Source organism: Rhodococcus erythropolis NBRC 15567 (assembly GCF_001552595.1).
GTDB classification, from domain to species: Bacteria; Actinomycetota; Actinomycetes; order Mycobacteriales; family Mycobacteriaceae; genus Rhodococcus_F; species Rhodococcus_F erythropolis.
In genome coordinates this window covers 171,470-228,453 of record NZ_BCRM01000002.1, presented here as the reverse complement: position 1 = coordinate 228,453, position 56,984 = coordinate 171,470, and the positions used below count along the sequence as shown (strand labels likewise).

General features: G+C 63.0%; 54 protein-coding genes (1 of these 54 cut by a window edge). 26 read left to right on the top strand and 28 right to left on the bottom strand.

What is annotated here, in order from left to right; genetic code table 11:
* Positions 1-31 precede the first annotated feature (31 nt).
* A complete protein-coding gene (locus tag RE4_RS07655) occupies positions 32-1,252 on the bottom strand; it encodes a pyridoxal phosphate-dependent aminotransferase (protein WP_060938352.1) in 1,221 nt (406 codons plus the stop codon).
* A gap of 138 nt (positions 1,253-1,390) precedes the next feature.
* Between RE4_RS07655 and RE4_RS07650 the strand changes: the two genes are divergently transcribed.
* Both RE4_RS07650 and RE4_RS07645 read left to right on the top strand, forming a co-directional pair.
* Entirely contained in the window at positions 1,391-2,797 is a 1,407-nt protein-coding gene (locus tag RE4_RS07650; protein WP_019747079.1) for an aminotransferase-like domain-containing protein, read from the top strand.
* 57 nt (positions 2,798-2,854) lie between these two features.
* Positions 2,855-3,301, top strand: coding sequence for a winged helix DNA-binding protein (locus RE4_RS07645; RefSeq protein WP_024487534.1), 447 nt, complete (start codon positions 2,855-2,857; stop codon positions 3,299-3,301).
* Positions 3,302-3,307: 6 nt separating this feature from the next.
* Here the strand turns inward: RE4_RS07645 and RE4_RS07640 are convergent, their stop codons facing one another.
* Positions 3,308-4,516 (bottom strand): macrolide family glycosyltransferase, encoded by a 1,209-nt coding sequence (locus tag RE4_RS07640; RefSeq protein WP_060938351.1) that lies wholly within the window; start codon positions 4,514-4,516, stop codon positions 3,308-3,310.
* 180 nt (positions 4,517-4,696) lie between these two features.
* On the opposite strand from RE4_RS07640, the gene RE4_RS07635 reads away from it, so the two are divergent.
* Positions 4,697-4,987 carry a YiaA/YiaB family inner membrane protein gene (locus RE4_RS07635; RefSeq protein ID WP_003945505.1) on the top strand — a complete coding sequence of 97 codons (291 nt, stop codon included), beginning with the start codon at positions 4,697-4,699 and terminating at the stop codon, positions 4,985-4,987.
* On the opposite strand, the gene RE4_RS07630 is transcribed toward RE4_RS07635, so the two are convergent.
* Together RE4_RS07630 and RE4_RS07625 are read right to left on the bottom strand one after the other, a co-directional pair.
* Positions 4,971-6,077: a sensor histidine kinase gene (locus RE4_RS07630; RefSeq protein WP_021343032.1), complete on the bottom strand. Its 1,107-nt coding sequence runs from the start codon at positions 6,075-6,077 to the stop codon at positions 4,971-4,973. The two genes, RE4_RS07635 and RE4_RS07630, sit on opposite strands and share 17 nt — an antisense overlap.
* The gene (locus tag RE4_RS07625) at positions 6,074-6,787 is read right to left on the bottom strand and encodes a response regulator (protein WP_030534660.1); all 714 of its coding nucleotides are present in this window, start codon (positions 6,785-6,787) and stop codon (positions 6,074-6,076) included. The genes RE4_RS07630 and RE4_RS07625 overlap by 4 nt, the downstream gene beginning before the upstream one ends.
* A gap of 215 nt (positions 6,788-7,002) precedes the next feature.
* On the opposite strand from RE4_RS07625, the gene RE4_RS07620 reads away from it, so the two are divergent.
* Together RE4_RS07620 and RE4_RS07615 are read left to right on the top strand one after the other, a co-directional pair.
* Complete coding sequence (locus RE4_RS07620; RefSeq protein WP_019747083.1) at positions 7,003-7,653, top strand: DUF305 domain-containing protein; 651 nt, start codon at positions 7,003-7,005, stop codon at positions 7,651-7,653.
* 127 nt (positions 7,654-7,780) lie between these two features.
* The gene (locus tag RE4_RS07615) at positions 7,781-9,859 is read left to right on the top strand and encodes a heavy metal translocating P-type ATPase (RefSeq protein WP_060938372.1); all 2,079 of its coding nucleotides are present in this window, start codon (positions 7,781-7,783) and stop codon (positions 9,857-9,859) included.
* A gap of 18 nt (positions 9,860-9,877) precedes the next feature.
* Here the strand turns inward: RE4_RS07615 and RE4_RS07610 are convergent, their stop codons facing one another.
* The 3 genes from RE4_RS07610 to RE4_RS07600 all read right to left on the bottom strand — a co-directional run bounded on the left by RE4_RS07610 (position 9,878) and on the right by RE4_RS07600 (position 12,984).
* Positions 9,878-10,648, bottom strand: coding sequence for an alpha/beta fold hydrolase (locus tag RE4_RS07610; protein WP_024487536.1), 771 nt, complete (start codon positions 10,646-10,648; stop codon positions 9,878-9,880).
* Between the two features lie 143 nt (positions 10,649-10,791).
* The gene (locus tag RE4_RS07605) at positions 10,792-11,331 is read right to left on the bottom strand and encodes a hypothetical protein (RefSeq protein ID WP_060938350.1); all 540 of its coding nucleotides are present in this window, start codon (positions 11,329-11,331) and stop codon (positions 10,792-10,794) included.
* A 51-nt stretch (positions 11,332-11,382) separates the two neighbouring features.
* Positions 11,383-12,984, bottom strand: coding sequence for an ABC-F family ATP-binding cassette domain-containing protein (locus RE4_RS07600; RefSeq protein WP_060938349.1), 1,602 nt, complete (start codon positions 12,982-12,984; stop codon positions 11,383-11,385).
* 281 nt (positions 12,985-13,265) lie between these two features.
* Here RE4_RS07600 and RE4_RS07595 point away from each other — a divergent pair, with 281 nt between their 5' ends.
* Entirely contained in the window at positions 13,266-13,721 is a 456-nt protein-coding gene (locus RE4_RS07595) for a VOC family protein (protein WP_019747088.1), read from the top strand.
* Entirely contained in the window at positions 13,718-14,353 is a 636-nt protein-coding gene (locus RE4_RS07590; protein WP_020906389.1) for a flavin reductase family protein, read from the top strand. Before RE4_RS07595 ends, RE4_RS07590 begins: the two co-directional genes overlap by 4 nt.
* Here RE4_RS07590 and RE4_RS07585 read toward each other — a convergent pair.
* A complete protein-coding gene (locus tag RE4_RS07585) occupies positions 14,320-14,916 on the bottom strand; it encodes a MarR family winged helix-turn-helix transcriptional regulator (RefSeq protein ID WP_021333122.1) in 597 nt (198 codons plus the stop codon). The two genes, RE4_RS07590 and RE4_RS07585, sit on opposite strands and share 34 nt — an antisense overlap.
* Positions 14,917-15,023: 107 nt before the next feature.
* Here RE4_RS07585 and hpaH point away from each other — a divergent pair, with 107 nt between their 5' ends.
* Positions 15,024-15,848: a 2-oxo-hept-4-ene-1,7-dioate hydratase gene (gene hpaH, locus RE4_RS07580; RefSeq protein WP_060938348.1), complete on the top strand. Its 825-nt coding sequence runs from the start codon at positions 15,024-15,026 to the stop codon at positions 15,846-15,848.
* On the top strand, positions 15,845-16,645 hold the full coding sequence (locus RE4_RS07575) for an HpcH/HpaI aldolase family protein (protein ID WP_020906392.1): 801 nt from the start codon (positions 15,845-15,847) through the stop codon (positions 16,643-16,645). Before hpaH ends, RE4_RS07575 begins: the two co-directional genes overlap by 4 nt.
* A gap of 14 nt (positions 16,646-16,659) precedes the next feature.
* Here the strand turns inward: RE4_RS07575 and abmR are convergent, their stop codons facing one another.
* On the bottom strand, positions 16,660-17,214 hold the full coding sequence (gene abmR, locus RE4_RS07570) for an ATP-binding transcription factor AbmR (RefSeq protein WP_029254565.1): 555 nt from the start codon (positions 17,212-17,214) through the stop codon (positions 16,660-16,662).
* Between the two features lie 96 nt (positions 17,215-17,310).
* On the opposite strand from abmR, the gene RE4_RS07565 reads away from it, so the two are divergent.
* From RE4_RS07565 to RE4_RS07555, 3 genes are all read left to right on the top strand, one after another.
* A complete protein-coding gene (locus RE4_RS07565) occupies positions 17,311-19,128 on the top strand; it encodes a penicillin-binding transpeptidase domain-containing protein (protein ID WP_060938347.1) in 1,818 nt (605 codons plus the stop codon).
* Between the two features lie 107 nt (positions 19,129-19,235).
* Entirely contained in the window at positions 19,236-20,915 is a 1,680-nt protein-coding gene (locus RE4_RS07560) for an NTF2-like N-terminal transpeptidase domain-containing protein (RefSeq protein WP_019747094.1), read from the top strand.
* A gap of 30 nt (positions 20,916-20,945) precedes the next feature.
* The gene (locus tag RE4_RS07555) at positions 20,946-21,683 is read left to right on the top strand and encodes a sulfite exporter TauE/SafE family protein (RefSeq protein ID WP_003945554.1); all 738 of its coding nucleotides are present in this window, start codon (positions 20,946-20,948) and stop codon (positions 21,681-21,683) included.
* A 6-nt stretch (positions 21,684-21,689) separates the two neighbouring features.
* Here RE4_RS07555 and RE4_RS07550 read toward each other — a convergent pair whose 3' ends face one another.
* The 4 genes from RE4_RS07550 to RE4_RS07535 form a co-directional block, all read right to left on the bottom strand.
* The gene (locus RE4_RS07550; RefSeq protein ID WP_020906397.1) at positions 21,690-23,162 is read right to left on the bottom strand and encodes a peptide MFS transporter; all 1,473 of its coding nucleotides are present in this window, start codon (positions 23,160-23,162) and stop codon (positions 21,690-21,692) included.
* A gap of 57 nt (positions 23,163-23,219) precedes the next feature.
* Entirely contained in the window at positions 23,220-23,597 is a 378-nt protein-coding gene (locus tag RE4_RS07545) for a DUF3054 domain-containing protein (protein WP_060938371.1), read from the bottom strand.
* A 64-nt stretch (positions 23,598-23,661) separates the two neighbouring features.
* On the bottom strand, positions 23,662-24,210 hold the full coding sequence (locus RE4_RS07540; protein WP_019747097.1) for a YceI family protein: 549 nt from the start codon (positions 24,208-24,210) through the stop codon (positions 23,662-23,664).
* Positions 24,211-24,288: 78 nt separating this feature from the next.
* Positions 24,289-26,025, bottom strand: a complete 1,737-nt coding sequence (locus RE4_RS07535; protein ID WP_060938346.1) for a 2-isopropylmalate synthase — start codon at positions 26,023-26,025, stop codon at positions 24,289-24,291.
* Positions 26,026-26,188: 163 nt separating this feature from the next.
* Here RE4_RS07535 and RE4_RS07530 point away from each other — a divergent pair, with 163 nt between their 5' ends.
* Positions 26,189-26,869 carry a FadR/GntR family transcriptional regulator gene (locus RE4_RS07530; RefSeq protein ID WP_060938345.1) on the top strand — a complete coding sequence of 227 codons (681 nt, stop codon included), beginning with the start codon at positions 26,189-26,191 and terminating at the stop codon, positions 26,867-26,869.
* On the opposite strand, the gene RE4_RS07525 is transcribed toward RE4_RS07530, so the two are convergent.
* Both RE4_RS07525 and RE4_RS07520 read right to left on the bottom strand, forming a co-directional pair.
* A complete protein-coding gene (locus tag RE4_RS07525; protein WP_029254570.1) occupies positions 26,866-27,972 on the bottom strand; it encodes a lysylphosphatidylglycerol synthase transmembrane domain-containing protein in 1,107 nt (368 codons plus the stop codon). The two genes, RE4_RS07530 and RE4_RS07525, sit on opposite strands and share 4 nt — an antisense overlap.
* A gap of 9 nt (positions 27,973-27,981) precedes the next feature.
* Complete coding sequence (locus tag RE4_RS07520) at positions 27,982-29,460, bottom strand: adenylate/guanylate cyclase domain-containing protein (protein WP_003945952.1); 1,479 nt, start codon at positions 29,458-29,460, stop codon at positions 27,982-27,984.
* Positions 29,461-29,652: 192 nt separating this feature from the next.
* Between RE4_RS07520 and RE4_RS07515 the strand changes: the two genes are divergently transcribed.
* From RE4_RS07515 to RE4_RS07500, 4 genes are read left to right on the top strand one after another with little or no spacing between them, the layout of a single operon-like run.
* Positions 29,653-30,831 carry an AI-2E family transporter gene (locus tag RE4_RS07515; RefSeq protein WP_019747101.1) on the top strand — a complete coding sequence of 393 codons (1,179 nt, stop codon included), beginning with the start codon at positions 29,653-29,655 and terminating at the stop codon, positions 30,829-30,831.
* Positions 30,824-32,047, top strand: a complete 1,224-nt coding sequence (gene macS, locus RE4_RS07510) for a MacS family sensor histidine kinase (protein WP_003945490.1) — start codon at positions 30,824-30,826, stop codon at positions 32,045-32,047. The genes RE4_RS07515 and macS overlap by 8 nt, the downstream gene beginning before the upstream one ends.
* Positions 32,048-32,075: 28 nt before the next feature.
* Entirely contained in the window at positions 32,076-32,708 is a 633-nt protein-coding gene (locus tag RE4_RS07505; RefSeq protein WP_047269712.1) for a response regulator, read from the top strand.
* Positions 32,709-32,725: 17 nt separating this feature from the next.
* On the top strand, positions 32,726-33,445 hold the full coding sequence (locus RE4_RS07500) for a DUF1707 SHOCT-like domain-containing protein (protein ID WP_019747103.1): 720 nt from the start codon (positions 32,726-32,728) through the stop codon (positions 33,443-33,445).
* A 4-nt stretch (positions 33,446-33,449) separates the two neighbouring features.
* Here the strand turns inward: RE4_RS07500 and RE4_RS07495 are convergent, their stop codons facing one another.
* Both RE4_RS07495 and RE4_RS07490 read right to left on the bottom strand, forming a co-directional pair.
* Complete coding sequence (locus RE4_RS07495; RefSeq protein WP_019747104.1) at positions 33,450-33,902, bottom strand: MaoC family dehydratase; 453 nt, start codon at positions 33,900-33,902, stop codon at positions 33,450-33,452.
* 35 nt (positions 33,903-33,937) lie between these two features.
* Complete coding sequence (locus tag RE4_RS07490) at positions 33,938-34,465, bottom strand: cupin domain-containing protein (RefSeq protein WP_020968577.1); 528 nt, start codon at positions 34,463-34,465, stop codon at positions 33,938-33,940.
* A 150-nt stretch (positions 34,466-34,615) separates the two neighbouring features.
* On the opposite strand from RE4_RS07490, the gene RE4_RS07485 reads away from it, so the two are divergent.
* Together RE4_RS07485 and RE4_RS07480 are read left to right on the top strand one after the other, a co-directional pair.
* Positions 34,616-35,188: a TetR/AcrR family transcriptional regulator gene (locus tag RE4_RS07485; RefSeq protein ID WP_019747106.1), complete on the top strand. Its 573-nt coding sequence runs from the start codon at positions 34,616-34,618 to the stop codon at positions 35,186-35,188.
* Positions 35,189-35,325: 137 nt separating this feature from the next.
* Complete coding sequence (locus RE4_RS07480; RefSeq protein WP_019747107.1) at positions 35,326-37,170, top strand: DUF2339 domain-containing protein; 1,845 nt, start codon at positions 35,326-35,328, stop codon at positions 37,168-37,170.
* Position 37,171: 1 nt separating this feature from the next.
* Here RE4_RS07480 and RE4_RS07475 read toward each other — a convergent pair whose 3' ends face one another.
* The 3 genes from RE4_RS07475 to trmB are packed head-to-tail and all read right to left on the bottom strand — an operon-like array spanning position 37,172 to position 41,551.
* Positions 37,172-40,078, bottom strand: coding sequence for an MMPL family transporter (locus RE4_RS07475; protein WP_060938344.1), 2,907 nt, complete (start codon positions 40,076-40,078; stop codon positions 37,172-37,174).
* A gap of 10 nt (positions 40,079-40,088) precedes the next feature.
* Complete coding sequence (locus tag RE4_RS07470; RefSeq protein ID WP_003945733.1) at positions 40,089-40,796, bottom strand: NYN domain-containing protein; 708 nt, start codon at positions 40,794-40,796, stop codon at positions 40,089-40,091.
* Positions 40,793-41,551, bottom strand: a complete 759-nt coding sequence (trmB, locus tag RE4_RS07465) for a tRNA (guanosine(46)-N7)-methyltransferase TrmB (RefSeq protein WP_019747110.1) — start codon at positions 41,549-41,551, stop codon at positions 40,793-40,795. Before trmB ends, RE4_RS07470 begins: the two co-directional genes overlap by 4 nt.
* Positions 41,552-41,750: 199 nt before the next feature.
* Here trmB and RE4_RS07460 point away from each other — a divergent pair, with 199 nt between their 5' ends.
* From RE4_RS07460 to epsC, 6 genes are all read left to right on the top strand, one after another.
* Positions 41,751-42,647 carry a GTPase domain-containing protein gene (locus tag RE4_RS07460; protein ID WP_060938343.1) on the top strand — a complete coding sequence of 299 codons (897 nt, stop codon included), beginning with the start codon at positions 41,751-41,753 and terminating at the stop codon, positions 42,645-42,647.
* Positions 42,640-43,980 carry a hypothetical protein gene (locus tag RE4_RS07455; RefSeq protein WP_238077073.1) on the top strand — a complete coding sequence of 447 codons (1,341 nt, stop codon included), beginning with the start codon at positions 42,640-42,642 and terminating at the stop codon, positions 43,978-43,980. Before RE4_RS07460 ends, RE4_RS07455 begins: the two co-directional genes overlap by 8 nt.
* 133 nt (positions 43,981-44,113) lie before the next feature.
* Positions 44,114-44,452 (top strand): DUF6802 family protein, encoded by a 339-nt coding sequence (locus RE4_RS07450; RefSeq protein WP_042950922.1) that lies wholly within the window; start codon positions 44,114-44,116, stop codon positions 44,450-44,452.
* Between the two features lie 277 nt (positions 44,453-44,729).
* Positions 44,730-46,559 (top strand): phosphoenolpyruvate carboxykinase (GTP), encoded by a 1,830-nt coding sequence (locus RE4_RS07445; protein WP_029254577.1) that lies wholly within the window; start codon positions 44,730-44,732, stop codon positions 46,557-46,559.
* Between the two features lie 181 nt (positions 46,560-46,740).
* On the top strand, positions 46,741-47,676 hold the full coding sequence (cysK, locus tag RE4_RS07440) for a cysteine synthase A (RefSeq protein ID WP_019747115.1): 936 nt from the start codon (positions 46,741-46,743) through the stop codon (positions 47,674-47,676).
* Positions 47,677-47,681: 5 nt separating this feature from the next.
* The gene (gene epsC / locus RE4_RS07435; protein ID WP_019747116.1) at positions 47,682-48,260 is read left to right on the top strand and encodes a serine O-acetyltransferase EpsC; all 579 of its coding nucleotides are present in this window, start codon (positions 47,682-47,684) and stop codon (positions 48,258-48,260) included.
* A 58-nt stretch (positions 48,261-48,318) separates the two neighbouring features.
* On the opposite strand, the gene RE4_RS07430 is transcribed toward epsC, so the two are convergent.
* The 3 genes from RE4_RS07430 to RE4_RS07420 are packed head-to-tail and all read right to left on the bottom strand — an operon-like array spanning position 48,319 to position 50,561.
* Positions 48,319-48,624, bottom strand: a complete 306-nt coding sequence (locus tag RE4_RS07430; protein WP_020968582.1) for a hypothetical protein — start codon at positions 48,622-48,624, stop codon at positions 48,319-48,321.
* 28 nt (positions 48,625-48,652) lie between these two features.
* Entirely contained in the window at positions 48,653-49,612 is a 960-nt protein-coding gene (locus RE4_RS07425; protein ID WP_019747118.1) for a cation diffusion facilitator family transporter, read from the bottom strand.
* Positions 49,613-49,622: 10 nt separating this feature from the next.
* Positions 49,623-50,561: an alpha/beta hydrolase gene (locus RE4_RS07420; RefSeq protein WP_081098321.1), complete on the bottom strand. Its 939-nt coding sequence runs from the start codon at positions 50,559-50,561 to the stop codon at positions 49,623-49,625.
* Between the two features lie 148 nt (positions 50,562-50,709).
* On the opposite strand from RE4_RS07420, the gene RE4_RS07415 reads away from it, so the two are divergent.
* On the top strand, positions 50,710-51,231 hold the full coding sequence (locus RE4_RS07415; protein WP_060938341.1) for a TetR/AcrR family transcriptional regulator: 522 nt from the start codon (positions 50,710-50,712) through the stop codon (positions 51,229-51,231).
* 316 nt (positions 51,232-51,547) lie between these two features.
* Here the strand turns inward: RE4_RS07415 and RE4_RS07410 are convergent, their stop codons facing one another.
* The 5 genes from RE4_RS07410 to RE4_RS07390 form a co-directional block, all read right to left on the bottom strand.
* Positions 51,548-52,993: an aldehyde dehydrogenase gene (locus RE4_RS07410; RefSeq protein WP_003945530.1), complete on the bottom strand. Its 1,446-nt coding sequence runs from the start codon at positions 52,991-52,993 to the stop codon at positions 51,548-51,550.
* A gap of 4 nt (positions 52,994-52,997) precedes the next feature.
* The gene (locus RE4_RS07405) at positions 52,998-54,167 is read right to left on the bottom strand and encodes an Rv3169 family protein (protein WP_047889136.1); all 1,170 of its coding nucleotides are present in this window, start codon (positions 54,165-54,167) and stop codon (positions 52,998-53,000) included.
* Between the two features lies 1 nt (position 54,168).
* A complete protein-coding gene (locus RE4_RS07400) occupies positions 54,169-55,356 on the bottom strand; it encodes a phosphotransferase family protein (protein WP_060938369.1) in 1,188 nt (395 codons plus the stop codon).
* Between the two features lie 139 nt (positions 55,357-55,495).
* Positions 55,496-56,383 (bottom strand): ROK family protein, encoded by an 888-nt coding sequence (locus RE4_RS07395; protein ID WP_060938340.1) that lies wholly within the window; start codon positions 56,381-56,383, stop codon positions 55,496-55,498.
* 4 nt (positions 56,384-56,387) lie between these two features.
* Positions 56,388-56,984, bottom strand: partial view of a class I SAM-dependent methyltransferase gene (locus RE4_RS07390; protein WP_003945692.1) — the 3' portion only. Its footprint extends 174 nt past the window's final position; 597 of the gene's 771 nt are visible here — the last part of the coding sequence; its start codon lies off the right edge, out of view — the gene reads right to left on this strand; it ends in the stop codon at positions 56,388-56,390.

Genomic DNA, 56,984 nt, shown 5'->3' with positions numbered 1-56,984 from the left:
AGTCGTTTGTGGGGGCGTCCCGGTTCTCGGGTTACTGGCTGTAGGAACTGAGGAAGTTGCCGAGACGCTCGAGGGCGGTCGCGAGGTCGTCGGTGTTCGGCAGGGTCACCAACCGAAAGTGGTCGGGTTCGATCCAATTGAACGCGCGGCCGTGACTGACCAGAATCTTTTCCGATTCCAGTAGATCGAGAACGAACCTCTCGTCGTCGACGATGCCGAACTTGTCGACATCGAGCTTCGGGAACAGATACAGCGCGCCGTCGGCCTGCTGACAGCTGATCCCGTCGATGCTGTTGAGCGTGCTGTGCGCGAGATCGCGCTGTGCTGTCAGTCGACCTTGCGGGAGCAGGAGGTCCTTGATGGACTGGCGTCCGCCGAGTGCGGTCTGGATCGCGTGCTGCGCCGGCACATTGGCACACATTCGCATGTTGGCCAGCAGTTTGATGCCTTCGATGAAACTCGACGCCCGCTCGAGTGGTCCGGTGATGGCCAGCCATCCGGCTCGGAACCCGCAGACGCGGTAGGCCTTGGACAGGCCCGAGTACGTCAGACACAAAACGTCTCGCCCGGTCATCGACGCAAGGTTTGTCATGGATCGGCCGTCGTAGACGATCTTCTCGTAGATCTCGTCGGCGAAGAGCATCAGGTCATGCTTGCGGGCAATGTCGACGAAGCGTTGCAGCACCTCCGTCGAGTAGACGGCGCCCGTCGGATTGTTGGGATTGATGACGACAATCCCTCGGGTGCGCGGAGAGATCCGGGCTTCCAGATCGTCGAAGTCCGGTGCCCAGCCCTGGCTTTCATCGGTGAGGTAGTGAACCGGCGTGCCGCCGGCAAGTGAAACCGAAGCCGTCCACAAGGGGTAGTCGGGAGCGGGAATCAGGATCTCGTCCTCGGGATTGCAGAGCGCCTGCATCGTCAGCGTGATCAGTTCGGAGACGCCGTTTCCGAGATAGATCTCGTCGACGGTGACGTCGGTGATACCCCGCGTCTGGTAGTACTGGACCACCGCGGTGCGCGCCGAATACAGTCCGCGAGAATCGCAATATCCCTGGGCGGTAGGGAGATTGCGGATCATGGCCATCATGATTTCGTCCGGTGCTTCGAATCCGAAGGGGGCTGGATTACCGACGTTGAGTCGCAGGATCGTGTGTCCCTGATCCTCGAGTTCTTCGGTCTTGTCGAGAATTCGCCCTCTGATGTCGTACCTGACATTCTCGAGCTTGCGGGCCTGATCGATGGGTGTGTTCACGCGGTTACGTACCTCTCCGGTTCGGGTGGGCGAGTTGTGTTTCAGATGAGAAGGGCGCCTCAGGGTTCGGTCTGGAAACGGACATTGATTCGCGATAGCGCTAGCGGCGAGAGGAGAGTAGCGCTACTATGATTCGACATGTCCAATGATAGCAGTTCGAGGATTGTCGCAGCCTTGCGCGAATGGATCGCGACGGCACCTCCAGGCGCGAAGCTTCCGTCCACTCGGTCGCTCGTGAGCCTGCACGGGGCGAGCCCGGTCACCGTGCAGAAGGCGCTGCGAACGCTGGTATCTCAGGGGGTTGTGGAGGCTCGTCCCGGTGTGGGGACCTTCGTACGCGCCGCACGCGTCGTGCGACCCAACGACTACGGGTGGCAGACAGCGGCGCTCGGATCGCCGAACTATCGTCTGCAGCTGCCTATTGCGCTGCAGTCCACCTCCAACGACGTGATCGCGCTGCATTCCGGCTATCCGGCCCGAGAGCTGTTGCCCGAAGGGCTGGTTCGTGCAGCATTCACCAGGGCGACGCGAACCGACGCCGTGTTCAATCGGCCCCTCGCTGCCGGGCTTCCGGAACTGCAGTCCTGGTTTGCCTCCGAATTGGGTTCCGCAACTCCTGCCGGCATCACTCCGCCGGGGCCGAACGACGTGGTTGTACTTCCCGGCAGTCAGGGTGGGCTTGCGACGTCCTTCCGCGCGTTGGTGGGGGAGGGGCGTCCGTTGCTCATGGAATCGCCGACCTACTGGGGTGCGATCCTGGCTGCCGCCCAGGCCGGAGTCACGGTCATTCCGATCTCCAGTGGTGCCAACGGTCCTGATCCCGAAGAGCTTTCGCGTGCATTCGAACAGACCGGTGCCCGTGCGTTCTACGCACAACCGAGCTTCGCGAGCCCGACGGGAGCGCTGTGGTCGCCGTCGTTGGCTGACAAGGTTCTCGACACCGTCCGTCGGCACGGCGCCTTCCTCATCGAGGACAGTTCGGCGCTCGACTTCGGAATCACCGCAGATCCCAGCCCCATCGCTGCACGCGACGACAGCGGACACGTCGTCTACCTTCGTGCACTGACCAAGAGCGTGTCGCCATCGGTGCGAGTTGCCGGATTGATCGCCCGAGGCCCGGCCTACGAGCGGATTCTTGCTGATACACAGGCAGATTCGATGTATGTCAGTGGGATGCTGCAAGCGGTAGCGCTCGACGTCGTGACCCAGCCGGCCTGGCGCACGCACTTGCGCCGGCTTCGTCACCAACTCGAGGCCAGACGCGACCTCCTCGTGTCGAGTCTGCGCGAGCATGCGCCGGACGCTCACCTCGACGCTGTACCGCAAGGCGGACTCAACCTCTGGCTTCGGCTCCCGGACACCACGAATCTCGAACGTGTCGTGCAGGACTGCCGGTCGGCCGGCGTCATCGTCGGGGCCGGTGACGATTGGTTCCCGGCAGAACCGACCGGAAAGTTCCTGCGGCTCAACTACGCCGGACCGAACCCGGGTGAGTTCCCCGACGCCGCCCGCATCATCGGCCGAGCAATCACACAACATATGTAGAACTTCACCTCGCTGGTGGTTGACCTGAACTTCCGTTGAGGTTTTATCGTCGTGTCCATGAACAAACAAGCGATGCAGCCACCGGCCAATCAGCCGATCGGATTCTGGACAGCGCGCGCCGGTGAAGCGATTCGCGCGCGCACGCGCGGAGCGCTCGAAGCAATCGGCGTGACCCAGCCGGGGTGGTGGGTCCTGCACCAACTTTCGCTGCACCCTGAAGGGGTGGAGCGAGCTGTCCTCCTGCGAACGATCGGTCCGAACGAATCAACCGACGTGATCGACGCGGCCGTCGACTCTGCTCTCGACCTGGGCTGGGCGCGTGAAGACGAGTCTGTCCTTCTCCCTACTGATGCGGGCACCCAGCAGTTCGATCGCGCCGCGCGGGTACAGCAGATGCTGCAGGAAGAGCGGATGCAGGGAATCAGCGAAGAAGAATTCGTCACCACCATCACGGTTCTGCAGCGAACCATCAAGAACGTGGGCGGCGACGCCTGGCACTGGTAGCCACCACTACCGCCGCCCGCTGTCTGGCAGGGCGGACTCGATCAACTCGACGGCACGAGATACACCGCCCGCCGCTGCGAGTTCTTTTGCCAACTCTGCACTGCGTCGGCGGAACTCGTCCGAGCTCACCCGAGTCAGCGCCTCACGAAGCTCTACTGCCGTGACGGTGGCGCCGTCGACGCGTACTGCGACACCGGCGTCGACGAGCGAGTCGGCGTTGCCGAACTGATCGACGGCTTGCGGCACCGCGATCATGGGTGTGCCGGTCACGAGCCCCTCGCTGGATCCGCCCATACCCGCGTGGGTCACGAATGCGTCGGCCTGCTGCAGAATCGCGAACTGCGATACCCAGCGGTGTATTTCGACGTTGGCGGGTAGTGGTCCGAGATCCGAGATCTGCACCTGCTTTCCGATCTGGAGGACGACGTGCCAGCCGTCCATCGGGCCGAAAGCCTCGACGCAGGTGCGATAGAAATCCGGATGATCGGTGAAGGCTGAACCCAGCGAAATCAACACAAGCTTGCGTTCGGGATCCGGGTTCACCCAGGGTTGATTGCTCGGTTCGAGTGCGGGGCCGACAAACGTGTAGACGTCGCGGTTCACTCGATTGGCGTTGGGCTGCATCGATTCTGCGATCAGCACGATTGCACGGGGTGGGCGTCCGGTGAACTCACGCGGATCGACCTCGACGCCTTCGGCGCGGAAGAACCGGGCCTCGCGATCGAGTAGGTCGACGCCTCTCGGATCGGAACGAATCTCGTCGTACATCGGTGCGGCGTCGTCTTCGTAGCCGTCCCAGGCAACATACGTCGGCGACAACTGGATGATGGGAACGTTCCACTGCTGAGCCAGTATTCGCGCGGGGATCCCGGCGATGTCGTAGAGAAAGAGGTCGGGACGGTCGTCGTCGTAGATTTGGCGCAGCTGCGGCAGCATCGCCTCGTAGTCGTCCTGGAAAATCGTCAACTGATCGATCAGATCCCCATCCCAACTCTTCTCCGGTTCGGCGCCGTCAGGGGAAGGAACGAGGCTGGGCAGCGTGGAGACGTACGGTGCGAATTCGGCCCCGGTCGCCTCGATGACCTCGCGCATCGACTCGTCGTTGGCGTAGGTGACGCGGTGACCGGCCGCGACGAGACGCGCGATGATCGCCAGGCTCGGATTGACGTGGCCAGGTGCCGGAATGCTCACCATGGCGATATGTCTGCGGGTCATCGATCACTCCTGCCGTCTGACTGTTGTCGAACAACAACTGTTCTGGAACAACTCCGGATACCGGACCGAGACTATCCACCAGGATGGGTAACGGCATCTGATTTTTGCCGGGGAAGTACCGTGCGCACTCGAGTAGGACTACGCATCCGAGTGCCGGGATGGGCGAGCAGACTTCGAAGCATGAGCACACCGACAACACCTTCGAAGACCACTGCAGCCTTCTATCTGCAGGCCGGAATAGCCTTTGCCGTCAGTTTTGTCGGCACCCTCCTCGGAATTGCGTATCTTCCGATCGATGCGTGGCAACGCGGATTTCTCGGAATGTCCTTGCTGTTCTTGGTCACCAGTACGTTCACGTTGGCCAAGGTGATTCGTGATCAGCAGGAGGCGTCTACCGTCAGGGTTCGAGTGGACGAGGCTCGACTCGAGAAGTTGATCGCCGAGCACGATCCGTTCAAGGCAGCTGCCTGAGTCCCATCGGCACAGTGAGGACGAGCGTGCTGCCGAGCGGCTGCTCGTTGCGGCGGGCCGTCAGGTTGCCGCCATGCGCCAGCGCGAGGCTCCTCGCAATGGTCAGTCCCAAACCAGAGCCGTCGGATCGATCACCGCGATGGAAACGGTCGAAGACGGATTCGAGTTGGTCTGCGGGAATTCCGTCACCGGTATCGGTGACGGACACCGTGAGGTGATCACCTTCCCGTGCGAGTGTCACCTTCACCGAACCTCCGGTTGGAGTGTGCCGCAACGCGTTTTCGAGCAGGTTGGCGAGGATCTGTTCGATTCGTTGGCGATCGACCTCGGCCGTGACCGGTTGCGGAGGCAGGGCGGTTGTCAATTCGACTCCACGATCGGCAAAACGTGGCCCCGCTGCTGCCGTTGCGCTGCAGACGATGTCGTCGAGATTCTCGGTCCGGCGATCGAGTTCGAGAGCGTGTTCGTCGGCAGCGGAGACGTCCGCCAGATCGCACGACAGCCGACGCAGACGTTCGAGTTGATCGCGCATCACCGACCACGACGAAGGATCTGTCGGCACAACTCCGTCCTCGATACCGTCCACGTACGCAGCCAAAGTCGATACCGGAGTGCGCAATTCGTGGGCAAGGTCGGCAAGCAGTCGTTTGCGGACCCGATCCGAATGATCAAGGCGTGCAGCCATGTCGGCGAATGCCGTTTCGAGACGCGTGAAATCGGCATCTACGTCGGACCTGCCGATAGTCACGTCGAAGTTCCCGTCGGCGACGCTTTGCGCCGCCTCTGCCAGCATGGTGATCGGTGCCGTGACGCGTCGGACGATGTAGACCGCGGCGATGCCTGCGCCCACCAGCGCGACCGCGATCCCGCACAACAGAGCAATGGTCATGGTCTGAGCGAATGCTTCTTCGGTGTGGGTACGGACATTCGAGTCTTCGATGCCGGCCATCATGAGGTGGTTGTGAAAGAGCGGGGCAGCGACGGCGATGGCAACGGCGGCGATGACGAGGCAGGCGACGAACAGGACGGCGAGCTGCGCGAGCAGTAGTTTTCCGCGTAGCCCGAGTCTTTTCATGACGACCGCGTTCATGACGACCTCAGTGAGTATCCGACGCCCCTGACGGTTCTGATGAACCGCGGATCGGTCGCGTCGTCGCCGAGTTTGCGGCGTAATGCACGGACATGGACGTCGACGATGTGCTGGTCCCCGAACCAGGGCGACCCCCACACCGAGGCGATGATCTCGGCCCGACTCCAGGCTGCGTCGGGTCGGGATGCGAGCGCGGACAACAGGGTGAACTCGGTGGGGGTCAGATCGACCAGGTTGTCGTCGACACGGACCGTGCGGGCCAGGACGTCGATGTCGAGTCCGGGAGGCGTTGGCAGCACTTTCGGCAGCAAACTCGACGCGCGTGGCCGTCTGAGCAGAGCTTTCACTCGCGCAACCAACTCGCGGGGGCCGAAGGGTTTGACCACGTAGTCATCCGCGCCGGCCGCCAGACCCGTCACCTTGTCCGACTCTTCACCACGGGCGGAGAGCATCAGGATGTACGCGTCCGAGAAGGTGCGGATTCGTCGGCAGACTTCCATGCCGTCGAAGCCCGGGAGCATCAGATCGAGCACGATCAGCGCGGGCTCGAATTCGCGCACCGAACGTACTGCGCTCGGCCCGTCGTGGGCGAGGCGCACGGTGAATCCTTCGCGTGTCAGATAGTTGGCGACAACCTTCGCGAGGGCAGTCTCGTCGTCGACGACAAGAACACGCCCCGGTTCCTCACCAGGTCGTAGTTCGGCGCTCATCAAACCGAGGTTAGTCGACTGCGTGTCTGCATTGCTGTCGTGTGGTGGTTTCCGCTCGACTGTGAAGATTCGATGAAGGAAGCCTGTTTGGGCCGGTTATCGGGCTTCGAGGCGGATTTTCGCCGGTAACGTGGCAACTGTGCATGTGCAGCATTGTTGTCAAATCAATTGTGGTGCAGTGCATATCGAACAGAATCAATTTTCGGGAGTGAAACATGTCTTTGACGGTCAGGAAGAGCGCCGCACGGTTCGTACCGGTTGTGGCAGCGGCAGCACTGTTGATTGCCGGATGCTCGGACAACTCCGGGGAGAGCGTCAACCATTCTTCCGAAACAACCAGCGTCGCAGCACAGTCGGAGATTCCTGCGGGTGTCAATGCTGCCGACATCGAGTTTCTCGAAGGGATGTACCCGCATCACGCGCAGGCATTGGACATGGCCAGAATGGTCGACGGTCGAACCGACAATGCCGAACTTCTCTCTCTTGCAGCGCAGATAGAGGCAGCGCAAGGCCCGGAAATGGCTCAGATGACGGAATTGCTGACGAAGTGGGGACGCCCCGATCCTTCGTCGAGTTCGATGGAGGGCATGGATGATTCGGCGCATGCGGGACACGGCGTCGGGATGGCCGAGATGCCGGGCATGATGTCGGCCGACGACATGACCGCCCTCACCGACGCCAGTGGCGCGGAGTTCGACAAGTTGTGGCTGACGATGATGATCGAGCACCACAAGGGTGCCATCACCATGTCCCAGACCGAACTCGACAACGGGCTCGATCCATCGGCGGAAAAGATGGCAGAAGCGATCATTGCCGGTCAGCAGGCGGAAATCACTCAGATGGAAGCGATGTTGAAGGAGAAATGAACGGTTGACCTCGGCCGCGTGACCTTGCTCGGTGGCCGAGTCGGGCATACGTTCGAGGCTGATGGTTTGACCGCTGCAGTGCCGAAATCACACGCGAGGGGATGACCGCCACATGGATCACAGTCAGATGGACCATAGCGAGACGGACCATAGCGAGACGGACCATAGCGCGATGGACCATAGCCAGATGGAGCACGGTGCACACGGTGGTCACGCGGATCATGTCGCACAGTTCCGGACGTTGTTCGCAGTCATGCTGGTAATCGCAGTTCCGGTTGTTGCGGCAGATGCGATGTTCGCTGATCTGGTCGGGTACACATTGCCGGAAAACTCTCTGGTGGAATGGATCTCACCGGTGCTCGGCACCGTGATGTACCTCTGGGGAGGCAAGCCGTTCCTCACCGGCGCTGTCGCCGAAATACGTTCTCGGCAACCCGGAATGATGCTTCTGATCGCACTTGCCATCACCGTTGCCTTCTTCGCTTCTTGGGCTGCAAGTCTGCACTGGGTGGATCACACTCTTGATTTCTGGTGGGAGCTCGCGCTTCTGATCGTGATCATGTTGTTGGGTCACTGGATCGAGATGCGTTCGCTCAGTCAGACATCGAGCGCCTTGGATTCGCTTGCCGCTTTGCTGCCCGACGAGGCCGAACGGGTGGTGGGGGAGTCGGTGGAAACCGTGCCCACCGCAGCTCTGGCCACCGGCGACCTGGTGATAGTTCGTCCCGGCGCCCGCGTTCCCTCGGACGGAACGGTCGTCGAGGGAAGCGCCGACATGGACGAATCCATGATCACGGGCGAGTCGAAGACCGTCCGGCGGACTGTCGGAGATCAGGTGGTGGCCGGCACCGTAGCCACCGACTCGGCACTTCGGCTTCGAGTCACCGCTGTGGGAGAAGACACCGCGCTCGCCGGTATTCGGCGCCTGGTCGAACAGGCCCAGAACTCGTCGAGTCGTGCTCAGGTGTTGGCGGACAAGGCCGCTGCTCTGCTGTTCTGGTACGCACTGGGCGCGGCAGTGCTGACCGCGATCGCCTGGAGTATCTGGGGCACACCGGAGAGCGCAGTCACCCGGACGATCACCGTTCTGGTGATCGCCTGCCCGCACGCGCTCGGGTTGGCGATTCCGCTGGTCGTCTCCATCGCGACGGAACGAGCAGCTCGGGCTGGGATTCTGATCACCGACCGCATGGCCCTCGAGGCGATGCGCAACGTAGACACCGTTCTCTTCGACAAGACCGGCACTCTCACCAAGGGGGAGCCCGCAGTGGTCGGTGTGCGCGGCGTCGACGGGTACTCCGACGACGAAGTTCTCAGCGCAGCAGCTGCCGTCGAATTCGACAGCGAACATCCACTCGGGCGCGCCGTCGTCGCAGCAGCGCGGGAGTTGTCGCTCGAATTCACTTCGGGTTCCGACTTTCAGGCGCACAACGGAATCGGGGTTGCTGCGGACGTCGGCGGCGCACGCGTCGGTGTCGGCGGACCGGGGATGTTGAGATCGGTCGGGGCCACAGCGATCCCGGGGACCGAAGAGTGGCTCAGTGACGGGTCGACGGTCCTGCATGTAGTGCGTGACGAGAAGGTAATCGGCGCATTGGCATTGGCCGACGAGATTCGCCCGGAATCAGCATTGGCCGTCGACGCCCTCCACGCTCGCGGTGTTCGAGTGGCCATGGTCACCGGAGACGCGGAGGCCGTGGCTTATTCGGTCGCCCGCAGACTCGGAATTGACGAGGTCTTCGCCGAGGTGCTTCCTCAGGACAAGGGCGCGCAGGTATCTCGGCTTCAGGCTGCGGGCCACCGCGTGGCGATGGTCGGTGACGGGGTCAACGATGCGCCGGCACTCGCCCAGGCGGATGTGGGTATCGCGATCGGTGCCGGAACCGACGTGGCGATCGCATCGGCGGGAGTTGTTCTGGCCAGCGATGATCCGCGTTCGGTGAGCTCGGTCATCGAGCTGTCCCGCGCCACCTACCGCAAGATGGTTCAGAACCTCTGGTGGGCAGCGGGATACAACGCGATCTCGGTTCCCCTCGCTGCGGGAGTACTGGCGCCCGTCGGGTTTGTGCTGCCGATGGAGGTCGGAGCAATCCTGATGTCGGTATCCACTGTGGTCGTTGCCGCGAATGCCCAGTTGCTGCGACGCTTGGACTTGCGGCAACCACCGGTGACCGCGTTCGAGTCGAGAGTGCTCACACCGCAGTAGTGAGCGGATGAAGCTGGACTACTGTCGGCTCAGGAACGGAACGAGCGCACGCAGCACAGCTTCGGAGTCCGCGACTGCGCTCGCGTGATCAGCCCCCTCGATCACAGTCAAGGCACTGTCCGGGATCAGCGACGCGAGATGCTCGGTATCCGGCAGGCGCTCGCGATCTCTCGATCCGACGAACAACAACGCCGGTGTGGTGATCCGTTGAAGCACGGCGTCGTCGATGCCCTGCTCCTTCTCGGCCCGGCGCATGTAGGCCGCGAGTGCGAGGGCATCGTTGATTCGAAAGGCAGTCGCAGTCTGAGGATCCACCGGTTTGCCGCGCCTCGCGCCCCAACCGCTCAGAAACCCCTCGATACCGCCGCTTTCGAGTGCGTCGATGCAGCCTGGGAAGAACAATGCGTCGAACGCCCCCGTCATCGGCCGGCTACTACCGCCCCCGACGGTCAGCGATCGCACCCGTTCGGAGTGCTCGACAGTCAGCGACATCACCGAGCGCCCGCCGAACGAGTATCCGAGGACGTGAGCCGGTTCGAACGGAGACTCCGTGTCGAGGATCTCCAGGAGGTCGCCGACCACCAGATCCATTGCATACGAATCGGAGTCGTGTGGTTTGTCACTGCGTCCGTGACCCCGCATGTCGACGAGGATCAGACGATACTGTTCCTGGAGCGCCTTGACGTACCCGAAGCCACGCCAGATGGAGCGCGACAACGCTGTGCCGTGCACCATCAACAGGGGTGGGCCATCGCCCACGATCTGATAGGCGATCCGCGCACCGTCCACCGGATTTCTCACGTCGTGCAACACCCGTCCAGTATGGGTGCCAGCTACTGCGCACACGAACTCGAGTAGTCGTCCGGAGCCATTCCGACGGATGCCGTGAACTTTCACGACCAGTCGAGCAATCAACTCGGCCTCCCTCAGAGCTACCGGTCACTGCCCGGCCGGGCAGTACCCACTGTTCCAAGCAATGCATCGGTGAAGGGGTCTGCCGTGCTGACGCCTGCGGCTATGCCCCGAAGCAGAGCCTCGAAATCAGTGGCAACGACGGTGACCTCCTCGAACTCAGGCTCTCCTCCACGGACAACCTGACCGTCCGGTGTGAGCGCCAGGTACTCGTACCCATTGCGTACCGACAGCAGAATCGGGAGGTGAGTGGACCAGAAGGCGTTGATCGCCGCGCGCTCAGCCGGCCCGGAAGCGACCGCCAGGCTCTCGTGCCGGAACGCATTCCAAGGAAACGCCTCATCACTGACGCCGACTCCACCGGCATAGTTCTCCGCCGAGAGAAACCACACCTGGTCGTCGGAACTGGCAAGTACGGAGAACGAACTCGCCCACACGATGAGTTGATCACAAACGCCGACCAGCGGTTGCGGAACTGGGGCAGAGGCCGATCGAGTAGGTTCTCCGCGAACCCAACCTGCGATCGACAGCGCGGCGGTTGCGTCGAGGTGAAGGCACATCGCCCCACAGTAAGGCCAGACCGTCTCGCACCGATAGCGTCAACCGTCGGCCTACTCGGGATCGATGTCCTGAATACCATTCTCGTCCATGCTGATCCACCGCGTTATGCCGATGTCGCGCAGGAACGGCAGATCGTGACTCACCACCACGATGGCACCGCGGAAATCGGAAAGTGCCTGCGTGAGGTGGGTGAGACTCGGTAGGTCCAGGTTGTTGGTCGGCTCGTCGAGAAGAAGCAGCTGGGGCGCGGGTTCGGCCAGAAGGATCGTCGCTAACGCCGCGCGCAATCGTTCACCGCCGGAGAGCGCAGAAGCCAACACGTCGGAATCCGCTCCCCGGAAAAGGAACCGTGCCAACTGCCCACGAATTTCCTCGGCTGTTGCATGTGGCGCGGCCAAAGCGACGTTGTCCGCCACCGAGAGATCCTCGTCGAACACGTCGAGACGTTGGGGGAGCGCACGAGAGGCTACGAACGGAGTCGACGCAGCGAGTGCATCGAGCAACGTTGTCTTGCCGATTCCGTTGCGCCCCAGTAGCGCAATCCGCTCCGGCCCGGTGATCTGGAGCGACACCACTTGGCCGCTCCGCAACGTCACCTCGGCGAGCCGCGCAACCTGCTGCCCCGGATGAACCTCTGTAGCAGGAAGGTCCAGGCGAATCTCGCGATCGTCTCGAAGGAGTTCCTCTGCCTCCGACAGGGCGGACTTGGCCTCGTCCACCTTCCCGATATGGTTGAGGGCCAGCTTTCCGGCCGAAACTTGGGCTTGGCGTTTTCGTTCCTGCGCGATAATCAGTGGCACCCGCTTGTTCTCGAACATCTTCTGCCCATAGCGCTTACGTCGGTCCAGTTTTGTTCGAGCGTCGATCAGCTCGCGGCTCTGCTTCGCCAGATCGGCCTTGGCGTCGCGAACAGTGGCGAGTGCGTTTTCCTGCTCAGCGGTCACGACCTCCTGGTAGTGCGAGTAGTTGCCGCCGAACACGCGTAGATCCCCCCGACGTAGTTCGACCGTGTACTCCGCGGTGTCGAGCAGTTCCCGGTCGTGGCTGACGATCAGTACGGTTCCCGGAAACTGTTGGACTGCAGCATGAACTCGTGATCGAGCGTCGCGGTCCAGGTTGTTGGTCGGCTCGTCGAGGAGTAGCACCTGCGGATTCTTCAGCAGTGTTGCGGTCAAGCCGAGTAGGACGGTCTCCCCGCCGGAGAGGGTGCCGACGGTTCGGCTCAATGCTGCGGTATCCGGAACTACCTTCTCGAGGCCGAGTCGATGCAAGGTGGAGAGAGCGCTCTCCTCGATATCCCAGTTGTTGTCGACGAGTGCAAAATCGGACTCGGATCCGTCGCCGGTTTCGATGCGGTGCAATGCGTTTCGTAGTTCGTGGATACCGAGGATGCCGTCCACCCGAACACTCGGATCGAGTGTGATGTCTTGGCGGAGGCAGCCGACCTCGCCGGAAGCGGTCACGGATCCGGATTCCGGTGAGAGCTCTCCCGCGATCAATCGCAGCAGAGTCGACTTTCCCGATCCGTTAAGTCCCACGAGACCGACACGGCCACTGGGGAATACAAAATTGGTGCGGGAAAAGACTGATTCGCCGTCCGGCCAGATGAAGGTGAGATCCGAGAGCGACAGAGAAGGATGGGATTGGGTCATGAGTACTCCAGAGGGTGCTTGGACTGTGCGCCCGGCTCAGCAATTGCTGATGGGTGCGAGTGCCTTCGCGTGATGAACCTCTAGAGGAGCAACGGCCCGTTTCCTGTTCTGTCGGGAATGATTCGTGTTCCAGGCTAACGCGGTCGACCTGGCGGTGCAATGGGTTATTCGAGTCCGGCTCCTTGTGATCTTGACAATAGGCAAACGCATCGGCATTGTTACGCCTGCCAGATGATATGGCTGCCATACTAAATATGCGAGCAAGTATCAGGGAGGAAATCATGGCCGTAGAGGTACTCGAGTTGCATCACATCGGGTTGGGGATGGGGAATGACATCGCCGACCGAACCCGCGACTACTACCGGGACGTTCTCAATCTGACCCAGGATGCGGGACGCTGGCACATTCCCGGCATTCATGGTTACTTCCTCGATATTCCGAGTGACGTGCAGATTCATCTTCTCGGTAGCGACGGACCTTCGCCCTACAGCAAGGGGCCGGGCAAGGATCCGGTGGAAAATCACATAGCGCTCGCGGTCGCTGACATCGGGGCCGCCGAACGTGAACTGGACAAGCTCGGTGTTGAGTACTTTGCTCTGGACAACGTCGCCTCGCCCGACCTCAAGCAGTTGTTCGTGCGTGACCCGGCCGGCAACCTCGTCGAACTCCACCAGGTCGGATTGTGCAGATGCCGTAAGAGCCTGCGCGCCCAGCCCGCGGCCGGTGCGAACGAATGATTTTCGACGTGGGGGAGATGGCACCGAAGTCTCGCTACAACCTCCTCGCCTCCCTCATCGTTCCGAGACCGATAGCCTGGATCACGACGGTGGACGTCAGGGGCTCGGTGAACGCCGCCCCGTTCTCGTTCTTCAATCTGATGTCGGGAACGCCACCGCTCGTGTGCATCGGGATCGGCGCTCGTGAGGGAATTCCGAAGGATACTGCTCGAAATATCGGCTACACAGGTGAGTTCGTGATCAATCTTGTAGATCTCGAGTCTGTCGAGAGTATGAATATCACCGCCGGAGACTATCCAGCCGCAGTCGACGAAACGGCTGTCGCGGGTCTGGAACTGGTTGCTTCACAGAGCATTGCGCCCCCTCGGTTGGCAAGAGCACCAGTTTCGTTGGAATGCGTGGAACAACAGACGTTGTCGATCGGCTACGGGCGATCGATCGTGGTCGGCGAGATCACGACCGCACATGTCGACGACGAGCACGTGTTGGATCCGAGCCGAGGCCACATCGACGGTGCTTCGCTCGATCTCGTGGGGCGAATGCACGGTGGCGGTTGGTACACAACCACTTCCGACCCGTTCAGACTCGCTCGGGTCGATCAGCCTTCAGTCGAGTCCGGATCTTTGAAATGAGTCCACCACTTGCCGAGGATTCGGCCGAGGTCTTTTCGGTCTCGATCGGACAGAGGGGCGAGGAGGTCACGGCAAGCCTCTTCGAAGGCAGGAACCGTCTCCGCGACAGTGCCTTTCCCGATTTCCGTGATCTGGATGGGAGTGGACCGGCGGTCGGTCCCGGTCCGAGTGCGCTCGACGAATTCGCGCTTCTCGAGCCAGTCGAGGACGCCGGTTGCACTGGCACGGGAGATCCCGAAGTAATCCGAGATGCCGCTCGGTGTCTGCCGCATGTATGGCTCGTCTGTGTCGCTGATCGCCTGAGCGGCAAAGATGAGCAGAACGTCGAGCTTTCGTTCGGAAATCTCGAACGGTTCGAGGCTTCGGTTCACCGAACCGATGATGTCGTCGGCCAGCCACAGCGCGAGCAGCCCCAGTCGAGCAGCGGCAGGGTCGTCGGCAGATCCGTACTGGTCGAACATTGCCAGGACGGGTTCCATAGCTTCATCAGCGGTCCGTTTGCTGCGCTCGGCATTTGTTCCCGCCGCGCCGCGCCGATCGGCATTTGTTCCCGTCGCTTCCACGAATCGAGCTTACAAGTCTGCAGGCCGACCGCGGCAATGCGGCGGAAGCGTCTCGCGCGCGGATCGCTGCACTCACCTCCCCCAGAAATCTCGACAGCAGGAGCGTCATGCTGACTGAACGTCAAATACGGACCGCCGCCGAAGAACTCGACCAAGCAGAGCTGTCCGGTGTGCAGGTCGGACAGCTCTCCCTCGGATATCCGAAGATGGACCTCGACGACGCCTATGCAATTCAGACCGCATGGGTCGCGAGAAAGCTTGCCAGGGGCAGGACGATCATCGGTCACAAGATCGGGTTGACTTCGAAGGTGATGCAGCGTGCGTCGAACATCACCGAACCTGACCACGGGGTACTGCTCGACGACATGCTCTTTGCCGACGGTTCCGAGATACCCAATGGGCGCTTCATTGTTCCGCGGGTGGAGGTGGAGCTGGCGTTTGTCCTCGATCGGGACCTCAGTGGCCCCGGCGTCACACTGTACGACGTACTCGACGCGACGCGGTATGTCGTTCCGGCGGTGGAGATCATCGACGCGCGGATCGTGCAGGTCGACCCGGGATCAGGTCGAACACGAACAGTGTTCGACACCATCTCGGACAATGCAGCGAACGCCGGAATCATTCTCGGTGGGCGTCCGGTGGTACCGAACGAGACCGATCTGCGCTGGGTGTCAGCGCTCTGCTATCGAAACGCAGTTGTCGTGGAAAGCGGAGTAGCTGCCGCGGTCCTGAATCATCCGGCAATCGGTGTTGCGTGGCTCGCGAACAAACTCGGACGTCTCGGTGTCGGACTGAAAGCCGGCCACGTGATTCTTGCCGGCTCGTTCACCCGTCCGATCCAGGCGCAGCCGGGGGACACCTTTCACATCGACTACGGCTCGCTCGGCACCGTCTCGTGTCGGTTCGCCGAGACCGGACAAGGGGAACAATGACAACCAAGCCGTTCAAGGTCGCGCTTCGGTCCGATACTGCTCCCGCCCTCGGTTTGTGGCTCGGGCTCGGTGAAGCGGTCACTGCCGAGATATGCGCCGGGGCCGGGTTCGACTGGGTGTTGATCGACTCCGAGCACGGTCCGAACGACCTCCGGTCGGTGGCGGATCAGTTGCGAGCTGTTGCAGCTGATGCGGTCGAACCGATCGTGCGCCCGCCGAGCACCGACGCCGTTGATATCAAGAGACTTCTGGACATCGGCGTGAGAACGCTACTGCTGCCGATGGTCGAATCCGGTTCAGCGGCGAGGGATGCCGTTGCCGCAACACGATATCCGCCGTTCGGGAACCGCGGCGTCGGTAGCGCCCTCGCTCGCGCCTCACGATGGAACAGAGATGTCGACTACCTCGAAAATTCCGCGGACGGAATAACTCTCATCGCGCAGATCGAAACCCCCGGCGCTGTGGCGAACATCGGCGATATTGCGGGCACAGCCGGTATCGACGCTGTCTTTGTGGGCTTGTCGGACCTCGCTGCGACGTCGGGTCATCTCGGACAGCCGCTGCATCCGCAGGTGCAGGAGGCATTTCGATTCGTGGTGGACGAGTGCACACGAATCGGAGTTCCGGTGGGAACTTTGGCGGGGTCGGACGCCGTGGCCGACTTTGCGATCGGTCTCGGTTGTCGATTCGTGGCAATCGGGACCGACGTCGCGGTGCTGGTTCGAGGCTGTGAGACCTTGTTGGAAAGGTATCGTGCTCCGAAAGCTACTCGTGGAGTTGAAGTCTCGGTCTACTGAAAATCGCACGGTCCTCAGATTTTCGGGCCTTCGGACCGAAGATCGTCGACCTTCGACATTGCTTCGCGGAGTTCCGTGAGCCATTGTTCGCTGTGCTTGCCCGCCAACCGGACTGTCCACATGAGAGCGTCCGCTCGCGAGCGAGCAACTCCCGCGTCCACCAAGGTGTCGAGAACCTTGCGTTCGGGCTGACGTAGTCGTGTCATCACCGGAACTGCGAGATGTGTGAACAGGACGGTCTTTTCGTCCAGGCGTACACCCCAGGCGACCTTGCGTCCGTAGCGAGCCTCGGCCTCGTCGGCGATGCGCATCCGGTCGGCGCGCGTGGTTTCGCGAAAGCGCGAGATCCTTCCGTCCGCGGCGGCCTCGCCACCGTCGACTGCCGGGAGTTCACCGATCACGACGATTTCTTCGCGGTCGACCTGGACGTCGGCGGTCCCGGTGAACCAGTCATCTGGAAGTCGACCGGCAAACCAGTCGGACGCATCACTCGCGTCGGGAACCGATGCCTGTTGCCAACCTCCGGGACGGCCGAACCTGCGGTCGCCGGAGCTTTGTGAGTTCTTCATGGCGTTCTCCTCGGAAAGCTGGTGGAGCATGACGTGCGTTTATTGCACTGATTACATGATTACACTGATAGTCGAACCGGCGCCACAAATTCGGGCATGATCGGAGTCGTGCGCCTTTCACACGCTCGTCAGAGCTTCCGAACTTTCCGTCGTCCCGTGGCTGCCGTGGCTCTGGGGGTATTGGCCGCAGGATCGGTAGTTGCCTGCAGTTCTGGCCCTGACCAGCCGAAATCAGTGGCAGAAGAGTTCGCCTCCGCGCTCACGTCGGATGACGTGCAAGCGGCGGCAGCCCTGACCACCGATCCGGCGGCGGCCTCGACTGCGATTTCGGCTCTGATCGACGGGCTGGGCAAGGACGAGGGAACATTCACCGTCTCCGACGCCACCGAGTCCGGTGATTCTGCGGGGACGTTCACACTCGATGCGGCGTGGAAGTTCGGTGAAGGTCAGGACTGGAACTACTCGACGCAGGGAAACGCGTCGAAAAGCGGGGACAACTGGCTGATCCAGTGGGACCCGGCGCTGCTGGCCCCGGACCTGACCTCCTCGACCACTCTGCGCTACACGCCCACGACCGGTGCGCCGCCGTCCGTGCTGGACGCGGCGGGTCAGCCGATCATGGAGCAGCAGGTGGTGACGCTGGTCAATCTGGATTCCGCTGCGGTTCCTCCGGTGGACACCGCAGCTGTGGCCGCCCTGCTCTCGCCCGTCGCGCCGACGATCACGGCGACATCGCTCAGCGGCGACCTTGCGTCGGCGAACGGGAAGCCGGTCACCGCAATCACTTTGCGTGCCGAGGATCTTGCACCGATCGAAGAGCGGTTGGCGGCGATTCCCGGAGTGAGCTTGGCGCCGCAAGCGCGGTTGCTCTCGGTGGACAAAACTTTGGCGTCGCCGACGTTCAGTGGGCTGTCCGATCTGTGGCAGGAGGGGCAGGACAAATCCGCGGGCTGGGCGGTGCAGCAGGTGAAGCAGAACGGAACCGTCACCACCGTCGCCGGCCAAGACGGGCCGGTCGCTCCGAACATCGCGACCACCATCGACCGACCACTGCAACTCGCCGCCGAGAACGCGCTCGCCGGGGTGACGCAACAGGCGGCGATCGTAGCGCTACAGCCGTCGACCGGAGCGGTGTTGGCGGTGGCCCAGAATGCCCCCGCCGACGCACAGGGCCCCATTGCGTTGACCGGCCTGTACCCACCGGGGTCCACGTTCAAGACCGTGACGACCTCCGCGGCGCTGCAAGCCGGCGTCGCTACACCGGACACCGTTCTGGCGTGCCCGGGTACCGAGAACATCGAGGGCCGTCAGATCCCCAACGACGACGAGTTCGACCTCGGATCGGTTCCGCTGCACACCGCGTTCGCGAAGTCGTGCAACACCACCATGGCCAGGATGGCCGTGGGTCTGCCTGCCGATGCTCTGCACAACGCGGCTCTGCAGTTCGGGCTGGGCGTCGACTACGTCACCCCGGGCCTCACGACGGTGACGGGCAACGTCCCTGACGCGAACACGCCCGCCGAACGCGTCGAGTCCGCGATCGGACAGGGCACGGTGACCGCCACGCCTTTCGGGATGGCTCTCGTGGCGGCCTCGATCGCCAACGGGACGACACCCGCGCCGATGTTGGTCAAGGGACAGCCCGGCGTGGCAGATCAGACCGTTGCACCGGCTCCCACCGAGGTGACCGAACAGTTGCGGGTGATGATGCGCGAGACCGTCACAGGCGGTACGGCAACGTCGCTGCAGGACATTCCGGGGCTTCTGGGCAAGACCGGTACGGCCGAAACCGAAGGTGGTCCAGCACACGGGTGGTTTGTCGGAATCAAGGGAGATCTCGCATTTGCGGTGTTCATTGCCGGCGCCGACAGCTCTTCGCCTGCGGTGCAGGTAGCGGGTACTTTTCTGCGCTGAAACCTGTTTTCCGTTGCAGTTGGATCACGCCGTCGTAGCTCAACCGTGACACGTTCGTAGGCATCCCGTGCTTGTTACTCGTGTGACAGAAGTAAAGAGTTACATGCATGGGGCCCGGAGGACAGCACAACCGTCGTGGAAAATATGTCGTTGCTTCGATAACTGCTGTCGTTCTGACAGTGGCGCTCGCGTCATGTGTCATCGGTGGGGAGAAGAAAACCGACGCCGCTTCGGTGGTGGAAGACTTCGTCACCGCCCTGAACAACCACGACGCCGAAGCTGCAGCGGCGCTCACGTCGTACCCCAACGCGGCCCGGCCCTCGATCCAGCAGATGTTCGACGGACTGGCTGCCAAGTCCACCGACTTCGACGTCGCTCAGGTCATGGATCTGGGTAGCGACTCCGGACTCTTCACCCTCGACGCGTCCTGGAACTTCGGCGAAGGCAAGGACTGGAGCTACCAGTCGCAGGGCGAGGTTCGCGATCTTTCCGTCGGCTGGCGGGTGTCCTGGGACCCGTCAGTCCTGGTTCCCGACCTCGGAAACGGGCGCACCGTCTCGTACACCCGCACCGACGCAGCGCCCCCGAAGGTGGTCGACAGCACGGGCACCCTGCTCATGAACGAGCAGACCATCAACGCGATCACTCTCGACCCGACGACCATGCCGGACCCCGTCGACACCACTCGTCGCCTCGCCGCAGTTCTCGAGCCCGTCGCACCATTGGTGACCTCGGAGTCGATGCTGGCCGACCTCGCGGCCAACCCGGGCAAGCCCGTCACCGCCGTACTGCTCCGCGATCCCGACTACGCGTACCTGGAAAGCGATTTTGCGATCCCCGGCGTCGTCGTGGTCAAGACACCCAAGCTGATCGCCTCCGATCGTCGTATCAACTCGCCGCTCCTGGACCCGCTGCGGACCGTGTGGCAGGCCAATCGCGACGCCACCGCCGGCTGGGCGGTCAACCTGGTGGAGTCCAACGGATTCCCGATCAAACAAGCCGGCTTCCAAGGACCTCCCGGCCCCGACGTCGCCGCAACCCTCGATTCGCACGCTCAACTCGCTGCGATCGAAGCCGTCGTCAGTGCAGGTACTCCCGCCGCCATCGTCGCGATCCGCCCGTCGGACGGCGCCATTCTGGCTGCAGCACAGAACAATCAGGCCATCGAACAGGGCCCGATCGCATTCACCGGGTTGCGTCCGGCCGGCGGCGCCCTCGATCTGGTCCGCCTCGCATCGTCGATGCAGAACGGCGTCGACCCCGGATCTGTGTCCCCCGAACAGTTGGCCGACACCGGGCAGCAACTCGGACTCGGCAACGGCTTCCACATTCAGGGACTCGATCAGCAGACGGCAGTACTTGCCGCGAACCGCCCCGGCGTGGACCAGGCAATGAACAACGTCATGGCCAACAAGACGTCCAACGACGCGGACGCGCCGACAGTGACTCCGTTCGGAATGGCGATGCTCGCGGCATCGATCGCCCGCGGCAGTGCCCCGCTGCCGATGATGGTATTCGGACAACCGGCTACCGCCGACGTCACGCCGACGGCATTGCCCGGCGACGTCAACAATCGTCTGCGCGACGCCATGCGAGGGGCCGGCGGACTGGCCGGGTACCCGGACATGATGGCGGCCGGTGCAGCGAGCGGTGACGATCGCTGGTTCTACGGATCGCGCGGAGACTTCGCGTTTGCAGTGTTCGTCGCAGACGCCGACGGCGGCGATCGAGCAATGCAGATGACGGACAAGCTCTTCCAGGAACTCGGCAAGCCTGCCGACAAGTAGTACCAGGCACCGCGGGTAGATTCCTGGTTCGTGAACCTGCTCGATTTCCTTTTCCTCGTCGTAGCGGGATTCTTCAGCGGTCTAGTCGGTTTTGTCACCGGTCTCGCATCGATCGTTTCGTATCCGGCGCTGCTGAGCGTCGGGCTCTCGCCGGTCAGCGCGAACATGACCAATACCGTCGCGTTGGTGGCCGTGGGCGTCGGCGCATTGGCGAACTCGTCCCGTGAAGTTGCCGACACGGGTCCGAAACTTGTTCGCTGGTCTCTCTATTCGGCTGCCGGTGGCATCATCGGTGCCCTGATTCTGTGGCTGGCACCGGAAGGTTCGTTCGAATCCGTTGTGCCGGCGATGGTTGTGTTCGCCTCGCTCGCGTTGCTACTGCAACCGAAGATTCGTGAGTTGTCCGGCGGCGGTGACCGTCCCGGAATCTACTCGGCCGCACTGTTTGCCGTCGCGGTCTACGGCGGCTATTTCGGTGCCGGTGCCGGCGTCATCTTCCTGGCCGCGACGCTCATCCTCACGTCCGAAACGGTGTGGCGTGCAACGATCCTGAAGAGCTTCTTTCTCGGCATTGCCAATCTTGTGGCTGCACTCATCTTCGCCTTCTCCGGACAGGTGCATTGGGTGGCCGCGTTGGCGATGGCGCTCGGAGCGTTGGCCGGAGGTTGGTGTGGCCCGCCCGTAGTCAAGAAAATCCCGCCATCGGTACTGCGAGTGGCAGTAGCGATAGCGGGATTCGTGCTGGCTCTGTGGTTGTGGGTGAAGTGAGACCGCCTACTTCACGCCCTGCATCAGCTTCTTGATCCAGGGTGAGGCAAGAGCAAGAAGTACTCCGATTCCGATTGACGAGAAACCGATGATCAGGAAGAACGGACGACTGTCGTCGATGTCGAAGTAACCGGCCAAGGTTCCCGCCATCGAAGAACCCAACGCAACGGACAAGAAGAACAACGCCACCATCTGGGTGTGGAAATGCTCGGGCGCGAGTTTGGTTGCAAGGGAAAGGCCGACGGGGGACAGGAAGAGTTCCGCGAAGGTGAAGAGCAGAAGCACTCCGGCAAGGCCGAGGAGCGGTGCACTGTTCGGTCCCCCGCCGGTGATCGGGATGAACGCCAGGAACGCCAGACCCATCGTGCCGGTACCGAGCGCGAACTTGATCGGCGACGACGGCTGACGGTCACCGAGTTTTGTCCACATCGCTGCAAACACACCGGCAAAGATGATGATGAACACCGGATTGATCGACTGCACCCACGTCGGCGGGAAGTCCCAACCGAAGAGATTGCGGTCCAGGAGTTTGTCGGAGATCACCGGCACGGTGGTGAACTGCTGCTGAAACAGCGACCAGAAGGCCGCGCTCGCAATGAACATCGGGATGAACGCAAAGACTCGACTGCGTTCGACCTTGGTCACCTTCTTGCTGGTGAGCATGAGGAGGAAGTAACCGACCGACGCGACGATCGTGAGTCCGACAACGACGTCGGACATGTTGTCCGCGGTGATCAAACCGGTGATCGAGGCGACCGCGACGACGACGATCGCAGCAATGGCGATCCCGATGTAGAGCGCGCGCTTGTCCGCGGGCAACGGGTTGCCGGGCTCGGCTCCGATTCCATGAAGATGCTTCCGACCCAGCGTGTACTGGATCAGGCCGAGAGCCATGCCGACGGCGGCGAGAGCAAAACCGGCATGGAATCCCCAGGCGTCCTGGACGGCTCCGGTGAGCAGTGGACCGACAAGACCGCCGATGTTGATGCCCATGTAGAAGATGGAGAATCCGGCGTCGCGGCGATTGTCCTGTTCGGAATATAGGTCTCCGACCAGAGAGGTCGCATTGGCCTTCAAGCCGCCGCTGCCGAAGGCGACCATGACCAGGCCGACACCCACACCCCACATGCCAGGAAGAACCGACAAGGCGATGTGGCCGGCCATCACCAGCGAAGCGCTGTAGAAGAGCGTGCGCTCGGAGCCGAGAAGTCGGTCGGCCACCCACGCGCCGAGAATCGTCGACAGATAGACGGTGCCGCCGTATGCGCCGACGATGCTGGTCGCTGCCGCCTGACTGATTCCGAGGCCGCCGTCGCTGACGCTGTAGTACAGGTAGTAGATGAGGATGCCTTGCATCCCGTAGAAGGAGAATCTCTCCCACATCTCGACGCCGAACAGGTTCGCCAGCGCAAAGGGTTGGCCGAAGAACCCCCGGTCTTCTTTCTCGCTACGTTCGACGGGCTCCGTAGTGTTGCTCATTCGAAAAGTGTCCTACGTGCTCGGGCATTTCGGGTGGTTCCGAGCCGTGGAGTTTGGTTACGACTTGGTGCGGATCCTCGCTACCAGCGGAGCGAGTGCGCGCCAACCGAGAAGGAACGCGCCGAGGACCAGCGTCGCGACGACGATGAAGCTGAACTGGGTGCCCTGGCCACTCAACACTCGCAGGATCATGCCGATGATGACGGCGCCGAGCCAAACGACAATGCCGGTGGGAAGAAGGAGAACGGCATTGAACTTGTCGCGGTACAGCGCGAACGTGGCAGCCCATCCGATCACCAGGCCGGTCAGGAAGGGCCACGATGTCTTCGCCAGACCGGCGAGCGCATTGGCTTCTTCGTGGGTACGGCGCCCTATCGCGCAGAAGATTATGACAAGAATGGCGTCGATCAGCAGGAATGGTGCGTACTTCTTCACGCTCACACCATACGACTGTGCGCCTTTATTAACCGCGGGCGGTTAATAAAGGCGCACAGTGCTGTTAAGCCTGGAGGCCGGCTTCGATCTCGAGGGTGATCGTGATCTTGTCGCCGACAACTGCTCCGCCGCCTTCGAGGGGCATCTCGATGGAGATGTCGAAGTCCTTGCGGTTGATGACGGTGGTGGCTTCGAATCCGGCGACGGGGCCCTGGCCCATGCCCGGGTTGACGCCGTTGAACTCGAGGTTCAGCTCGACCTCGCGGGTGACGCCGTGGAGCGTGAAGTCGCCGGCGAGGACGAAGTCGCTGCCCTTGGAGCGCACTGCGGTGGACTTGAAGGTGGCCTTCGGGAACTTCTCGACGTCGAAGAAGTCAGCGGACTTGATGTGGCCGTCGCGCTGCTCGTTCTTGGTGTTGATGGAGTCCACGGAGATCTCGGCCTCGACGGCGGGGGTTCCGTCTTCGGCAACGGTGATCGTTCCCGAGAACTCGTCGAACGTTCCACGAACCTTGGAAACCATGAGGTGGCGAACCGAGAATCCGACAGTGGAGTGGACGGTGTCGATGACCCAGGTTCCGGCGGTCAATGTGGGCAAGGTTGCGGTGGTCATGGAAGCTCCTGAATAAGTAGTTGAATGTTCAAGTTCTTGTAGCTTCAACTATGGACCCCGGGAAATCCTTCCGCAAGATCATGTGAGCTGCATCACAGCGTTTGTGCTTGCGGCATAGACGGCGTGAAGCGCCGACGCTGTCACTGACTGATGCACCGCAATGCCCCAGCGCCCCTCGCCGTTCACCACGCATTCTGCGATGGTGACTGCCGAATTCGCATTACCGGAAGACTCCGGGTTGCGGGGCAGTGAATGCTGGGTGAGCGAGACGACCTCGACGTCCGAGCCCTGTTCCGTCAGGATCTTGCTCAATGCCTCGACCGGGCCGGACGCACTCGCGGCGGCGGTGACCTCGCGTCCGTCGCGATCAATGGCGACGAACAACTGATCACCGTCGGCGGTGTGTTCCAGGGAGTACCGACGCACTCCTCCGTTGTACCCGTACTCGCGCAGTAGCAGTTTCCACAGCTGGTCGGCAGTCATTTCGGTGCCCGAGTCGTCGGTCTCGAGCTGCACTCGCGAGGCGAAGTCGATTTGCAGGCGCCGGGGGAGTTCGACCCCGTACTCGGTCTGCAACAGATAAGCGATTCCGCCTTTGCCCGACTGGCTGTTCACACGAATCACCGCCTGGTAATCGCGGCCGACGTCGGCGGGGTCGATCGGCAGATAGGGGACTGCCCACGGCGCCGATCCCGGATCGACGCCGGCAGCCTCCGCGCTCTCGTAGTGATGGGCGAAGCCCTTCTTGATCGCATCCTGGTGGGTTCCGGAAAATGCCGTGTACACGAGATCTCCGCCGTACGGGTGGCGCTCGTGGACGGGAATTCGGTTGCAGTACTCCACCGTTCGACGGATCTTGTCGATGTCGGAGAAGTCGATTTCCGGATCGACGCCCTGTGCATGCAGATTCAGCCCCAGCGTGACCAGGTCGACGTTGCCCGTGCGCTCGCCGTTGCCGAACAGGCATCCCTCGACGCGCTGCGCGCCGGCCAGTACTGCCAGTTCGGCACATGCAACCCCGGTGCCGCGGTCGTTGTGCGGGTGGACCGAGAGAATCACCGAATCGCGTCGGGCCAGGTTCTGGTGCATGTATTCGATCTGGTCGGCATAGATGTTGGGGGTGGCGATTTCGACTGTGGCAGGCAGGTTGTGGATGACCGGGCGATCGGGACTGGCGTCCCAGAGTTCGGTGAGGCTGTTGCAGACCTGCAGGATGTAATCGGGTTCGGTGAGGTTGAAGACCTCGGGGGAGAACTCGAATCGCCACCCGTCGTGGCCTTCGCCGCCACGGGCCACGTCCTGCGCCGCACGGAAAATCATGTCGTGCAACTCTTCTCGCTCTTTGTCGAGAACCACGTTTCGCCACGTCGGCGCAGTCGCGGTGTACATGTGGACGACCGCGTTCGGCAGTCCCTCGATCGACTGGTACGTCCGTTCGATCAAATCCGTACGCGCGGCGGTGAATACGACGATGGTGACGTCGTCGGGAACGAGATCGAACCGCACCAGGTCGCGAACGAAATCGAAATCGGTCTGGCTCGCAGAGGGATAGCCGACCTCGATTTCCTTGTAGCCGATCGCCACCATCAGTTCGAACATTCGGCGCTTGCGTTCGGGGTCCATCGGTTCTGCGAGGGCTTGATTGCCGTCACGCAGATCGACGGGCACCCACAGGGGCGCCGCGGTGGTGCGATTGGACGGCCACGTTCGGTCGAAAGTCGGAATGTCGACGCGATCCCACGCGGCGCGATAGCGCTCGGACGGCATGCGTGACGGCTTCTGGTTGTTCCAGCGGTTGGCGCGGGTAGTACTCATCTTCGGTTTCTCCTGCGGTCGAGTCGAGAGACCGGCATGGCGAAACCCCGCGGAGGGGTGCCGGTCTGTCAGGCCCCGCCGCGGCAGTCGAGAAGGAGTGCTCCTGTAGCCATGCGGGCTACACTAGAACGAAATCACTTATCAGACAACCTGAGGAGTTCACGTGTCACCGATCGTCGAGCGTCGGCTGCTCACCGACCAGGCTGCGGAGTTGCTGCGAGCGCGGATCGTGAGCGGTGAATGGGAAGTCGGCGCCAAACTTCCAGGTGAAACCACTTTGGCTGCGCAGTTGGGTATCGGTCGGTCCACCATCAGGGAAGCGGTGCGGACCCTCGCGGGCCTCGGCATGCTCGAATCGAGACAGGGTGCCGGCGTCTTCCTACGGAGTACGACGCCTCCGGATCAGTGGCCGCGCGTGCTCGAAGCCGAGGCGATTCTTCATGTCGTCGAGGTGCGAAATGCGGTCGAGATCGAAGCGGCTCGGCTGGCGGCACAGCGCCGCGATGCCGTTGACGTCGCGGCTCTGCGGCAGGCGTTGGACGGTAGAACTGCCGCCGCGCACTCTGGGGACGCAGCGTTTGTCGACGCCGACATTGCGGTCCACCGGGCAGTGGTGGATGCGGCACACAATCCCGTGCTGTCGGAACTCTTCGAGACTTTTGTGCCGCGTCTGCGGGCCGGGTTGATCGAGTTGATCGCGGTTCTGGACCTGCATCCACACAGTCAGCCGGATGCGGACGAGCATCGAATGTTGGTGGACGCCATCGAAGCCGGCGACGCGGAGGCAGCGGTACGGATCAGCCGGGCACACCTCGACGACATGGCGGCAGCGTTGCGACGTTAAACGCCCGGCTGTTCGCGGCGTTCGAACTCGAGATCCATCTCGAGGTCTTCGTGGTGGGTTGCACGGAATGACACGAGGAAGATGAGCCATCCCACCAGAGCGACAAGTACGAAACTGATTATCCGATAAACGAATACCGCTGCTGCGGCTTGCGCCCAGGTAGAGCCCGCCATGGTCAGTGCTGTGATGAGCACGGGCTCGACATAGCCGAGACCGCCCGGCATGAGGGGAATACTGCCCACCGCTTTCGCCGCTGTGAACGCGATCAGCAGGCCGGCGAAGGACGGATCGGCTCCTACTGCCCAACAAGCGAAACCGAGACAGAGGACGTCGGCAACTCGGTGAACTGCCGACCATCCGAAGGCAACCGCAGTGTCGGTCCGACTGAGTTCAACCGAGTCCAGTTGCTTGAGGATTTCGGACCAACGGTGCATACCGCGCCCGGTCGGGTTTTTGCGGGAACGGTTGTACAGCGCCAGAACTCGGTGCCCGATGCGTTCGATGCTGCCGGGATTCTGGGCTACGTATCGCAACGCCAGAAACAGTGCTGCCATGCCGACGAGCGAAATCGTCAGCGTCACCGGGCTGACCTTGGTGCCGAACGCCACTGCGCCAGTGGCACCGAGTAGTGCCAGAGTCGCGGCGGCGATGACACCGCACATTGCCAACTGCCAGGACGCGACAACCGGCGTCGCCCCCCACTTTCGAGTCTGCTTGTACGTGAACGCTGTCGAGAAGACCTGGCCGGCAGGCAACGTCAACGCCATCGCCGTGCTGGCGTAGATGACCGAGAGGTTCTTGAGGTGACCGGCGACAACACCTGCCGCGTTGAGAAGGCGCTGCTGAACGGACGCGTAACCACTGAGGGACACCGCCTGGGCGGCTACACAGGCAGCCACCCAACCCCAATGGATTTCGGTGAGAGCTTGCCAGTACTCGTTGAGACGAGGCCACAGGATGATTCCCTCGACGATCAGAAGGGCGATCAGAGCCACCCCGAGCAGCCACTTCAACCACCAGAAGCGCCCTCTGGCCCGACTGGTCTCGGCCACGGGCGAGCGTGGTCGTCTCAGTCGCCGTGGGGTATTTCCAGGCTGAGCCATCGACTCACCCTAACCAATTTGATCCGGATCGACCTCTGGATACTTTTCGGGCCACGCCAGATGCGTCAGTCGTCGGCGCCCACGCAGTTGGACTTGCTCGCCGAGTTCCCACTCGGCCTGTTCCTCTTCGTCGGCGAAATACAGCGCGCTCGTCGACGCCAGCACTCGGCTGGGCCGAAGTTTCGCGAGCTCGGTGAGCCGTGATGCTTCGTTGACCGGATCGCCGATCACGGTGTACTCGAAACGTTCGGCAGCACCGATGTTGCCGGCGACCGCGAGTCCCGCGCTCACGCCGATACCGACGTCCAAGCCGGTGATGTCGTTGAGCTTGAACCGCAGCTCGCGAGCCGCCGCGAGGGCTGCCGTCGGAGCGTCGGGTCGATCGAGTGGTGCACCGAAGATGGCGAGCGCCGCATCACCCATGAACTTGTTGACAAAACCGTGGTGGCGATCGATGACGTCGACGACCACACGGAAGAACTCGTTGAGCAGTTCGACCACTTCGCCCGGCGGGCGCTCGGCCGCGGCACCGGTTGATCCGACCATGTCGACGAACAGAACTGCCACGAATCGAGTTTCGCCGCCCAGTTCGGTACCGAACTTCAGCGCGCGCCGGGCCACGTCCTCGCCGACGTGCTGGCCGAACAGCTCACGCAGCAGGCGACGCTCGTCGGACTCTTTCATCATGCGGTTGAATCCGACCTGTAGCCGGCCGATCTCACTGCCGTCGAACACCTCGACGCGTACGTCCGTGGCGCCGCGCTGCACTCGCTCGATGGCGCGTCGCAGTTGTCGGATCGGATCGGAGATCTGAGTAGCCGTCAGCATCGACAGTGCAAAGGCCTGCACGATCGCCATGATCGAGATGAGCAGGATCGCCCACGCGAGCGAGTCGGGGGAGAACTCGAGATCGGTCGTGAGCTGCGTCGAGCACAGCAAGATGATGCCTGCGACGGGCATCAGCGTGCCGAGTCCCCAGGTCATCGCCAGCCGGGTTCCGACGCCCGGCGCCATGGTCCGATCGAATTCGCCCTCGCTCAACGCCTGGGCGGCGACCGGACGCAAGATGCGCTCGCCGAGCATGTAGGTGAACCCGAAGGTCGTGGTCGCGGCCATGCAGACCGTCACGATCACGGCGATCGCGAGTCCGGGCATCTCGGTGATGGTCAGGAACACGAAGATGATGCCGCCCAGAATCCACAGCACCAGGTGGACGATGGCCTGGCGAAGCGGCGCGTGCAGTGCCGCCATCTGCTCGGACCTCGTCGGCGGACCCCCGCGCAGCCGCCAACGGATGACCGACTTCAACATCATTGCCGCCGCGGTGAGGCTGACGGCACCGGCGAATGCCAGGTAAACGCCGAAGATCGCGAAGTTGCGGACCCGGTCGGCAACTATCGCGTCGGACTCTTGGATCGGAACGCCGTACCGCACGAAAGCGAAGACCAGCACCGCGCCGATCAGATTGGCCGCGAGCATGGAGAGCATATAGAGGGGCCACCGGCTGCGGATGGTCACCGCTATTGCTCTGTATGAGGCCCGCACAGGGTTCAATTTAGCTGGCAGAGCTCGAAGTGTTGGTACGCGCGTCCGATTATTGGTCCGCTCACCTGTGTCGGCCGGTCCGGTTAGGCTCGCGAGGTGAACGCAAACAGGGGGCGTGCGGAGCGAGCTTCGAGGATGAACAAACCCATCTCCGCCGACGCTCGGGCGGTGCACCCGGGCGTGCGCATCGCGGCGGAATGGTCGTGGCGCCTCATCGTGATCTTTGCCGGGCTACTGGTTCTCGGATATGTGGTTCTGCGCCTCGAGACCGTGCTCATCCCGGTGGGGCTGGCTCTACTGGCATCGGCTCTGTTGATTCCGGTTGTCGATCGGCTACAGGTGTGGGGTGTTCCTCGCTCGGCAGCCGTGATCGTCGTTCTGCTTGCCTCGATCGGACTGGTCGCGGGAATCATGACGTTTGTCGTCGAGCAGTTCATCGACGGGTTGCCCCAGCTCACCGACCAGTTCACGGCCAGTGTCACGCAGATTCAGAACTGGCTCACCAGCGGACCGCTGCATTTCAGTGAGGACCAGATCCGCCAGGCTGGTGATTCGGTCGTCAAGTCGGTGCAATCCAATCGTGAGTCCCTGACCAGCGGCGCCTTGACCACAGCGACGGTCATCGGCGAGATCTTCACCGGGGCATTGCTGACGCTGTTCACTCTCATCTTCTTCCTCTACGGCGGCGACCAGATCTGGCAGTTCGTCACCCGGATCGTTCCCACCGACGCTCGTCGTCGCGTGCGGATCGCCGGTTCTGCAGGTTTCGGGTCGCTGATCGGTTACGTGCGGGCCACGGTCGCGGTTGCCGCCGCCGACGCGATCGGTATCGGTGCCGGCCTGGCGATTCTCGGGGTGCCGCTCGCCCTGCCGCTGGCGTCGTTGGTGTTCATCGGCGCGTTCATCCCGATCGTCGGTGCATTTCTGACCGGTTTTCTCGCGGTGCTTGTCGCTCTGGTCACGAAGGGTTTCCTGACGGCACTGATCGTCCTCGGCATCATCATCGGCGTCATGCAGCTCGAAGCGCACGTGATGCAACCGCTGTTGTTGGGTCGCGCTGTTCGCCTGCATCCGCTGGCAGTCGTTCTCGCCATTACAACGGGCATCGTCCTCGCCGGAATCGTCGGCGGGCTCTTGGCTGTTCCGATCGTCGCGGTCCTGAATACCGCCATTCGTTCCCTCCTCGCCGACGACCCGGATATCGCGTATGCCGAACTGCACGTCGAAGATCCGGAGACCCCACTGTTCCCCGCCGAACCCGACGAGCCGCGCGCCGAGCCTCGCATCGTGAACCCCACTCCTCCCGATGACTGAGCCCACCCGCCGTCGTCGGCTGCACTATCAGCCGACCGTTCGCGAGGCGTCGGGCGTCGACACCGACCCTGATGCCCCGCTGTGGCGGGCGGCGCAGGCATTTCGCCTTGTCACGCTGGTGTACGCGATCAGCTACCAGTTCGCTTCGGCCTCCGACTACACCAACTCCCGGCTCAGCTGGTTCTTCGTCGCTCTGATGGCCGTGTGGACCGGGGTGTCGGCACTGTTGCTCGGGACCTCCGGTGCGTTGTTCGGGAAGAAGCTGCCGAGGTACCAGGTGGTGATCGCCGATCAGGTGGTCGTCATCTTGCTGATGGCGTCGACGAGGCTGGTCTCCGACCACGAGTGGTATCAGAATCACCAGACGCTCCCCACCACGCTGTGGGCCACCAACGCGGTCATCTCCGCGGCAATTCTCGGCGGGCCGTGGCTCGGTATGGCGTCCGGAGTTGTCATTTCGGCGGCCAGCGCGATCATCCGCGATCAGGTCAACCTGGATCTCTGGCGCGATGCGACGGCTCCCGTTCTCGTATCGGTTGGTCTGGCGTTGGGCTTGGCCACCACCACCGCTCGGCGCTCGCATCGGCAACTCGAACAAGCCGTACGTCTGGCCGCGGCAACGGAAGAGCGCGAACGCTTGGCACGCGAAGTACACGACGGCGTTCTGCAGGTGCTGGCGATGGTGCGCCGGCGAGGAGCCGCACTCGGCGGCGAGGCAGCTGAGCTGGCCGCTCTGGCCGGCGAGCAGGAGGTCGCGTTGAGAATGCTGATTTCCGAGCAGGTTTCGGGTGCCGCGGCAGATGTCGGCGGACAGACAGTGGATCTGTGTCCGCTGCTGACCACGCAGGCCAGCACGTCGGTGTCGGTGTCGACGCCCGCGCACCCGGTCGTGATCGAGCGCGATCGAGCCATCGAACTGGCAGCCATCGTCGACAATGCCCTGTCCAATGTCGGGCTGCACGCCGGTCCTGCGGCGAAGGCGTACGTATTGCTCGAAGATCTGCCGGACGAGGTGATCGTCAGTGTCCGCGACGACGGCGTCGGAATCCCCGAAGGTCGCTTGGCGCAGGCCGAGGCCGAAGGCCGCATGGGAGTATCGAAGTCCATTCTCGGTCGAGTACAGGTGCTCGGCGGAACTGCAGTCCTGCAAACGGGGCCGGGGGAGGGCACCGAATGGGAGATCAACGTTCCGAAGGGGAAGAGTGAGCGTGGCTGACGAAAAGGGCGAGAATCCGGTGACGGTGATGGTCGTCGACGATCACCCGATGTGGCGCGACGGTGTCTCCCGGGACCTCGAAGCCGCGGGCTTCACCGTGAGCGCCACGGCGGAGGGTGTCGAGAGTGCGCGCCGCCGAGCCGCCGCCGTGCAACCGGCCGTGGTTCTGATGGACATGAACCTGCCGGACGGAAACGGTGCCGACGCCACCACCGCGGTGCTCGAGGTTTCGCCGAAGAGCAAGGTACTGGTGCTTTCGGCCTCCGCCGAGCGTGACGACGTCCTCGACGCGGTCAAAGCCGGAGCGTCGGGTTACCTGGTCAAGAGTGCTTCGGTGGCGGAACTTCTCGAGGCCGTGCGAGCGACTTTCGACGGACAAGCCGTCTTCACACCCGGCCTCGCCGGATTGGTGCTCGGCGAGTACCGCCGGATGTCGACGGCACCGGCCGACGATCGCGCACCCGAGCTGCCTCGGCTCACCGACCGTGAGACCGAAGTGCTCCGTCTTGTCGCCAAGGGGCTGAGCGCAAAACAGATCGCCACGAGGCTCTCGCTCAGCCACCGGACCGTCGAAAACCACGTCCAGGCGACGCTGCGGAAACTTCAGTTGGCCAATCGCGTCGAGCTCACGCGATACGCGATAGAACAAGGTCTGGAATAACGTTTATCCTGGAAATCATGGAGGCCAGGAATCTACGCGTATCCGATGCCGAACGAGAGCACGTCGGCGAGCTGCTGCAGAAAGCTGTCGGTCAAGGGATGCTCTCGCTCGGTGAGTTCACCGAGCGCATGGACACTGCCTTGGCTGCAAAGACGCGAGGTGAGCTCAACTCGGTTCTCGCCGATCTTCCGGGCATCACGCTGATCTCCGACTACGACCCACCCGCGTATCCCAATGCAGGTCAGCCGATGTACCAAGGCCAGCCGTATCCTGCGCCGACATACCAACCCCAGCCGCCGCCGGTTCACCCGAGCCCGCCTTACCGCGCTCCCGTCGGGGCTCCGGTAGTCGGTAACTACGGAGCGGCAAATGCTGCCGTGATCCGTGGACGAATGGCGACGGTGACGCGGAACGGCGCATGGATCGTTCCTCCCGCTGTCGTGGTCGATACCAGAATGTCCAGTGTGACTATCGATTTCACGCGCGCTGTGATGCAGACGCAGGTCGTGAACATCTCGATCGACGACTACGCCAGTTCGATTTCACTGATCGTTCCCGAAGAGGCGACGGTGGACATGAACGGTGTCGAGGCAGTCGGAGGAAGTGCGTCGAACAAGGTTCGTTCCGGCCCGCAGATGGGCCCGCTGCATCTGGTGGTGCACGGCAAGGTGCGATTCGGCAGTGTCACCGCGAAGCATCCCTTCGGTACCACGATCCGAAAGATGTTCGGCTCCTGACCTTTCAGTGATACGCGCGGGTCAACATCTCGGCGACGCACACGGGTTTGTCACCGTGTTCTCGTTCGAATGTCTGCGTCACCGTGATCTGGACGCCGCCATTGATCGGTTCGACTTTGCTCAACGTCGCACGCATGCGAACGCGAGAGCCAACCGGAAGCGGAGCAGGCAACCTGACCTTGTCGAATCCGCAGTTGAGAGCAAACGCAAAACCCTCGAGCGAGAACATCGCATACGAGAACATGGGTCCGAGTGAGAGCGTGTAGTTGCCGTGCGCGATCGTTCCACCGAACGGTGACTCCTTCGCGCGATCCACATCGACGTGAATCCACTGATCGTCGCCGGTGACCCGGGCGAACTCGTCGATGGACTCCTGCGTGACATCGTGCCAGTCGCTGACGCCCAACTCTTGGTTCAGGTTGGCGCTGAGGTCTTCTGCTCCGGTGAGTACAAGCATGAATCTTCCTTTGATCGGTAGGTGCTGGCAGTCGGTCAGTGACTTTCGATGCCGAATCCCACACCGTGCGTCTGTGCGATCTCGGCGGTGGCAACGAGATCGAATTCGATCCCGAAATCTGCTTCTACCCGCGCTGCAACCGATTCCGCGGCGGAACCTGCTTCGGCCAGTAGTTTCGGCATCAGTTCGAACAGGTCTTCCATCCCTCCGGGCGTGATGATTTCGAGAATCCGTGCTGGAGCGTCGTCGGGATTCCACACGGCGTGCCACTGGCCACGCGGTTTGAAGATCATGGCGCCAGTCTCCGCGTAGACGACCTCGTCTCCGACCATCGCTGCGACGCGGCCACTTTGAACCACCGTGTACTCGTCTTCGCGGCTGTGGCGATGGACCGGTGAGGTCATCGAATGCGGAGCGATGCGGTGTTGTACAAGAGAGAATCCTCCCTCGGTTTGTTTGCTTCGAACCATCATCCGGACGCCGGTGGCCGCGAGAGTCCCGGCGAGATCTACGTCCGGTCCGAGGACGGTCGTCGTGGTGTGGTTTGCGGAATTCGGTGACATCGATTTGGTCCTTTGCCGTCGTGAGCGTCGTTGGCTGCGCTCCGGTTTCGATTCTCGAATCATGTACCAATCGGTCTAGTGATGCAAGGTTTTGGCTATTTATGCACTTCAAGTGTTGTCGATATGTGTACTGATCGGTATGTTGAACTTATGTCTACGAGGGATTTGTTGGTCGATGCCGCTGCCGACTTGTTGCAGCGGAAGGGGTACGCGGGAACGGGTGTGTCGGAAGTGCTCTCGGCGAGCGCGACCACCAAGGGGTCCTTGTACTTTCACTTTCCCGGTGGCAAGGAAGAACTCGCAGGCGAGGCTCTGAGGCGACGCGGTGAGGCAATGGCCGATTTCATCCGGCATCTCCTGGAGAGCTCACCCGATGCCGCCACCGCGATCTCGGCATTTGCTGCCGCACTGGCTGCGCGTTTGTCGGATTCGGACTACGAACGTGGATGCGCCCTGGCTACGGCAACACTGGATGCCGCAACCGAATCCGAGGTCATCCGTGGTGCTTGTGCGGACGGGTACAACTCGTGGCTGGGGCTGCTGGCTCAGCGCCTCGAAGCCGACGGTTGGTCCCGCGAAGACGCAGAGTCCGAGGCAATTCTCGCTCTGTCCGCACTCGAGGGCGCGCTTGTCCTCGCTCGGGCGCGTCAGGATCCCGCTCCGCTTCACACTTCGGGTCGGTTGCTCTCCGAACGATTGCGGAATGCAGCGCCTCGGCGATAGTTCCCTGTCGGTCGATGGTGCAGTCGGTTGATGGTGCTGTCAGTCGAAGGTGTCCTCAGTTGAATACGAGAAGTCCCCAGGCTGATCGAGTAGTACTACTCATCTGATCGGTTCGGCCACGCAGCAAGCTCGTAGCCATGACCACACCGAGTTCTTCCGCCGTCGATCCGCGACTGGTGACCGCCCTCTCGGCCGAGTGCGACAGCATCGGCCGGCAGTTGCGTCACATGGGCCAGAACCTGTCGATCCTGCAGACTCAGCTGGCCTCGGCTACTGTGCCCCCGCCCATGCCGGTAGTTCCGGCACCCGCAGCTCCGGCGCCACAGATGCCGCCAATGCGTCCTCAGCAGAACGTGCCCACCTGGCAGCCGCCGACGTATCCGGTTGCCGCACCTCGCCAGCCCTGGTGGCAACGCGACGGTGTCATCAGTCGACTCCTGGCCGCCGCCGGTGTAGCCGTCACACTGATCGGCGTCGTGATGCTGCTGGTACTTGCAGCGCAGGCCGGATTCTTTGGACCGCCGCTGCGGGTGCTCGGTGGCGCACTCCTTTCCGGCGCCTTGGTGTTTGCCGGAGTTCGGGTCCACGGACGACCAGGTGGCAAAGTGGGAGCGATTGCTCTGGCTGCCACCGGTTTTGCGGGAATGTACCTCGACGTCGTCGCTGCCTCTGTTCTCTACGGTTGGGTGACGACGCCGCTCGCGGTGGTGATTGCCTTCGGGATTGCCGCGGCCGGCGTTGCTTTGGCGGTGAAATGGGATTCCGAATCACTGGCGCTCATGATCGTTCTGGGCGCAGCGGTGCTGGCTCCCGTGTTGACCTCGGGAATATCGTTGACTCTCATCGGTTTCCTCTTCGCGATCCAGTCGGCGACGTTATCCGCCCAACTCGGTCGTGACTGGAAGTACCTGGGCATGGCGCGCACCGTACCGGTGGTTCTCGCGCTGCTCGTAGCGATAGCGTCGGAGTCCATCTTCAGCGAATCCGGTAACAGTGCAGTGCAATTGGTGATCAGTGCCGGCGTGGTTGCAATAGTGGGCGCCGGCTGCGCGATGGCTATGCAGTGGACGGGTTCGCCCTCGCGCGGCGGAGTTGCAGGGGCGTGGTCCACCGCTACCTTTGTTGTCTCGTCCCTTCCGCTGATGAGCGTCGGAGCCGTGCTCGGGCGCACCGAATCCGCAGTGCTGTACGGAATTGCAGCGCTACTACTACTTTCCGCTGCAGCGGCAGCCAAGCCTTTGCCGACGCAACTGCGATTCGGACTGGGCGCAACCGGCGCTCTCGCATTGTTGCTGTGCTGCTTGTCCGGGGCGACGGAATCTCTGGTCGTACCGCTGGTCCTCACCGTCGGCATGATCTTCCTCGGAGTCTCGCTGTATGCGGGTTCGCGCTTCGTCTTCGCCCTCGGAACCGCCTTTGCGGCAATCGGATCGATCGGATACCTCACGACGGTTCCACCGGAAGCGTTGACGACTGCCCGTGCCGCATCCATGCAACTCGGTGCGATCACGGCACTCTCGAGCCTGACGGCGATAGGTGCACTGGTGATGCTGGTGTGGGCGATTCACCGACTGAAGTTGATCGCCGATTCGAATGCAGCGGTTCTATGGGCGGCCGCAGGGTTTGGTGTCCTCTACGCGGTGACGTGTGCGCTCGTCTCATCCGGCGTCGAAATCTTCGACAGTGCAACCGGATTTGTTGCCGGGCACAGCGTTGCAACCATCGTCTGGATGCTTGCCGCCACGTCAGCGCTGGTGCTCGGCCTGAACAACCGTCAGCATGCTCGCGTTTTGCTCGGAGCTGGTCTTGCTCTCACCAGCGCGGCAGTGGCCAAGCTGTTCCTCTTCGACCTGGCCACGCTCAGTGGGCTGGTGCGCAGCGCTGCCTTCCTGGTGGTCGGCTTGCTGCTCCTGCTGGTCGGGACTCGTTATGCACGAGCCTTCGCCAAGCAGGAGCAGGTCAGCTCCGCTTCTGGATCATGAGTCAGCTTCGCTTCTGGCGAGCGATGAGCTCGCTGACACTGATGGCGCCTGCGTCGTCAGGTCGGTGCCTGCCGGTGGCGTTGTCGTCGCCGTCAGAGGCATCCGAGACTCGGGGCTCGGTGGGACGACGCTCCGGAGCGATCGGTGGAGGCGGCGACTGGGGGGTCGCCTCCATCGAGGTCGGGGCCGAGCCGTTTGTTGCAGCGCCATTTGTTGCAGAACCGTTGGTAGCACCGTTTGCAGAGCCATTCCGGCTCGAGCCGTTGGTACCTGAACCGCTGCTTGCCGAACCGTTTGTACGCGAAGGCGTCCGGACCACCGGCAGCGGCCGTGAGGCCGGGGGAGTCTGTTCCCGAGCCCGCAGGTCCGACAACCAACTCTCGATGGGACGTTCGGCCGGCGCAGGGGACGTCGGGTTTCTCCGCTTGTCGGTGGTGTTCGGTTGCGGCCGGTACGAGGGATTGGGGACCGGTGCCTCGATCAGGTTCTGGGGCGCGCTGGCTGCACTCCCGATATCGAGACGACGTCGCGGTGCCGGCTTCTCCGCGGCAGGTGTATCCGTGTTCGGTGCCTTGATCGTCATTTCGCTGAGCGGAATGGGCTCGGTGAGGGGATCAGGAACACGAGGTCCGCTTTCCGGCTGTGCAGCCGGGGCAGGCGGCGGCATGACCCGCGAGGCCGCTTCGATCTTGCGCGGCTGACCCGGTCCGGCGATCGCACCGACAGGCGCGATCTGCGGGACGTTTGCGAGCACGAGTTCGTTGTCGAGGATCGGCTCACCCAGCCCGATCTTCTGCTGGATCCGCTTCATCCAGGCCGGGGCCCACCAGCAGTCGTCGCCGAGCATTTTCATGGTCGCGGGGACCAGGAACATTCGGATCAGCGTGGCGTCGATGATCAGCGCGGAGATCATGCCGTACGAGATGTACTTCATCATCACCAGATCGGACAGGCCGAATGCACCGGTGACCACGATCAGAATCAGTGCGGCAGCGGTGATGATCCGGCCGGTATGTGCCGTGCCGATTCGGATGGATTCGGTAGTACTCGCGCCCTGCGCTCGCGCTTCGACCATGCGGGAGAGCAGGAACACTTCGTAGTCGGTCGACAGGCCGTAGACGATCGCGATGATCAACACCAGGACGGGAGACATGATCGGTCCCGGCGTGAAGTTCAACAGACCGGAACCGTGGCCGTCGATGAAGATCCAGGTCAAGATTCCGAGCGTCGAACCCAGGCCGAGCGCGCTCATCAACGCAGCCTTGATGGGCAGGACGAGCGAACCGAACGTCAAGAACATCAGCAGCGTCGTCAGCAGGATGACGGATACGACCATCAGCGGCAGACGGTCGAGCAACGCGTCGACGCTGTCCTGCTCGATGGCCGGAGTACCGCCGACGAGCACTGTTGTGCCCTCGGGCCAATCCGCGGATCGCAGATAGTCGATGGTGGGACGTGCCTCGTTGCGCTCGGTCAGACCGGCTTTGAGGACGTTGACCCCGTCCTTGGTCGCGACCTCCGGGGTGAACTTCTCGACCAGACCCGGCGCAGCGTTTGCGGTCTTGGAAATCTGACCGAGAGTGGTGTTGTCCGCTCCCTCGATGACGAGTCGAACGGGCTCGGTGCGATTGCCCGGGAAGAGTTCGTCGAACTGCGCCTGCGCGACACGCGTGGGGCTGTCCGGGGGCAGGTACGTCTCGTTGATACCGCCGAACTTGATGCCCGTCAGCGGAATGATCATCAGCAGTAGAGCCGCGACGATCGGGACAGCGACCTTGAGCGGATGCTGCATGACCCAGCGGGTGAGCTTGCCCCAGAAACCGTTCTCGATTTCCTCGTTGGTCTTGGTCTGGCGCAGCTTCTTGAAGGTCAGCGCGTCGATCCGCTTGCCGAGAATGCCGAGAATAGCGGGAAGAATCGTGATGGACGAGATCGCGGCAAGCATCACGGCAGCAATGGCGCCGTAGGCCACCGATTTGAGGAAGCCCTGCGGGAACAACAGCAGACCGCCGAGGCTGACGGCAACCATGGTCGCCGAGAACATGACCGTTCTACCCGCCGTCATGACCGTTCGGCGTACTGCGGTCGTGGTGTCGTACCCCTCGGCTATCTCTTCTCGGAAACGGCTGACGATGAACAGTCCGTAGTCGATCGCGAGACCCAGGCCGACCAGAGAGACCACGGGCGCAACAAACGCGTTGACCTCGGTGAAGTTGGTGATCAGTCGAATGATGCCGTTGGCGCCGATGACGGTCAGACCGCCGACGATCAACGGGAGGGCTGCAGCGACGACGCCACCGAAGACGAAGAACAGCAGGACACCGACGGCGGGAATCGCGAGCATTTCCATGCGCTTGATGTCGTTGGCCATCGTGTCGTTGAGCGAATTCGCGACAGGTTGCAGGCCGGCGAGTTGCACGTCGACGCCGTCGATGTAGAACTGCGACTCGACGTCGCGGAAGTTGTTGGACACCGCGGTGTCGTTGTCGCCGGCGATCGCGATGCTGGTGACCGCGTGTTGCTTGGTCTTGTCCGCCAGGGCCGCCACCGAGAGACCGTTGTCGACCTTGAAGTACGAGCCGTTGATCTTCATGATCTGGTCGGGGTTGTCTGCGACGAGCCGCTGCAGATTGTCGATGACCTTCGCTTGGAACTCGGGGTCGTCGACGGTCTTGCCCTCCGGCGCCGTGTACAGCGCCAGAACGTCACCCGTCGTGCTGCGTCCGAACGTGCCGTCAGCGAGTTTTGCAGCCTCTACCGATTCCGACCCCGGATCGTCCCAGCCGCTCTGGCTGAGATGATCCTGCAGGCTCAGGCCGTACGCAGCGAGCCCGAGGAGCCCCGCCACCATGACAGCGATGACGGTGAAGCGGGCTCGATAGACGATGCTTCCCCAGCTGGCGAACACTGATCAACTCCTACTCGGCAACACTTTTTCGCCCGATGAGCAGGGCAGAAAGCGGTCGGAACGGCTGCAACCAGGCGCCCTCGTCGGGCAGGGTGTCCAGGCTTACCCGTGGCAGAGGCTCACGGAAGACACCTGGGATGTCCTCGAGATCGACGAAGTCCAAGATATCGGACGACACAGCCCAGCTGGCGTGTTCACGGAACCCGAGAACCTGGACCGGGATACCGGTTGCTGCGATGTCCTCGAGAGGTTCGCGGAACGCTTGGCCGTCGGCGGACGCGACCATGATTCCGGCGAGGCCCTCGCCGTACCGGAGCGCGATGTGCTCGAGCATGTCCGAATCGACATCGCTGTCTTCATCGACCTTCGGCTTGGCGAACACCGCGAAACCCACGTTACGCAAGGCTTCGACCCAAGGACGAACGACGTCGGCGCTGCCGGACGCGATGTTGGTGAAGACGGTCGCTTCAGGCTCGAGCGTGCCGCTGTTCTGTGCGGACAGTTCGGCGGTGCGAGAGAGCAGCCAACGACCCAAAGCGTCGAATCGTGGCCGGTAGGCGGCGGTAGGCCGGCCACCGAGGATGGCGCCGAGGCCCATGTCGAGGTTGGGGGCGTCCCAGACCAGAAGCACCCGCTTGGGGTGGCGGGAGTCACGACCGAAGTCGAGAGGAGATTCCGACGACGTCACGTCGTCGGATAGCTGTTCGCTGACGCTCATGCTCTGATCTTCCCCCATATAAGCTCGGTGATTGCACTACCGACCTTATGGGCTTTGTCCTCGAACTTGGTGACCGGACGCTCGTGGGTCATCGGAGACTCCCAGTCGAGTGCGGTCAGCAGTGGCTCGGCATTGCCGGCTTCTTCGATCCATTCGGCGTACTCGGCGTGATCGGTTGCCACGTGCAGGACTCCGCCGGGCTTGAGGCGGTTGGCGATCAGCGCGAACGTCGGCCCCTGCAGGAGGCGACGCTTGTGATGGCGGGCCTTGGGCCACGGGTCCGGGAAGAACACCCGGACGCCCGTCAGGGACTCGGGGGCGACCATGTTCTCGAGTACGTCCATCGCGTCACCGCGTAGTACGCGGACGTTGGGAATCTCTTCACGCTCGACCTGCTGGAGAAGTTGCGCGAGCCCCGGGCGGTACACCTCGATCGCGATCAGGTTCACGTGCGGTTCCGCCTTGGCCATAGCGGCCGTCGCGGTGCCGGTACCCGAACCGATCTCGATGATCAGGGGTGCCTCGCGTCCGAACCAGGCGTTCGCGTCGAGCGGTGTGTCCGAGACGTCGGCGCCGATGAGCGGCCACTGACGGTCCCAAGCCTGCTGCTGCGCGTCGGTCAGCGCACCCCGGCGAGAGCGAAAGCTGGTCACTCTCGGATGGAGACGGGACCCCTTGGCGTGGTCCGTCTGCCCCGTGTCAGGGGTCTGCGGTGCATGCTGATCGGCTTCGTTCACGAACCCATTGTCACGCATGACCCCCGTTTAGCGCAGACGGGTCTGAAGTTTGAGTTGAGACTTTCTGCGGAAAGTCCTGAAACAGCCGACTTCGGACAGCTAGCGAAAGAGTGGTGTCACCTGCCGTCCTTGCCGAGAACCTGACAGAATCTCACCGACACGATGGGGACGTGGGGTGGGGATGAACACAGGATTTGCATGCAGTAATTGGTCACGAATGTTGCCCGCAGAATCGATCGACGACGCCTGCGCGGAGCCGATCGACCACTTGCGCGCTCTGGCATATCGGCTGACGTCGATCGATTCGGGAGCCGCAGAGGCGGTTCACTCGGTGCTCGGATCGCTGAGCGCGCCGCTCGAATTGGTGGTCGCCGGGCGAGCCGGGGTGGGGCGGTCGTCGTTGGCGCGGATCCTGGGGCGCGACGACCGGTTCTCGCACAGAGTCGTCGGCGCACCGGTTGTGGTGACCGAGTCACGCGCGTTCGACGTCCCTGGAACGCCGAACCCCGATCTGGGTCGTCGTTGCGTTGTCTACGTGGTGGTCGACGCGGTCCGCGACGTCGACGGCCGAGCCATTGCCCGAGTTTCCGATCGTGTGGTCGTCGCTGCGAACAAGGCTGACTTGTTCGGTCCGCGCTGGGACGAGGCGCTGGGACGGGCCGCGGAGATCTCGGAGACCGTCGGCGCGCCCACGGTTCCGGTGGAGACACTGACCGGGCGCGGCGTCGAAGAATTGTTCGCGGCTCTCGGACCTGTTCTGGAGGCGCAGTGGTGGGGCCGGGTCGAGCAGATCGGCCCGGCGCTGAGGCGGTCTGCCTCGCGCAGCGCTGCGGGCAGGGACGAGATCGAGTTGTATCTGAGTTCGGACTCCGCGGTGTTGTTCGGCGCCGCGGCGGCGATGATGAGCCCCGAAATTCGAGCCCTGCGTCAAGGCGAGCCTCCCGATCCTCGTACCGCCGACGACGCGGGCACATGCAGCCGGTGGTGGGGCGAGCTCGTGGACGAGTCGGAACAGGCTCCGCAACAAAGGGTCTCACTGATTCGTCGCGGGTATGTGCGTCGGTGGGCGCAGCTCGGGGGCGATCGCTCCGCTCCGGCGGTGGCCGATGGATAGCGTTTCGGTACTTCCGGATTCGGTGCTGCGCGTGGTGCAGCGGTGGAATCCGGCATCCGATCCGGGTCGCCAGGTTGCCGCCGAAACATCCAGTGGCACTCGCATTTACGTCGTCGGACCGTCAAGGTGTGGACGGGAAGACGTCGCCCGGATGTTCAATGCTTCTGATGACTGTTCGACAGTGACACGCGAGGTGGACGCCGACGTCGTACTTCTGGTCGTCGACGCCGCCAGTGTGATCGGACGCGAGGACCTTCTTCTTCTCGACGACGCTGCCGAGAGCGGAATCCCGGTGGTGGTCGCGCTGACCCGCATCGACGTCTACCGAGACTGGCAGGCGGTGCGCCGGCGTGATGCCGAGATTCTTGCTTCGCACTGCACCGCTTTTGCTCAGGCCCCGGTGGTCCCGATTGCGCCTGGTCAAGAGCAGTCGCTCGTTGCGGTCGTGAGCGGGGCGGCACGGGAGAGGGAAGCAGGCGGTTCGGATTCCGGTGTCATCGCGCAGACGCGCCGGATGATCGAGATAGAGATCCGGAATCTGCGTGACAGCGTTCCTGGTGCCGAACTGCGGGCCGAGCGATCACAGCTGCTTGCAGACCGCGACGGCCGGAGAGGCGAACGCCTGGTGCAGGTGCGAAGCCGACTGCAACGAGCGCGCGGGGATCTGTCACAACAAATCGCCGAGGCAACGCGGGCGACGGTCGCCGGTGCACGTGCCTGGGTCGATGCGGCCTCGCGAGCCGAATTGGGCAGCGTGCCGACGCGACTGCAGCACGAGGTCGACCATCACACCCGGGTGTTCGATGCCGCGACGGCGGCAGCGGTGGAAGTGGCGGGCACGACCGGGTACATGCCTTCCCCACGGATTCCGGAGGGCCCGCCGGGCCGTCAGCGCGGAAACGAGGACCGGGTGACAATTCTTGTCGGCGCGTCCGCGGGCCTCGGCCTCGGCCGTATCGCGGTGACTCCGCTGGAGATGATTCCGGCCCTGGAGTTCGCGAGTATCCCCGTGACGTTGGTTCTGGGTGGCGCCGCGGCCTGGTGGTTGGCGCGAACTCGCGGGCTGACGGCGGATCGTGCCTACTCCAGGTCGTGGATCGTCGAATCGATGTCGACGGTTCGCGCACAGTGGGAGCAGCGAGTCCAGAGTGTTCTGCTCGAGGCCGAGGCGGATCTGGGAGCGGCGATCATGGCGGAGAGCCGCGAGCAGGTGGCGTCGGCGCAGGCCCGAATCGTGGAGATCGACGGTGAACTTCGTGAGCTTGCCGCGGCCAGGTCAGGGCAACTGGCGTCGTGCGAGCGCGACCTCGCCGTTTTGAACGCCGCCTACTGACATTCCGCGAGTGCAGAGTTCTCCACAGCGCCGCAATTTCGGCCACGACTGATCGTCGGGGTCTGGTAATACTGAGCGGACGGTTTCGGTAGGGGTTGCCGAAGCAGTAGGTCAACATCCAGTAGGGGGAGTAATGGACGCATTTCTGATCACGGCCGGACACATCGACGGGCACGAAGCCGAAGCGCTCGATCCTGGGCGTATCGAGCCCGAGACCTTCGGGCCCTCGTCGGGACCGGTCGATGCCGGCGACCTGAACTTCGACGCCTTCGACTTGGACGGTGACGGAACGGTCGACAGCCGTGTCGTCCACTCCGACGACGCCGTCGTGATCGTGTCCGATTTCGATCGCGACGGTAGCGCCGATCGCCTCACGATGATCGAGTCGGACGGCGACTACTCGGCCTGGGAATGCAGTCGAGACGACGAAGGCGCCCTCGTGTGGCAGAAAATCGATGCCGGAGCGCTCTGAAAAGGTTCCGTTTATGTGCTCTGAGCGCCGGGTAGGCACCTGAACACACCAACTGAATCGTTTCTGTGACATTTCTGACCGCACCCGATTACCTGCAGGTGAACAGCCAGCGTTAACCTCAATACATAGGACACCCGGCGTCCGTGAAATCCACGTGAGTGGATGACGCGGCTGGACCCCGTCGAGAGGGGGACACCGGGATCGACTGGTATCGGGGCGCTGCAGTTCGCATCCGGTGTCACGAGAACCCGGTTCCGGCTCACCCCAGGAGAGTTTGATGACCTCAGCGACCATTCCCGGTCTCAATGGAACTGACGGCACGCCCCCCACGCAGCACAAGGAACTGCTTGCATGGGTGCAAGAGGTTGCCGAACTCACCCAGCCTGATCGCGTCGTCTTCGCAGACGGCTCGGACGAAGAATGGGACCGACTGACAACGAAGTTGGTCGAGGCAGGAACCTTCACCCGCCTCAACGACGAGAAGAAGCCGAACTCTTTCCTCGGCAACTCCGATCCGTCCGATGTCGCGCGAGTCGAATCGCGTACGTACATCTGCTCGAAGGAAGAAATCGACGCAGGTCCCACCAACAACTGGATGGACCCGGCGGAGATGCGCACCCTCATGGGTGACCTGTACCGCGGTTGCATGCGTGGACGCACCATGTACGTCGTGCCGTTCTGCATGGGCCCCCTCGACGCCGAGGATCCGAAGCTGGGCGTCGAGCTCACCGATTCCGAGTACGTCGTCGTCTCCATGCGCGTCATGACCCGCATGGGCAGCAAGGTTCTCGACAAGCTCGGCACCGACGGATTCTTCGTCAAGGCGCTGCACTCCCTCGGCGCTCCGCTGGCCGATGGCCAGGAAGATGTCGCGTGGCCGTGCAACGACACCAAGTACATCACTCACTTCCCCGAGGATCGTGAGATCTGGAGCTTCGGTTCCGGCTACGGCGGAAACGCTCTCCTGGGCAAGAAGTGCTACTCGCTGCGTATCGCTTCGGCAATGGCGCACGACGAGGGCTGGCTGGCCGAGCACATGCTCATCCTCAAGCTCATCTCGCCCGAGGACAAGGCCTACTACATCGCGGCGGCATTCCCCTCCGCTTGTGGCAAGACCAACCTCGCGATGATCCAGCCGACCATCCCCGGATGGCGCGCCGAGACCCTCGGCGACGACATTGCCTGGATGCGTTTCGGTGAGGACGGACAGCTCTACGCCGTCAACCCGGAATTCGGTTTCTTCGGCGTGGCTCCCGGCACCAACTGGTCGTCGAACCCCAACGCCATGCGCACCATCGACCAGGGCAACACGGTCTTCACCAACGTCGCTCTGACCGACGACGGTGACGTCTGGTGGGAAGGCCTCGAAGGCGACCCGCAGCACCTGATCGACTGGAAGGGCAACGAGTGGACGCCCGAGTCGGGCACCCATGCGGCTCATCCCAACTCGCGTTACTGCACCCCGATGTCGCAGTGCCCGATCATGGCTCCCGAGTGGGACGACCCGAAGGGCGTGCCGATCTCGGCAATCCTCTTCGGTGGACGCCGCAAGACGACGGTTCCGCTGGTCACCGAAGCTCGCGACTGGCAGCACGGCGTCTTCATGGGTGCAACGGTCGGCTCCGAGCAGACCGCAGCAGCCGAAGGCCAGGTCGGTACGGTTCGCCGTGATCCGATGGCTATGCTGCCGTTCCTCGGCTACAACGTCGGTGACTACTTCCAGCACTGGATCGACCTCGGCAAGTCCGCGGACGCGTCCAAGCTCCCCAAGGTCTTCTACGTCAACTGGTTCCGCCGTGGCGACGACGGACGCTTCCTGTGGCCAGGCTTCGGCGAGAACTCTCGCGTCCTGAAGTGGATCGTCGAGCGCATCGAGCACAAGGCTGCCGGCATCGACACCCCGATCGGCGTCGTTCCCACCGGATCGGCACTCGACATCGAAGGCCTGGACGTGTCGGACGCCGACATCACCGAGGCCCTCGCGGTCAACATCGACGAGTGGAAGGCCGAGATCCCGCTCATCGAAGAGTGGTTCGACTTCGTCGGCGAGAAACTGCCGACCGGCATTCGTGACGAGTTCGAAGCTCTGAAGCAGCGGTTGGCCTGATAAACCGCCCCCGTATGTAGTGGCCTGATGCCGCATTGGTTCAATTTGATGAACCGATGCGGCATCGGTCGTCTGTATGCCCTTGCCTGTAGCCGTTATGCAGTTCAGCCGTAAAGCAGTTCAGCCGTAAAGCAGTGATCAGCGAGCGGGTCGACACACTCGATCCTCAGGAGGACCAGATATGAGCGGGATCTACAACAACGTGACCGAATTGGTCGGGCGCACCCCGATCGTGCGGCTCAACCGTCTGACCGAGGGCCTGGACGCACAGGTCGCCGTCAAGCTCGAGTTCTACAACCCGGCCAACAGCGTCAAGGACCGGATCGGCGTGGCAATCATCGACGCCGCCGAGAAGTCCGGTGCACTCAAGCCCGGCGGAACCATCGTCGAGGGCACCAGTGGTAACACCGGTATCGCACTCGCCATGGTCGGTGCTGCTCGCGGCTACAAGGTCATCCTGACCATGCCCGAGACCATGTCCACCGAGCGTCGCGTGATGCTGCGTGCTTACGGCGCCGAGATCGTGCTGACCCCGGGCTCCGAGGGCATGGCCGGTGCAGTCGCCAAGGCCAAGGAAATCGTCGAGCAGACCGAGAACGCTGTCTCGGCCAGCCAGTTCGCCAACCCTGCCAACCCGGCCATCCACGAGGCAACGACGGGCGAAGAGGTCTGGGCCGACACCGACGGCGCCGTCGACATCTTCGTGTCCGGCATCGGCACCGGCGGCACCATCACCGGCGTCGGACGCACCCTTCGCAAGTACAAGCCCGAGGTCAAGATCGTGGGCGTCGAGCCCATCGACTCGCCGATCCTCAACGGTGGCCAGCCCGGTCCCCACAAGATCCAGGGAATCGGCGCGAACTTCGTGCCCGACGTCCTCGATCGCGAGATCTACGACGAGATCATCGACGTCTCGTTCCCCGATTCCATCGAGGTCGCTCGCGCACTCGGCACCCAGGAAGGCATCCTGGGCGGCATCTCGTCCGGTGCCATCGTCTGGGCCGCACTCGAGTTGGCGAAGCGTCCGGAAAACGCCGGCAAGCTGATCGTGGCTGTCGTGTGTGACTTCGGCGAGCGTTACATCTCCACCCCGCTGTTCGAACACATCCGGGACTGAGACTTGTGAGTATCCTCGGGACAATTCGCGAGGACCTGCAGGCTGCGCGCGGTCAGGATCCTGCCGCGCGCAGCAATGTGGAGAACGCGCTCGTTTATTCAGGGCTGCATGCCATTTGGGCGCATCGGGTTGCGCATCGCATGTGGGTCGTCCCTGCACTACGCGGCCCGGCGCGAGTGCTCTCGCAGCTGACACGCTTCGTTACCGGCATCGAGATTCACCCCGGTGCCACCATCGGTCGACGGTTCTTCATCGACCACGGCATGGGCGTCGTGATCGGGGAGACGGCCGAGGTCGGTAACGACGTGATGCTCTATCACGGCGTCACCCTGGGTGGTCGCTCGCTCGAGCAGGTCAAGCGTCACCCTACGCTGGGAGACCGGGTCACCGTCGGCGCTGGTGCCAAGATCCTCGGACCTGTCGTCATCGGTGAAGGTAGCGCTATCGGCGCCAATGCCGTTGTCACCAGAGATGTTCCGGCCGAATCCATCGCGACAGGTATCCCGGCGGTGGCGCGGCCACGGACCACCAAGGAAAAACTGGTGGACCCGAACAGTTACATCGATCCTGCGATGTACATCTGAAGCACTCCTTCTTCGATGGCCACCCTCGTGTAGACGGCGGGTGGCCATCGGCGTCTGTTCAGGCTCGCGTCAGGTGCCACCCGCGACGTCCCAGTACGACGGCCGTCGCAGCGCCCAGTGCTGCTCCGATCAGGGGATAGCAGGCCAGGACGAGCCAGCGTGGATTGTCCGATCGGGCGTCGAAAGCGATGTTCAACGACGACTCGTAGTCCCGAGCCATCTGTACGCCGCGCAGTGGTACGTAGGAACCCTGATAGACGATGGTCTCGTCAGGACTGGTCATCACGTCGATCAGACTGCCTACCAGGGGAATTCCCCCGACGACAAATCCCAGAACCGCCAGAATTACGATCAGTGCGCGCATCGAACGAGCCTATCGCCCGGCCGGAAGTTCAGACTGCGATCGACGGTTCTTCGGGCGTCGAGAGGGTCAGGATCGCTCGCACGACGCGTGGACTCTGCTCGAGTGAGCGTTCGAGTTCGCGCAACGTGTGGGCCACTCGGGATTCCGCGTAGTCGCCGACCAGGTCGACGCTGGCCACCAGGTACACCTGCCGCGGACCGAGGTATTCCATGCGCAGGAACGTGATTCGGTTGATCTCGGGCAGTTGGGTGAGAGCTTCGACGGCTGCTGCCCGCAGCGTCGGTGAGGCCTCTTCGCCGACCAGGAATCGGCGGTTGCGATCGATCAGGATGATCGCGATGACTCCGAGAAGTATGCCGACGAAGATGGAGCCGAGGGCGTCGGGGATCGGTGAACCGGTGATCTGGTGCAGTAGGACGCCGACGAATGCGATGACCAAACCGATCAGTGCCGCAGCATCTTCGGCGAACACGGCCCGGGTCGTCGGGTCGGACGTGTTGAGCGCCTGGGCCATGACGTCGCGGTTCACGGCGGATGCTTCGGTTCGGAGTTGCTTGTACGCCTGCCGGAACGAGATGCCTTCGAGGATGAACGAGACGCCGAGGACTGCGTAGGCGACACCGAAGTCGGTGGCCGGTTCGGAATGGAACAGTTCCTGGATGCCGTGGGTGATCGACACACCTGCGCCGAGCGCGAAGAGTCCGAGGGCGGCGAACATCGACCAGATGTAGGCCTCCCGGCCGTACCCGAGTGGCTGGTCTCGGTCGGGAACCCTTTTCGAGCGGCGGTTCGCGATCAGCAGCAGCACTTCGTTGCCGGTATCGGCCCAGGAGTGGGTGGCCTCGGCGACCATCGATGCAGATCCGGTGACGATGGCGGCCGCCGTCTTGGCCCCGGCGATCAGCGCGTTAGCCGCAAACGCCAGTACGACTGTCGTGGTGCTCTCGTCGCCGTTTCCCGTCGGCTCGGCCTTGGGTTCGATGCTCACGAACTTCAGGCTAGGCGGGTGGCGACGGTTTCGTGCGGTGACGCTCGGCGACGGAGCGCAGCAGTGTGTCGACGGCGTCGTGGAACTGCGTCAGGCCCGGCTCTTCGACGGGAAAGTGCCCGCACCCGTCCAGCATCACGAATTCGGTGTGTGCGTTGATGCGGCGGAGGAACTGCAGGCTCAGTTCGGGTGGCGTCCATCGGTCGTCGGCCGGGTGGGTGAGCAGAACGGGCGTCGTCCGAAATGCTTCGGGTGCGGTGTGCTCGAACGAGAAGTAGCTGCTGAGGAATCCGAGTGGCACCCGAACACCGCCACCGCGCGGATCGGTTGCGCACAGCGTCGCGAGTTCACGGTTGCTGCTCATGTTCGCGACGTCGGCGACCCAACGGATGGGCACGCGGATACGGCCCACCAGTCGTTCGGTGCGGCGCATCAGGGGAGCGCCGTAGACACCCATCGGGCCGAACCGCGCCGCGGCAGCTCTGGCCGACGGATGCGAGGGATCGAGCAGACAGGTGGCGACGACGGCGTCGGCCAGACCGGTCCGCGCGGCTACCTCGTAGGCCAGCAGACCGCCGATGCTGGCGCCCAACAACACCAGCGGCCGATCGTCGGCTGCCTTCTCGGCCCGGACGAGATCGCAGAGGAGATCGACCCACTGCTCGTACCGGACGCCGGCGGGATCGGCTACGACGGTGTCGCCGTACAGCGGAAGATCGGGGAAGAGGACTTCGGCTCCGAGTTTCACGCCGATCCCGGCGAACGGCCACAACGCGCCCGAGTAGCCGCCGGCGCCGTGGATGCCGAGAACACGAACCGGCGCGTCTGGAACCACCGCCCGTGCGACGTGGACGGTGTTGCCGTTCCACTCCCACCACGTCGGGGTCGGCGCCGGCATGTGGTCGGTGTACCGGTCGGGCATAAACTTCGAGTAATCGGCGCTGGTCACCTACACAATTCTCGGTATCGGCGTCGCGGCTGACAACTCGCATCGGAGGACCGTGTCGACTCGGCGGAAAAGGCCCTCCCAGCAGCGCTCGAGGGCTACCTACGACGCGATCCTGGAGGCAGCTACTCGCGTTTTCGCGTCGGAGGGCATGGCAGCGACCACCAACCGGATCGCTGACGAAGCAGGGGTGTCGGTGGGCTCGCTCTACCAGTATTTCGGCGACAAGTACGAGATCCTCTCGGAGTTGGCGAACCGTCACGTGAGTGCTGCGCGGGAGAGTTTTGCGCTCTGCCTTTCCGACATCGTCGAGCGCGAACTCTCCCTGGACGAGGCCGTCCGGATGTTGGTGGAGTGCGCGGTCGAAGTGAACAGTAAGCCGCGAGAGTTCTTTCACCTGCTCTACGATCAGGTTCCGCGTACGCGTGAGCTCATCGAGCAGGTCGAAGGAATGAATCGGCAACTGGTACTTGGTTTTTCGGAGTACTTGCAGAGCCGCGGTTTCAGTGCGGACGATGCGTTTTTGACGTCGCGGCTGACTGTGACTGCCGTGGACAGCCAGGTGCATCGGGTTGTGCTGGAGTCGGATTCACCCGAGGAACTTCGAGTGCGAACGGAAGCCGTCGTGCGGCAGGCGAGATCGATGATCGCGTCTGCCAAGAACTCGTCGTGAAACAGAGAACCCGCTGAGCGCGAAGTGCGCTCAGCGGGTTCTGTTGTCCTGTCTCAGGAGCCGAAGGGAAGGGTTCCCGGCGGGATCTGGTATCCACTGCTGCCGACGGAGGCGCTGCCCCAGAGTGCGAGGAAAGCGTTGATGGCGTTGGTGAGCATATGAATGTCCTTTGTGAGATGACTGATTCGTTTTCGACGGTACCGGGTGGATCTGTGGATTCGCTGGGAGTTGGCACCCACTTCATGGGGCTGGCACCCGTTCCGGCAGGTCGGAACGGGTGCCAACTGTCAGCAAAGGGTGCCAACTCCCGGGTGGGTCAGCCCACGTAGCCGGGCGGCATGAGTACGGACTTGGTCTCGCAGAAGGCTTCGAGGCCCTCAGGTCCGTTCTCGCGCCCGATACCGGAGTTCTTGTAACCACCGAACGGTGATCCGGGATCGAAGGCGTACCAGTTGATCGCGTAGGTACCAGTGCGGATCTGCGCGGCAACTTCGAGTCCGTGATCGATGTCGGTGGTCCACACCGATCCGGCGAGGCCGTAATCCGAATCGTTGGCGATCTTGATGGCCTCGTCCTCGGAGTCGTACGGGATCACCGAGAGGACGGGTCCGAAGATCTCCTCGCGTGCGATGGTCATCGAGTTGTCCACGTCGGCGAAGATCGTCGGCTCGACGTACCAGCCCTTGTCCAGGCCGGCGGGACGTCCACCACCGAGTACGACGCGCGCGCCTTCTTCCTTGCCCTTGGCGATATAGCCCTCGACGCGCTCGCGCTGCTTCTCGGAGATCAGCGGGCCGAGTTGTGCTGCGGGATCGGACGGATCGCCGACGGTCATGAAGCCTGCCGCGGTCTTCATTCCCTCGATGACCTCGTCGTAACGCGAACGGGGAGCGAGGATTCGGGTCTGAGCGACACAGGCCTGGCCGGTGTTCATCAGGCCGGACATGACGAGCATCGGCATTCCGGCGGCGATGTCGGCGTCCTCGAGGATGATCGCGGCGGACTTGCCACCCAGTTCGAGGGAGCAGCGCTTGAGGTTCTGCGCGGCGATGGCACCGATCTTGCGGCCGACGGCGCTGGATCCGGTGAACGTGATCTTGTCGATGCCCGCATGAGAGACCAGGTATTCGCCGGTCTCGGCTCCGCCGGGGAGCACGGAGATGACGCCTTCGGGAACGCCTGCCTCGGTGAAGATCTCGGCGATCACGTGGACGGAGAGAGGGGATTCGGGTGCGGGCTTGAGCAGTACGGTGCAGCCGGCGAGCAGCGCGGGGGCCAGCTTGTTGATCGCCAGGAACAGCGGGACGTTCCAGGCCAGCACGGCGGCGACGACGCCGACGGGCTCACGGGTCACCTTGGTCTGCCCGAACGCACCGGTGCGCTTCTCTTCCCACGCGAACTTGTCGGCCAGCTCGGCGTAGTAGCCCAGCGTCGCCATCGACGGGGTCTGCTGCATCATGCCGACCATGGCGGGCGGCTGGCCCATCTCGTTGGAGATGAGCTGGTTGATTTCCGCGCTGCGCTCTTCGATCAGCTTGGCGGCCTTGGCGAGGATCGCGCCGCGCTCGGCGGGGGTGGTGCGTGACCACGGTCCCTCGAACGCCGCGCGGGCTGCGGACACGGCCGCGTCGATGTCTGCCGGTGCTGCGATGGGACAGCTGCCGACACGCTCCTCCGTTGCGGGAGAGAACACTTCGAGTACCTGGTCGGTGGCCGGGGCCACCCATGCTCCACCGATGTAGAGCTTGTCGTAGTCAGTCATCAATTCATTCCTCGGTGTTGTCGGTCGCCGCGAGGGCATACGCGTCGTCTGCCTGTGCGGTGTCGGTGAAACTGGTGAATCCGTATTTCTCGTGCGGTCCGATGGCGGCTACCTCGAAAAGACCGGTGCCGGTGTTGGTGTTCGTGCCTTCGGTGAGCGTGAAGGACGCGAGGTTGTCGACGGGGGAGAACATGCGTTGGAACGGTTCGATCTCGTGGACCTTGTGGCGGAGCCCTTGTACGACGAGTTCGCCCTGCCACATTCCGTGACGCCAGTCCTGTTCGAGCCCGTAGCCGGTGCCGATTCCGATGTAGTTGGCCAGCAACAGTTCGCAGGTGACGGTGAGGACTTCACCGCCTGGCCGGTGGAAGGTGATGGTCGCTCCGGTGACGTCGCGGGTGTCGGGGCAAAACGTCAGCTCGTGTTCGGGTCGGCCGAGCCATTCGTTGTCCCTGGCTTCGTCCGGCCACACTCGCATGGCTTCTTCGACGATGCGCCTGCCCTGCTCGTCTTCCTGCATGATCACCGAGATCGTGAACTCGTCGAACTGCATGACCGCGTAGATCCAGAAGAAGTTCTGGATTCCGTCGACGGCGCGTCTGCCTTGCGGTTCGGCTTCACCGACCGGACGCACACCCCACGAGCGGTCGCGATTACCTCGCCACGTCTTCGGGTCGATCGCGAAGTCCTCCCCGTCGACGGTGAGCGATCCGGTCCACGTGCCGGTCTGCAGGAAGCGTGAGGTGTCGAACGTGACTCGTTCGAGTTGACGGCGAAAGTGCTTGGGCTCGAGCGCCGCGGGGATGGTGGCATCGAAGGTGATGTCGAAGGAGAGATCGTATTCGCTGCCCGGTTCGAGTACGACGCGGAGCTTCTGCAGCCCTTCGAGCACTTCGATGCGCAGAGGTCCGACGGTGGTGTCGGTACGGTCGGCACCCAGCGCCTTCGACATGCGAGCAACGATGTGGTCGTCACCGCGGCGAAGGACAGCGAATGCGTCCATGACGCCGAGGTTGGGGTACTGGCCGAGTCCGACGATGAGGAACACGTCGGGGGATTCGGTGGGGTAGCAATTGAAGTAGTAGCGGTCGTAGAAGTTTCGATCCGAGGTGGCTACGTGACGGATCGGTTCGGCGATCTGGTGAACGGGATAGTCGTCCATCGGTGAGAGCATGTCAGGCCAACCTCTCCCAGTAGGTACCGTCGAGCATCGCGGCGAGCGAAGCGCGGTGCATGATCATGTCGTCGGGGTCTTCGGGTCGCTGCGACTGGCCGAAAGCTATGGCGCGGGCCTGGATTCGCCACATGATGACCGCCTGACGCAGTGCGGCATAGGTAACGTAGAACTCCAGATCGTGTGGGGTGTGGCCGGTGATCTCGGCGTAGGTGTGCGCGAGATCCGGCAGTCGAAGGAAGTCGGGAAGGCCGGGTAGGTTCGCCAACCCGGCGATGTCCTCGAAGAACCTGTGCAGGAATGCCATCCAGCCCAGATCCATCTCTCGCGGGCCGAGAGTTGCCATTTCCCAGTCGAGTACGGCTACCGGCGCGAAGTCCTGGTACATGACGTTGCCGATGCGCGAGTCGCCCCAACAGAGCACCGCCGGAGAATCGTCCGCGGGATTGTTCTCCTCGATCCAGTCGAGGGCACGTTCGATGAGCGGTGATCTGATGCCGTCGGAGACCACCCACTCGTAGTACGCGCGCTGCTCGGCGATGTGCGCCGTGAATGCGTCTCGTGCAGTCGTTCCCGAATTCGGGAGTCGGAGGAAGTCGAAACGCTCGCACGGCTTGTCGATGGCGTGCAATTGAGCCAGGACGTCGACCGAGCTGCGCTGGAGGGTTTTTCGCTGGTCGGGGGACGCTTCGGTGACCCACGATCCGAAGTTGTACGGCATGACGTCTGGCGGCACGTCGCCGGAGATTCGTTCCATCACGAAGAACGGCGCACCCAGCGCGTCCGGGTCGGATTCTGACCAGTACACCGCGGGTACGGGCACCGCCGAGTGCTCGCGCACCTGAGCCATGGTGCGGAACTGGGATTCGAGGTCGTAGGTCGGAAACACCGGCATGGTCGATTCCGTCGGTGCCACCCGAGCGACCAAGGGATGATGATCGCCGTCCCAGGTGGCGTCGAAGAGGATGGTTTCGCTGGACATGCCGTTGGCTGCGGGCAAGGTGACGTCGGCGACGGTCACAGTGGATCCGCTCGGCACCTTGCCGGCCATCCACCGTTCCAGGCGCTCACGGAGGTCTTCGGTGTCGCGGAGGGAATCGCTCGGTCGGGCGACCTGGGCGTGATGCTCGGTTTCATCGGTCGAAGAAGCAGTCGAGGCAACGTCAGATGAGGAAGCGTCTGGGCTCACGGTCACCTCCTTCCCGTAGGCGTCACGTGCAATGCCCGTAACGGTGTGAGTCAGAACACTAAAACACGTTACAGAAATTGGGAACAGGTGGCACCCGTTTAGTGGGACTCCCTGCGGATTTATCGGGGAAGAACGCGTGTCAGATAACGGCGGTGAGCGCGAGCAAGCCCGCACCGGTCAGAGTTCCGGCGCCACCCAGCTCGGCGGGAACGATCCGGAGCCCGGCGATGAACGACAAACGGGCATGTCGGGCAGCCGCGTCGAGCATCGGTTCCCACAGCGGTGCACCCGACTGGGCGAAACCGCCACCGATCACCGCGAGGTCCACGTCCAGGAGGGCAGCCGCCGAGGCGATGGCACCACCGAGCGCCGTGCCTGCGCGGTGAAGCGCGTCCACGGCGATCGCGTCGCCGCTGCGTGCACCCTCGGCTAGTTCACGGCCGGTGTTTCCCGACCAGCCCTGGCTACGAGCCCATCGCACCGCGGACGGTCCACTGGCCACCGTCTCGAGGCAGCCGACGCCCCCGCAGCTGCACGGTTCGGAAGATCCTGGAACGACGAGGTGGCCGATGTGACCGGCGTTCCCCGTGCGACCCCGAGCAATCTCACCGCCGAGAACGATTCCTCCGCCGATTCCCGTCGAGACGACCAGGCTCAGGAGGTCCGGGGTTTCGCGTCCGGCGCCGTGGTGGAACTCCGCCAATGCCGCTGCGGCTCCGTCCATGGCGAGGGCGGTTCCGGCATCGGGAAAGACGCTGCGGACGCCCGCTACCAGCTCGAATCCCTGTGCCCACTCGGTGATGTTGATGGGGGCGACGACGCCGGCGACGGTGTCCACCGGCCCGGCGCAAGCGATGCCCACACCGTCGACGTCGCGGCCGTCTGCGACTCGTTCGAGCAGCGCCGCACACGCTCCCCACGGGTCGGTCTGCGGCGTCGGCACACTGTCGAACACGGGAACGCGGCCGTCCTCGGACACGACGCCGGCCGCCATCTTGGTGCCACCGATGTCGAGTGCGAGGCGCATGTCGCTATCGCTTTTCGAGAACCACGACGAGGTTGCTCACCAGGAACTCCCGAAGACCGGGGACTCGGACCATCCACCACGCCCACGACGGGTGGTAGCGCGGGATCGCGGCGAGCAACGTGCCCTGGCTGGTTCCACGGGCCCAGCGTAGGCCGTCGGTGGCGCCGACTTTGAACAACGACACCCCGAATCTGTTCTTCGGTTCGCGTCCGGTCTTGCGGAGGTACCGCTTGGCTGCGTACTCGCCCCCCAGCGCGTGCCACGGTCCGGTTTCGTGGCCGCCGAACGGACCCCACCACAGGGTGTACGAGAGAACCATCAAGCCGCCGGGCTTGGTCACGCGCAGCATTTCCTCGGCCATCAGCCAGGGCTCGCTGACGTGTTCGGCCACGTTGGAGGAGAAGCAGATGTCCACGGACGAGTCCAGGAACGGCAGTGCCAAACCGGATCCACGCACCGCGCCGCCCACGGTCAGACCCGCGGCGTGCATCTCCGACGGATCGGGTTCGACGGGAATGTAGCGGGCACCTGCGGCCTGGAAGACCTCCGCGAAATAGCCCGGACCGCCGCCGACGTCGAGGACGGTGAGACCGTCGAGGGA

Excerpts from the sequence above, each read along its gene's own strand:
- RE4_RS07535 (WP_060938346.1), bottom strand. The coding sequence starts at position 26,025 with ATGAGTACTACCCGCGCCAACCGCTGGAACAACCAGAAGCCGTCACGC.
- cysK (WP_019747115.1), top strand. The coding sequence starts at position 46,741 with ATGAGCGGGATCTACAACAACGTGACCGAATTGGTCGGGCGCACCCCG.
- RE4_RS07490 (WP_020968577.1), bottom strand. The coding sequence starts at position 34,465 with ATGTCACCGAATTCCGCAAACCACACCACGACGACCGTCCTCGGACCG.
- RE4_RS07635 (WP_003945505.1), top strand. The coding sequence starts at position 4,697 with ATGAGCACACCGACAACACCTTCGAAGACCACTGCAGCCTTCTATCTG.
- RE4_RS07515 (WP_019747101.1), top strand. The coding sequence starts at position 29,653 with ATGAACAAACCCATCTCCGCCGACGCTCGGGCGGTGCACCCGGGCGTG.
- RE4_RS07430 (WP_020968582.1), bottom strand. The coding sequence starts at position 48,624 with ATGCGCGCACTGATCGTAATTCTGGCGGTTCTGGGATTTGTCGTCGGG.
- RE4_RS07625 (WP_030534660.1), bottom strand. The coding sequence starts at position 6,787 with ATGAGCGCCGAACTACGACCTGGTGAGGAACCGGGGCGTGTTCTTGTC.
- RE4_RS07460 (WP_060938343.1), top strand. The coding sequence starts at position 41,751 with ATGTTGCCCGCAGAATCGATCGACGACGCCTGCGCGGAGCCGATCGAC.
- RE4_RS07540 (WP_019747097.1), bottom strand. The coding sequence starts at position 24,210 with ATGACCACCGCAACCTTGCCCACATTGACCGCCGGAACCTGGGTCATC.
- RE4_RS07645 (WP_024487534.1), top strand. The coding sequence starts at position 2,855 with ATGAACAAACAAGCGATGCAGCCACCGGCCAATCAGCCGATCGGATTC.
- RE4_RS07455 (WP_238077073.1), top strand. The coding sequence starts at position 42,640 with ATGGATAGCGTTTCGGTACTTCCGGATTCGGTGCTGCGCGTGGTGCAG.
- RE4_RS07575 (WP_020906392.1), top strand. The coding sequence starts at position 15,845 with ATGACAACCAAGCCGTTCAAGGTCGCGCTTCGGTCCGATACTGCTCCC.
- RE4_RS07500 (WP_019747103.1), top strand. The coding sequence starts at position 32,726 with ATGGAGGCCAGGAATCTACGCGTATCCGATGCCGAACGAGAGCACGTC.
- RE4_RS07615 (WP_060938372.1), top strand. The coding sequence starts at position 7,781 with ATGGACCATAGCGAGACGGACCATAGCGAGACGGACCATAGCGCGATG.
- RE4_RS07445 (WP_029254577.1), top strand. The coding sequence starts at position 44,730 with ATGACCTCAGCGACCATTCCCGGTCTCAATGGAACTGACGGCACGCCC.
- RE4_RS07630 (WP_021343032.1), bottom strand. The coding sequence starts at position 6,077 with ATGAACGCGGTCGTCATGAAAAGACTCGGGCTACGCGGAAAACTACTG.
- RE4_RS07450 (WP_042950922.1), top strand. The coding sequence starts at position 44,114 with ATGGACGCATTTCTGATCACGGCCGGACACATCGACGGGCACGAAGCC.
- RE4_RS07495 (WP_019747104.1), bottom strand. The coding sequence starts at position 33,902 with ATGCTTGTACTCACCGGAGCAGAAGACCTCAGCGCCAACCTGAACCAA.
- RE4_RS07415 (WP_060938341.1), top strand. The coding sequence starts at position 50,710 with ATGGCAGCGACCACCAACCGGATCGCTGACGAAGCAGGGGTGTCGGTG.
- RE4_RS07405 (WP_047889136.1), bottom strand. The coding sequence starts at position 54,167 with ATGCTCTCACCGATGGACGACTATCCCGTTCACCAGATCGCCGAACCG.
- RE4_RS07620 (WP_019747083.1), top strand. The coding sequence starts at position 7,003 with ATGTCTTTGACGGTCAGGAAGAGCGCCGCACGGTTCGTACCGGTTGTG.
- abmR (WP_029254565.1), bottom strand. The coding sequence starts at position 17,214 with ATGAAGAACTCACAAAGCTCCGGCGACCGCAGGTTCGGCCGTCCCGGA.
- RE4_RS07485 (WP_019747106.1), top strand. The coding sequence starts at position 34,616 with ATGTCTACGAGGGATTTGTTGGTCGATGCCGCTGCCGACTTGTTGCAG.
- RE4_RS07605 (WP_060938350.1), bottom strand. The coding sequence starts at position 11,331 with ATGTGCCTTCACCTCGACGCAACCGCCGCGCTGTCGATCGCAGGTTGG.
- RE4_RS07650 (WP_019747079.1), top strand. The coding sequence starts at position 1,391 with ATGTCCAATGATAGCAGTTCGAGGATTGTCGCAGCCTTGCGCGAATGG.
- RE4_RS07595 (WP_019747088.1), top strand. The coding sequence starts at position 13,266 with ATGGCCGTAGAGGTACTCGAGTTGCATCACATCGGGTTGGGGATGGGG.
- RE4_RS07525 (WP_029254570.1), bottom strand. The coding sequence starts at position 27,972 with ATGGCTCAGCCTGGAAATACCCCACGGCGACTGAGACGACCACGCTCG.
- RE4_RS07505 (WP_047269712.1), top strand. The coding sequence starts at position 32,076 with ATGGTCGTCGACGATCACCCGATGTGGCGCGACGGTGTCTCCCGGGAC.
- RE4_RS07395 (WP_060938340.1), bottom strand. The coding sequence starts at position 56,383 with ATGCGCCTCGCACTCGACATCGGTGGCACCAAGATGGCGGCCGGCGTC.
- RE4_RS07480 (WP_019747107.1), top strand. The coding sequence starts at position 35,326 with ATGACCACACCGAGTTCTTCCGCCGTCGATCCGCGACTGGTGACCGCC.
- RE4_RS07520 (WP_003945952.1), bottom strand. The coding sequence starts at position 29,460 with ATGCTCTCCATGCTCGCGGCCAATCTGATCGGCGCGGTGCTGGTCTTC.
- RE4_RS07470 (WP_003945733.1), bottom strand. The coding sequence starts at position 40,796 with ATGAGCGTCAGCGAACAGCTATCCGACGACGTGACGTCGTCGGAATCT.
- RE4_RS07560 (WP_019747094.1), top strand. The coding sequence starts at position 19,236 with ATGGGGCCCGGAGGACAGCACAACCGTCGTGGAAAATATGTCGTTGCT.
- hpaH (WP_060938348.1), top strand. The coding sequence starts at position 15,024 with ATGCTGACTGAACGTCAAATACGGACCGCCGCCGAAGAACTCGACCAA.
- macS (WP_003945490.1), top strand. The coding sequence starts at position 30,824 with ATGACTGAGCCCACCCGCCGTCGTCGGCTGCACTATCAGCCGACCGTT.
- RE4_RS07550 (WP_020906397.1), bottom strand. The coding sequence starts at position 23,162 with ATGAGCAACACTACGGAGCCCGTCGAACGTAGCGAGAAAGAAGACCGG.
- RE4_RS07640 (WP_060938351.1), bottom strand. The coding sequence starts at position 4,516 with ATGACCCGCAGACATATCGCCATGGTGAGCATTCCGGCACCTGGCCAC.
- RE4_RS07410 (WP_003945530.1), bottom strand. The coding sequence starts at position 52,993 with ATGACTGACTACGACAAGCTCTACATCGGTGGAGCATGGGTGGCCCCG.
- RE4_RS07565 (WP_060938347.1), top strand. The coding sequence starts at position 17,311 with ATGATCGGAGTCGTGCGCCTTTCACACGCTCGTCAGAGCTTCCGAACT.
- trmB (WP_019747110.1), bottom strand. The coding sequence starts at position 41,551 with ATGCGTGACAATGGGTTCGTGAACGAAGCCGATCAGCATGCACCGCAG.
- RE4_RS07600 (WP_060938349.1), bottom strand. The coding sequence starts at position 12,984 with ATGACCCAATCCCATCCTTCTCTGTCGCTCTCGGATCTCACCTTCATC.
- RE4_RS07590 (WP_020906389.1), top strand. The coding sequence starts at position 13,718 with ATGATTTTCGACGTGGGGGAGATGGCACCGAAGTCTCGCTACAACCTC.